Source organism: Rhodococcus jostii NBRC 16295, from assembly GCF_001894825.1.
GTDB lineage: Bacteria > Actinomycetota > Actinomycetes > Mycobacteriales > Mycobacteriaceae > Rhodococcus_F > Rhodococcus_F jostii.
In genome coordinates this window covers 1-57,236 of sequence record NZ_BCWY01000032.1, presented here as the reverse complement: position 1 = coordinate 57,236, position 57,236 = coordinate 1, and the positions used below count along the sequence as shown (strand labels likewise).

Genomic DNA, 57,236 nt, shown 5'->3' with positions numbered 1-57,236 from the left:
CGCGTTCGGGCACCACCTCGGCGACGGGCTCCGGTTCCGGCTCGACCTCGATCTCGGGTTCGGCACGGCCGGCGTCGACGGGCTCCACGATCGACGTCTCGGCGGTGACCGGATCGTCGTCCGGATTCGCGAGCGGTTGCGCCTGCTGGGCCGCACCGCTCTGATGCCCGGCCCCGGCGGCGTGACCCGCACCCGGGATGTACAGGCCGGACGCGGCAGGCTGATAGCTGCTGTACGAGCCGCCGGCGAGTTCCTGCACGCGCGTCGAATCCGCACGCAGCGCGATCCGTTCGGTCGGCATCGCGCCGTCGAACAGGGCCTCGAGATTCTTGCGGAGCGAGGAGAGCTCGGCACGCAGCGCGGCGAGTTCCTCGGCGTCGGCGCGCACCTCGCTGCGTACCCGCTTCTCCACGGTGAGTTCGTATTCGCGCCGCGCCGAGATCTCCCGCTCGAGCTGCAACTCGTAGACGGTCTGCAGATCGTTGACCTTCGCCTTGTCGAGCGCCGACTCGCGCCGGTACTTCGTCATGGCGATGGCGCCGACCGTGGCAGCCCAGAGTGCTGCCACCAGGCCCACTCTCAGGAGTTGGACGCTGTCGCTGAAGATCAGGAACAGGGACGCGATCACCGCGAGGGCCAGCAACCCCGCAACGATCATCTGGCTCGCGCTGCGCTTGTTGCGGCGCGCAGACTTGAGGCGACCAGGATTCGTCATGGTGCCAGGGTACTTGGCCCACAAGGGTGCGCCGCGCATCCATCGGACCTGCGGCGATCTTTCATGCCCTAATGTGCCGGCTCGTCGGAGGGGTCGTCGGGGGTGCGGCAGCAGTGTTCCAGCCACAGCGCGGCGCCGACGAGCGCCAATGCGGCGACGAGACCCACCCACGCTCCGGGACTGTCCGAGACTGCGGCCCGGAGCACGGAACGCTGCGGAAGCAGGTACAGCAGGAAGCCGCCCCACACACCGGCCGTCGCGGCACCGACGAGCGCGGATGCCTTGGCCAGCGCAGCCACTCTGGCGGCGGTGATCGGGTGCAGCTGACGGGGGCCGTCGCCCACCTGATGATTGCGGACCCGGGATCGCACCATGAACGCGAGAACGACCTCGATCAGCGCGACCGGGTACAGCGACGCCCCTGCGTACACGGGAATGGGCGGAAACGATCCGTAGAACACGCGGACCAGAATCCAGGTGGCGGCGACGGCGAGTGCGGCCAGGAACAGCAGATCCCAGATGCGGGTGGGTTTCATCGTGCCCGTCGGTTCCGGTTTCATCGCGACCGCCGATTCAGAACCAGTTCCGTCCGGTGCACACCGGCCCGTTCGTCCTCGTCCAGCAGCGCCAGCAGCGCGTCCACCCGGGTGCTCGCCCCGTCGACGGGTAGCACGGCGTCGGGGTCGACATCGAGCCACGGAATCAGGACGAAGGCGCGTTCGTGTGCACGCGGGTGCGGCAGGATCAGATCGGGGTCGTCGCTGCGGACGTCGCCGCAGGTGACGACGTCGACGTCGAGCGTGCGCGGACCCCACCGCTCGGTGCGCACCCGGTCGGCGGCGGTCTCGAGTTCCTGCCCGCGCCGCAGCCAGCCGTAGCCGTCGAGTGCGGAGTCGTCCACCACGAGGACCGCATTGAGGAAGTCCTGCTGCTCGACGCCGCCCCACGGCGCCGTCGAATACACCGCGGAGACGGCCACGACCGAATCACCCAGCCCGTCGACGACGGACTGCAGATGGGCGAGGCTGTCGCCGACGTTCGACCCGATCGACAACACCGCGCGGCTCATGGCCTCGACCTGTGCGCAACCACCGCCACGTCCGCGAAGGTCAGCGGGATCGGCGCGGACGGCTTGTGCAACACCACCTCGGTGCTCCGGACGCGAGGGTCGGCCATCACCCCGTCCGCGATCTCCGCGGCCACGGTCTCGATGAGGTCCCGCGACGGCCCGGCGACGATCGCGGCCGCGCGCTCGGCCAGCCCGCCGTAGTCCAGGGTGTCGGCGAGGTCGTCCGACGCGGCCGCGGCAGCCAGGTCGATCCAGACGGTGATGTCGACGAAGAAGTCCTGACCGTCCCGCTTCTCGTGTTCGAAGACACCGTGGTTGCCACGAACCTTCAAGCCGCGCAACTCGATTCGATCATTCACGTCCGGCTGCACCCTTTGCCCAGGCCTCGGCCACCGCGATGGCGTCGAGGGAAGCCTGCGCGTCGTGCACGCGCACTCCCCACGCGCCGTGCGTCGCGGCGAGCGCCGACACGACCGCGGTCGCGGTCTCCCGGCCCGCCGGTGGTCGGGGTTCACCGTCCGCGTCGGCGAGCAGCGAACCCAGGAACCGTTTGCGGGAAGCACCGATCAGGACGGGAAAACCCAGCTCGTTGAACTCGGGCAGCGCCTTCAGCAGCGCCCAGTTGTGGTCGGCGTTCTTCGCGAAACCGAGACCCGGATCCAGCACGAGCGAAGCAGTGTCCACCCCCGCCTTCACGGCCAGATCCACCTGCGTCATCAGTTCGTCCCGGACCTCACGGACCACGTCTTCGTAATGGGCCGCGGTGCCGCGGTGCACGTAATCGCTCGCCGAACGCCAGTGCATCAGGATCCACGGGACCCCCGCGTCCGCGACGACCGAGGCCATCGCCGCATCCGCACGACCGCCGGCGACGTCGTTGATGATCGACGCGCCCGCCTCGATCGCGGCCTCCGCGACGGACGCCCGCATCGTGTCGACACTGACGCAGATGCCCTCGGCCACCAGGTCAGCGATCACCGGCGCGACCCGCCCGGCCTCGACGTCGGGATCGACCCGCGCCGCGCCCGGCCGGGTGGACTCGCCGCCGACGTCGACGATGTCGACGCCGAGACGCTTCAGGTCGAGACCGCGCTGCAGCGCCGCGTCCCGATCGAGGAAGCGTCCACCGTCGGAAAAGGAATCGGTGGTGACGTTCAGGACACCCATCACCACGGTTCGGCCTGGCGAGGGCAGCTCGATCACGGTCACTTCCGCAGAATAAGGTCCAGAGCCTCGGAACGTGAGGCCGCGCTGGACTGGAGCAGCCCACGCACCGCTGAGGTGGTGGTACTCGCACCGGGCTTGCGGATACCCCGCATCGCCATGCACAGGTGCTCGGCCTCGATGACCACGATGGCGCCACGCGGATCCAGCTTGCGCATCACCGCATCGGCGATCTGGCTGGTCAGACGCTCCTGGACCTGCGGACGCTTGGCATACAGGTCGACGACGCGGGCCAGCTTCGACAGCCCCGTCACCTTGCCCGTCTTGCCGGGGATGTACCCGACGTGGGCGACACCGTGGAACGACACGAGATGATGCTCACAGGTGGAGTACAGCGGGATGTCGCGCACCAGCACCAACTCCTGGTGCCCCTCGTCGAACGTCGTGTTCAACACGGTGTCCGGGTCGGTGTAGAGGCCCGCGAAGACCTCGCGGTACGACCGCGCCACGCGGGAGGGCGTATCCCGGAGTCCGGGACGATCCGGGTCTTCACCGATCGCGATCAGCAGTTCGCGCACCGCCGCCTCGGCACGCGGCTGATCGAACACCCGGCCTGTCTCGAGTGCCACGGGCTCACTACCGAGATGATTCACCGACAACCGAAACTCCTCCAGTACCGGGACCGATCGTCCCGAAGCAACAAGCCTAGTGTCGGGCGGATCAGTTCGATCCGTCCGGTCCTTTCCAGGCCCTCGTCTGCGCGTCGTCGTCCCCGGTACCGCGCTGCTCGTGCGGCGGGTTCCACTGGTTCCCCGGACCCTGGTTACCGGGGTACTGACCCTCCGGATTCTGGTTGCCCGGATCGCGCGGCGGCCAGCCCGGAGCAGACCATCCGGCGGGTGCGCCGTAATCCGGACGCGGCTGCGTCATCCCACCCTGCGGCCGGGTCGGCGCCGGCTGCGAGTAGCCGTTGGCGGGCGCCGGCTGCGGGTACTGCTGCTGCGGCGGAGCCTGCTGCGACTGCTGCTGCGCGAACACCGGTTCGGGCTGCTGGGGCCACGGCTCGCCGCGCTCGACCGCGAGTTCCCGCGGCGTCTTGACCGGCGGCTTGTCGGACGGGGTCCGGTGGCCGAAGTCGTTGAACGCCGTGATCCGGGGGCGCTTCTCCACACTGTGGAAGATCTTCTCGAGGTCCTTGCGGGTGAGGGTCTCACGCTCGAGGAGCTCGGTGGCCAGGATGTCCAGCACGTCCCGGTATTCGTTGAGGATGGCCCACGCCTCGGTGTGCGCGGCCTCGATGAGGTTGCGGACCTCTTCGTCGATCTCGCGCGCGACCTCGTGGGAGTAGTCGGACTGCTGACCCATCGAGCGGCCCAGGAACGGGTCGCCGCCCTCCTGGCCGTACCGCACCGCACCCAGCCTGGCGCTCATGCCGTACTCGGTGACCATCGACCGGGCGATCTTCGTCGCCATGTCGATGTCGGAGGACGCACCGGTGGTCGGCTCGTGGAACACGAGCTCCTCGGCCGCGCGGCCACCCATCGCCATGACGAGCCGGGCGATCATCTCGGACCGCGTCATCAGCCCCTTGTCGTCCTCGGGCACCGTCATCGCGTGACCGCCGGTGCGGCCGCGGGCGAGGATGGTGACCTTGTAGACGGGCTCGATGTCGGGCATCGCCCACGCGGCGAGCGTGTGCCCGCCCTCGTGGTACGCGGTGATCTTCTTCTCGTGCTCGCTGATGATGCGGCTCTTGCGGCGCGGACCACCCACGACACGGTCGACCGACTCCTCGAGCGCGGCCTCCGTGATGACGGTGCCGTTCTCGCGGGCCGTGAGCAGCGCGGCCTCGTTGATGACATTGGCCAGATCGGCACCCGACATTCCGACGGTGCGCTTGGCCAGGCCCTCGAGGTCGGCGTGCTGATCGATCGGCTTGCCCTGCGAGTGAACCTTCAGGATGGCGCGACGACCGGCGAGGTCGGGGGCGCCGACCGGGATCTGCCGGTCGAAGCGGCCCGGACGCAGCAGCGCCGGGTCCAGGATGTCAGGGCGGTTGGTGGCGGCGATGAGGATGACGCCGGTCCGGTCACCGAAACCGTCCATCTCGACCAGCAACTGGTTGAGGGTCTGCTCACGCTCGTCGTGACCGCCACCGAGGCCGGCACCACGCTGGCGTCCGACGGCGTCGATCTCGTCGACGAAGATGATGCAGGGGCTGTTCTGCTTGGCCTGGTCGAACATGTCGCGCACGCGGGACGCGCCCACACCGACGAACATCTCGACGAAGTCGGAACCGGAGATCGTGAAGAATGGGACGCCGGCCTCGCCTGCCACCGCGCGGGCGAGCAGGGTCTTACCGGTTCCGGGCGGCCCGTAGAGCAGCACACCGCGCGGGATCTTCGCTCCCAGCGACTGGTAGCGCATCGGGTTCTGCAGGAAGTCCTTGATCTCGTACAGCTCTTCGACCGCCTCGTCCGCGCCCGCGACGTCGGCGAACGTGGTCTTCGGCATGTCCTTGTTGAGCTGCTTGGCCTTCGATTTGCCGAAGCCCATGACGCCGCCGCGACCGCCACCCTGCATGCGACTCATCACGAAGAAGAAGATGCCCAGCAGGATCACCATCGGCAGGACGAACAGCAGGATGGACGTGAGCCAGCTCTCCTGCGTGACCGTGGTGTTATAGCTGGCCAGGCCCTTGTCGGAGATCTCGTTGAAGATCTGCTCGGACGCCGCCGCCGGATACTTCGCGAGGATCTCGGTCTTGCCGTCGGTCGCGTCGTTGCCGGCCTTCAGCCACAGGCGCACCTGCTGCTCCCGGTCGTCGATCTGCGCCTTGTCGACGTTGTTCGCGTCGAGCTGCGCGATCGCCACGGAGGTGTCGACACCCTTGAATCCGCGCGTGTCGTTGCCGAAGTAGCTGAAGGCATAGATCACCAGCAGGATGCCGGCAACGATCGCCAGGTTTCGAAACACAGTCTTACGGTTCATACAGGTCGGCCGAGATGGCCGGTCCTTTCGAGAGTGCGGGTCTTCCGGGTGCGCCTTCCGGCTGCCAACCGGACAAACCAGGTTACCGCGAAGGCACCCCGGCGACTCCAGGTAGCAGCCAACCGCCGTTGAAGCGGTCTCTTTTCCTTCAACGCACGCGGTGGCGCATCGGTTCCCTCGGACTCGATCCGAGTCTCGATGTGGGCCAGTTCACCGTGCGGGTGCGACCCTCGGCCAGCCGCCGCCCACCCGCTCGATGTGAGCGGCCAGGGCCAGGATTCTGGCCTCGCCACCGGGCGGCGCCGCGATCTGCACGGCCAGCGGGGTGCCCGAATGAGAGTGCGTGCCGACGGGGACACTCGCCGCCGGCCAGCCGACGAGATTCCACAGCGCGCTGAGCGGGGCGTACCGTACGTTGGCCACGATGTTCGACAGCCACGACCGCTCGCTCCACGTCGTCGCAGCGAGCGGCGGCTGCGCGAGAGCGGGCGTGATCACCACGTCGTAGTTCTCGAAGAATTCGCGCAGCGACTCTTCGAGCCTGCTCACCTGCTCCGGACGGACGAACCGGCCCAGCGCTCGGCCCAGCGCGACGTGCCGCCGGGTCCGCGGCTGAAGTTGCCGCCGATCGAGTCCTCTCGCGTCGGCGGCCGTTCCGGCGGTCCAGCGGGCGAGCACGGGGAGCAGGTTGACCGGGTACGGCAACGTCGCAGGCTCGACGTCGTGTCCCGAACCGGTTAGTTCCGTTCCCGCGCGCACCGCCGCGTCCCGCCACTGCGGGTCCACCGTGGCCAGGAATGTCGGCGACCCTGCCGCCACGGCGATGCGCAGTGGCTCCGATGCGCCGATCCGCGCGAGTTCGGGACGGTCGGCGAGCACGGACAGCATGAGGGCGGCGTCGTCGACGGTCGTGGCGATGGGTCCGTTCTCGGCCATGCCGAACCAGGAGGTGGCCCCGAGTTCGGACGGCACGACACCCCTGCCCGGTTTGATGCCGAACACCCCGCAGTTCGCGGAGGGGATGCGGATCGAACCCAGACCGTCGGTCCCGTGAGCCAGGGGCACCATCCCCGCGGCGACGGCGGCGGCCGCTCCCCCGGACGAGCCCCCGCAGGTCCGGGACGGATTCCACGGGTTGCGGGTGATGTGGCCGGGAGCGTCGGTGGTTCCCCACACCGCGAGTTCGGGGAGGGTCGTCAGGCCCACCACCACCGCTCCCGCCGCCCGCAGTCGCGCGACGACCGGGTGGTCGGAAACCTTCGGTTCGGCGCTGGTCGCGCCCGATCCCTCACGCATCGGCAGTCCGGCCACGGGGATGACGTCCTTGATCGCGACGGGCACTCCTGCCAGCGGAAGTGTGGACAGATCCGGTCGGTGGGAGAGGGCGAGCGCGTCGGCTCGGGCCTGTTCGGCAAGGACGGTGACGAAGGCCTGGATCTTCGGATCACGCTCTTCGATGGCGGCGAGCGCGGCCTCGACGTGCTCCATCGGGCTCGAGACGCCCGAGCGAACCTGCTCGGCGACGACGACGGCTGAGGTGAACGGGGACTCCCCCATCACCCGAGTATATGGTGAAGGGAAGCAGTCATTTCGAGTATTCGTGCTGGATACGGTAGGTCTGCGGGGTTACCATTCGCTTGTCCCTGGATGGGACTCTTCACACCGCTCCAGACAACCTCGATGTGCCCAGAGAACCCGCCCAGTAGAACCCTCGATGTGCAATGACCAGAGGAAACGGGTCGGGCAGAGACGGATCGGCCGCTGGATCGGACTCTGCCGAACGGACCGTCGGAGTCACGAACTCCGAACACGAGAGCAGCGAAGCGACGGTCGCGGCCGGCCCGTCGACGGTCGTTGCTGAGCAAACCGTGTCCGCACGGACGATGACCTCCGAGCACACCGCGCCCGCCGAACAAACCGCCGCAGCCGAACAGACCGCCGCGGCCGAACGAACGGCGCCCGCCGAACAGACCGCTGACGCCGACCGGACCGCGGAGGCCGGTCCGACGGTGACTGCCCGGCAACCAGACACGCTCATCACGACGCCGCCGAGCAACGCGGCTCTCGACGACGTGGAGGTCGGGCAGCAGGTCGACGATTTCGATCTGCTGATGAGTCTGGGCAGCGGCGCGTTCGGCCGGGTGTTTCTGGCACGCCAGCGGTCGATGCAGCGACTCGTCGCGGTGAAGATCTCGCACGACAAGGGGAACGAGCCGCAGACCCTCGCAAAACTCGACCACAACTACATCGTCCGCGTGTTCGACCAGCGGTTGCTCGAGGACCGCCAGCTGCGCCTGCTCTACATGCAGTACCTGCCGGGCGGCACCCTGCTGCGGGTGCTGCGCCGCGTCCGCGTCACGCCGGAACGGGACCGCACGGGCAGCCTTCTGCTGGATGTGGTCGACGAGGAGATGCGGGAGAAGGGCGAGATCAGGCCCACCGACTCCAGCGTGCGGGACGAGATCGCATCGCTCACCTGGCCGGAGACGATCGCATGGTTGGGGCGTCGACTGGCCGACGCCCTGGACTACGCCGGCAAGCGCGGCGTCCTGCACCGCGACATCAAGCCTGCCAACATCCTGCTGACGGCGGAGGGTGTGCCGAAGCTGGCGGATTTCAACATCAGTTTCAGCGACAGCGTCACCGGGGCATCCCCGCTCGCCTACTTCGGTGGGTCTCTGGCCTACATGTCCCCCGAACAACTCGAGGCGTGCCACCGCGAAATGCCGGGGACGGCAGCGGACCTCGACACCCGGAGCGACATCTTCGCGCTGGGCGTGATGCTGTGGGAGCTGATGTGCGGGCGGCGCCCGTTCGAGGACGAGGAAGTCTCGAGCGAGTCGCTCGTGGCACTCGAAGCGATGATGGACCGTCGCAGCCGCGACATCGACCCGGAATTTCTCGACCAGTTGCCCCACGACTGTCCCCCGTCGCTGCGACGGGTGCTCCTGACATGCTTGGCTCCGAAGCCTGAGGACCGGTGGTCGTCGGGTGCCGAACTGGCCCAGCAGTTCGACCTGTGCCTCAATCCCCGGGCCCGCGACCTCGTCGATCCGCCGCCGAACAGTTGGCGCATGCGGCTGCGGCGCTTCGCGCTTCCGATTCTGGTGTTCGGCATCGCGGTGCCGAATGCTCTCGCCGGTGCCTACAACTACCACCACAACAAGATGCTGATCATCAGCAACCTGACGCCGGAGGCCCAGCACTCGTTCGAGGGAATCCAGTTGGTGATCAATTCGATCGCGTTCCCGTTGGGCGCGATCATGCTGCTCTACTGGTGCCGATACCCGCTGCTCGTGCCGCGGGGTCTGCGTAAGGGGAAGTCGTACGACCGCCAGACGCTGGCCCGGGCCCGCACCGACACGTTGCTGCTCGGCGACCGGGTCGTGCTCGTGGTGTTCGGGTTGTGGGTCATCGCGGGCATCGCCTATCCGATTTCCCTGCAGCTCGCGGCGGGGAACGTGCCGCCGGGGGCGTACGTGCACTTCATCGCGTCACTCATCGTGTGCGGTGCCGTGTCGGTGGCGTACCCGTTCTTCGTGGTCGCGTTCTTCGCGGTGCGCTGCATCTACCCCACCCTGCTGCCGCAGGACATCGCCAGCAGCGCCGACGCGCACAAGCTTCGGGGTCTCGACCGCCGGAGCACGCTGTACCTGGCCGTCGCGGCGTCGGTTCCGCTGGCCGGTGTGGCCGGAGTGACGTTCCTGTCACCCGACGAGATCACCTTGGTGATCATCGCGGTCCGCATCCTGTGCGTCGGCGGCATCTTCGCGTTCGTCGGCGTGTACTGGCTGTTCCGGCAGTTGGAGCAGGACCTGCGGGCACTGGAGCTCGCCGTGTCCCATGACCCCGTCCGGTGACTGTCGAGCTCAGCCGCCGTAGACGGACGGCTCGAGCGTTCCGATGTAGGGCAGGTCGCGGTAGCGCTCGGCGTAGTCGAGGCCGTAGCCGACGACGAATTCGTTGGGAATGTCGAAGCCGACGTTGGCGACGTTGATGTCGACCTTGATGGCGTCGGGCTTGCGCAGCAGCGTGACGACCTCGAGCGACGCCGGGTTACGCGTCGACAGGTTGCGCATCAGCCAGGACAGCGTGAGACCGGAGTCGATAATGTCCTCGACTATCAGCACGTGGCGGCCGGCGATGTCCTTGTCGAGGTCCTTGAGGATCCGCACGACGCCGGAGGACGACGTGGAGGAGCCGTAGGAGCTGACGGCCATGAACTCCATCTGGGTGGGGATGGGGAGGGCCCGCGCGAAGTCGGTCATGAAGAAGATGGCGCCCTTGAGGACACCCACCAGGAGCAAATCCCCTTCCGGGGCGCCCACCGGGTAGCGCTTGGCGATTTCCTCGGCCAGTTCGACGGTCCGTCGACGAATCTCGTCCTCGGAGATCAGTACCGATGCGATGTCGCCTTCGTACACGCGATCAAACCCTTCGTTGGTCGTCCAATCCGACGTTCAGCCTGCCACGTCGTCGGCGGACCACCAACCTCGCGTCCGGTGTTCCGCCCCCGATCGCCACCTGTCCCTGCCCGCGCCACCGCGCGACGAGGTCGTCCACGGCCCGTAACTGGGTGTCTCCGAGCCCGCGCGCACCCGCTGAGAGAAGCCAGCTGCGCAGTACCCGCCGGCGCACGGGTGGAGCCGACGACGCGAGGAGTTCCGCGTCGATCTCCCCGTCCACCAGGACTTTCGCCGCGATGTCGGCGGCCGCCGCGTCGAGCACGGCGCCCTCCTCCCGCAGGTGCTCCCCCGTGCGGGCCAGGGCCCCGGCCACACCGCCGCCCAGGACGTCCTCGAGCAGCGGCAGCACCTCGGTGCGCAACCGCACCCGCACGAAGTCGGGCGACGAGTTGTGCGGATCCTCGTGCGGGGCGAGGCCGAGTTCCGCGCAGGCCTGCCGGGTCACCGCGCGTCGCACGTCCAGCAGCGGTCGCCCCCACGGGCTGTCGTAGGCGCTCATCCCCCAGATGGACCGGCCACCGGAACCGCGCGACAGGCCCAGCAACACCGTCTCGGCCTGGTCGTCGAGGGTGTGGCCCAGCAGCACCGGACGGGTTCCGCGCGCGGCGTCGAGCGCGCGGTACCGGGCCTGCCGGGCGGCCGCCTCGAGCCCGCCGGACCCCGTCACGTCGACGGGGAGCACCTCGGCGGACGTGCAGCCGAGGGCACGCGCACGCGCTGACGCCTCCTCGGCCACGTCGGCCGACCCCGGCTGCAGCCGGTGATCGACGACCAGGGCACGGACCGAACGCGCCTCGGCCACAGCGGCCGCCGTCAGCGCCAGCGAGTCGGCGCCCCCCGACAGTCCGACCGCGACGTCACCGTCCGGGGCGTGCCCGGCGATCCAGCGCCGCACGGCGTGACGAACCTCGAGGATCGCCGGCTCCTCGGGAAGCAGCATCGCCCGGCTCAGCCCTTCTCGAATCAGCCCAGAACCCGGGACACCCAGGCGTCGGGCCGGTCGATCTCCGCGAGCCGGGGCAGGGTGTCGGGGCCGGTCCACACGACGTTGAACCGGTCCATCCCGACCTTGTCCACGACGGCGTCGACGAACGCCTTACCGCGCACGTACTGCGCCATTTTGGCGTCCATCCCGAGCAGCGCCCGGATGAGGCGTTGCACCGGGTTGCTCTTGCGGCGGCGCCGCTGGTCGAACGCGGCCCGGATGGCGGCCACCGACGGCACGACCGCGGGGCCGACCGCGTCCATCACGTGGTCCGCATGCCCCTCGAGGAGGGTGCCGAGCACCAGCAGGCGGTCGAGTGCCTCACGCTGCGGCTCGGCCTGGGTCGCGCGCAGCAGTCCGACGATGCCGCCCGGTGCGCCCGACTCGTCCGGCTCGGTGCGCCCGCGGTCGCGCAGCGCGGAGGACAACCGGCCGACCATGTCGGTGACGGACTCGTCGTCTGCGGATCCGAGTGTCTCCACCGACTGCTGCATGTACCCGGTGAGCCACGGCGAAGACGAGAACTGCACGCGGTGCGTCACCTCGTGCAGGCACACCCACAGCCGGAAGTCGCTGGGCCGCACCCGCAGCGTCCGCTCGACGGACACCACGTTGGGCGCCACCAGCAGCAGGGTTCCGTTGTCACCGGTGAACGGGTCGTACTGGCCGAGGATCGCCGACGACAGGTACGCGAGCATCGCCCCGGCCTGGATGCCGGCCGGTTTGCCGAGCAGCAGTCCGGGTGCGGCGTCGCCGCCCGTGAGTTGCGACATCGAGTGCGCGGCGGCGTGGATCCAGCCGGCCCGGTCGAGGATCTGCGCGGTCGGCACCGGCAGTCCGTCGGCGAGGCCCGTCACTTCCCGGACGGGCAGTTCGGCGCGCATCGACGCGTCGGCCAGTTCCGCGACCACGGTTTCGGCCGTATAACGCGACGTCGCGGGCCCGCTGCGCGCCAGTTTCACCCCCGTCCTGGCCGCAAGGTTCCAGTCGACGGCACCGCGGAACGCATTTCCCTCGGCGGCCATTACTGGCACCCGCACGTGCGGAGCGCGGCCGCCAGCGCGTCGAGGGCGGGACGACTGACCTCCGGCGGACGGTCGTTGGACATCAGCGCGAATGTGAGCACCCGCCCGTTCTGATCCACCACGTACCCGGCCAGGGCGCTGGCCGTGGACAGGGTGCCGGTCTTCGCCCGCACCCATCCGGCACCGGTGCGGTTCCCGGACGCGTACCGGTCCGACAGGCTGCCCGTGGCGCCGGCCACGGGCAGGTAGTCGAGCATCGGCCGCAGAGCGGGCTTGCCGTCCCCCGCGGCGGCCGTGAGGACCTGGTCGAGCAGTTGCGGCGCGATGCGGTCGTCGACGGACAATCCGCTCGCGTCGTGCAGTGTGAGCCCCGACAGCTCGAATCCGGCGGCGGACAGTGTCTGACCGATGGTCGCCACGGCGCCCGTGAACGATGCTTCTGCGCCGGCATTCATGGCAACCTCCCGCCCGATCGCTTCGGCAAGCACATTGTCCGAGTGTTCCATCATCTGCTGCAAACGGTCGCGCAGCGGCGCCGACTGCACACTCGCGACGGTGGCCGCACCGGGCGCCGCGACGCCCGACGTGACCGCCGACGGGTCGACGCCGAGCGCACCGGCGAGCGTTCGCCCGGCGTCCAGGGCGGGCGTCGAACTACGCGGCGACTCGTCGACCAGCGGATCGGCCCGTCCGCCGTCGATCATGATCGGTTCGGTGGGGGTGATGAATCCGGCGCCGACGTCGGTCGGGAACCACCCCTGCGCCATGGTGTCGCCCGAGTAGATGCTGGTGTCGACGACGATGCTCGTCGCCTGGATGCCCGCGTTCCGAATCTGATCGACCAGTTGCGAGATGTGTGCGGCACCCGGGTAGTAGCCGTTCTCCCCGACCGGCTTCGCGGTGAGAGTGGGATCACCACCCGCGACGAGGACGATCTCGCCGAGAGCCGCCCCCTGCACCACCTTCGTCGTCACGCGACGGTCGGACGGTAGCGCCAGCAGCGCGGATCCCGCGGTGAGGACCTTGGTGGTCGACGCCGGGGTCATCGGGGTCTGCGGGTTGACGCTCCACAGCACCTGACCGGTGACCGCGTCGGCCACGGTTCCGCTGAACTTGCCCAGATCGGGGTTGGCGGCGGCCGGACCGACCGCCGCGGCGATTCCCTGCGCCGTCGGCATGGGTGCGTCGTCCGGGACCGGCGTGACCTGCGGGGCCGCGGTGATCGGCGCCGGTTCGGGGGCGATCGTCAGCTCACCGCGGCCCGCCGACGCGTTGTGCGCAGTCACCGCGACCACCAGAACAGCCGCCATCGCGAGCACCACGACGACGACCGACGCGAACAGAATTCGCATGTTCCGACGGTGGCGTCCCGCCAACGAGCCCATCTTCTTCTTTCCCTGGCCCGGCAACGCGCCTCCGTCTTCACTGTGATTCGTGGGTGGTCAGACAACCAACCTTATCCTCGACCCGATATCCTCTCCCCGAATCATCATCGACACGACAGCGAGGAATCGGCGTGGAGTTCGACGTCACCATCGAGATCCCCAAGGGTCAGCGAAACAAGTACGAGGTCGACCACGTGACCGGTCGCGTGAAGCTGGACCGCTACCTCTACACCGCGTTCGGCTACCCGGCCGACTACGGCTTCATCGAGAACACCCTCGGCGAGGACGGCGACCCGCTGGACGCGCTGGTCCTGCTCCCCGAGTCCGTGTTCCCCGGCGTCATCGTCGAGGCACGTCCCGTCGGCATGTTCAAGATGGTCGACGAGGCCGGCGGCGACGACAAGGTGCTGTGCGTTCCCGCCGGCGACCCGCGCTGGGACCACATCCAGGACATCGGCGACGTCCCGCAGTTCGAGCTGGACGCCATCAAGCACTTCTTCGTCCACTACAAGGACCTGGAGCCGGGCAAGCACGTCGAGGCCGCCGACTGGGTCGGGCTGGCCGAGGCGAAGGCCGAGGTCGAGGCTTCGTTGAAGCGTCTGAAGGACAACGGCGGGCACTGAGCCGGCGGCGAATCATCTGGTACTGAGCCGGCGGCGAATCATCTGGCACTGAGCCGGCGGCGAATCATCAGGCACTGAGCCTCCCGACGTTCAGGGTAACGGCGTCCATCCCCGCGGGGAGGGCGCCGTTGTCGTGTCAGGCCTCCGCTTCTCCCCGCGCCGCGGCCTGGAGTCCGGACTCGCTGCGGAGCGGGACCTCCTTCCAGAGCACGGTGAGGACGAAGGCGACGACGGCGAGCATCGACACGGTGAGGAAGACGGATCCGATCGCGTCGGCGAATCCTTCCTTGAACGGCAGGGCCAGGACGTCGTCGAGTGTGCCGATCACCGAACTGTCGGTGAGGACCCCGCTGACCCCGGCGTGGTCGGGGCTGAGCATGCCTTGGCCCATGGCGGCTTCGGCGGGGTCGTTGCTCTGGGCTGCGGCCACCACGGCTCGACGGAACTCGGGTGTGCCGGCCGCCGCCGTGACGCGTTCACCGATGGCCGGGGTGAGGCGGGAGAAAAGGATCGACAGGAAGATCGCGACGCCGGCGGTTCCGCCGATCTGCCGGAAGAACGTGGCCGCTCCGGTCGACACGCCCATGTCCTGCGGGGGCAGCGCATTCTGGATGGCGAGGGTCAGCGGCTGCATCAGATTTCCGAGTCCGAGCCCGAGGATGAGCATGAACGCCATGACGACGGGCATGGGCGTGTCGGCGGCCACGGTGTGCAGCAGGAATGCGCCGATCACGATGAGGGCGGTCCCCAGGATGGGGAAGTACCGGTAGTGCCCGGTGCGCGAGATCATCTGACCGCTGACCACCGATCCGGCCATCAGCCCGAGGACCATCGGCAGGATCTGGAACCCGGCGAGGGTGGGACTCGAGCCCTTCACCACTTGCAGGTACTGGGGCAGGAGGGTGATGCCGCCGAACATGACGGCACCGACGACGAGACTGATCACGACGCCGAGCGCGAACGTGCTGTTGCGGAAGAACCGCATCGGGATGAGTGCGGCGTCCTTCATCGCCAGTTCCACCAGGATGAAGGCGAGCACCCCGATCACGCCGATGATGTAGCACGCCAACGACTTCGGGCTGTCCCATCCCCAGCTGTGACCCTGTTCGGCGACCACCAGCAACGGCACCACACCGATCGCGAGAGCGAGGGCGCCCCACCAGTCGATCCGCCGATCTCCGCTCGGGCGTTTCGGTAGATGCAGAACCCGGGAGACGACCGTGAGCGCGACCAGCCCGACCGGCACGTTGACGAGGAAAACCCAACGCCAGCCGTCGATTCCGAGGATCACGTCCTGCCCCGCGAACACGCCACCGAGGACGGGACCGAGAACGCTGGACGTCCCGAACACCGCGAGGAAGTACCCCTGGTACTTGGCCCGCTCGCGGGGGGAGACGATGTCGCCGATGATGGTGAGCGCCAACGAGAACAGGCCGCCCGCGCCGAGTCCCTGGATTGCGCGGAACGCGGCGAGGACGTACATCGACGTCGAGAACGTGCACAGCACCGACCCGATCACGAACACCGAGATCGCGAACATGAAGAACGGCTTGCGGCCGTAGATGTCGGACAGCTTGCCGTAGAGCGGCGTCGCCAGTGTGGCGGTGACGAGGTACGCGGTGGTAGCCCACGCCTGCAGCGAGTACCCGTCGAGGTCGTCGGCGATGGTGCGGATCGCCGTGGCCACGATCGTCTGGTCGAGCGCGGCGAGGAACATGCCGAGCATCAACCCGCTGAGTACAGCCAGGATCTGCCGGTGGGTGTATGCCACCGGCATTTCGACCGAATTTGCCACTGTGTCCTCGCTGCACTGGTCGTTTACTTGTAGTCGGCAAGTATGAGAGCGCAGCGAGGATTCGGGCAACTGTTGGACTGGGCTTTACCTGCGGATAGGCGTCGCAGCGCTCGGACTACTCGCCCTTGAATTCGGGCGTGCGCTTCTCGAAGACGGCCGTGATCGCCTCGGTCAGGTCCTGCGACGGCAGGAACGCGGCATTCCACGCGGCGACGTAGCGCAGGCTGTCGTCGACGGCGGCCGCGCGGGAGTGGTCGAGGACGTCCTTGATGCCGTGCACGACGAGCGGCGGATTCGCGGCGATCTCGGCGGCGGTCTCGTGCGCGGCGGCGAGGACGGCGTCGGCGTCCGCGTAGACGTCGTTGACGAGACCGATCTTCTCGGCGCGCCCGGAGTCGATGTCCTTGCCGGTCAGGGCGAGTTCCCGCAGATGGCCGTCGCCGATGATCGCAGGCAGTCGCGCGAAGCTGCCCATGTCGGCCACGATCGCGACCTTGACCTCACGGATGCTGAACTTCGCGTCGGCACTGGCGTAGCGGACGTCGCACGCGGAGGTCAGGTCGACGCCGCCGCCGATGCACCAGCCCTGGATGGCCGCGATCACCGGCTTGCGGCAGTCGGCGACCGCGTTGATGCCCGACTGCATCCGCTTGATCATGTCGTGGAACGCGGTACGAGGCCCGGCCTGCGCCTTGTCCGCGAGGACGGAGCCGAAGCTGCCGCTCATGGCGGGCAGATCCAGACCGAAGGAGAAGTTCTTGCCCGAGCCGGCGATCACCACGGCGCGCACGTCCGGATCCGAGTCGAGTTCACCGAAGATCTCGGGGAGCTCGCTCCAGAAATCCGGGCCCATCGCGTTGCCTTTTCCGGGTCCGATGAGCGTCACCTGCGCGACGTGATCCTTGCGCTCGACGGTGAACGCATTCCAGGTCTTCTGTTCGGTCATTACTCAAGAGTAACCACCGCTCGCGGAGGCCAGGCGAAATACCCTGGAGGTCTCTGCACCGTCGTGCGAACGGACAGCTCGATGACTCACCGGACGGCCCCGAACGGCAATGCGGTAGTCGTCGGTGCCGGAATGGGAGGACTCCTGGCAGCGGCCGCTCTCGCCGATGCCTACCGGACCGTCGTCGTCCTCGAGCGCGACGTCCTGCCCGAGACGGCCACCCCACGCCGGTGCGTGCCGCAGGCCCGGCACGTGCACGCCCTTCTCGCCGGCGGGCAGTCCGCGATGGAGGACCTCATGCCGGGTTTCGTGGCCGAACTCCTCGCCCTCGGCGCCACCGGGGGTGACGCACTCGGCGACATCCGATGGATCGTCGATGGGCACCGAATGGCACGCGAGACCAGCGGGGTTCCCGGGATTCTCGCGAGCCGGGCGCTCGTCGAGTGGCAGGTGCGCCGGCGGGTGCGGGCCTTGCCGAACGTGCGGATCCTGGACCGATCCGACGTCACGGGTCTCACCGCCGAGAGCGCGAGAGTGACCGGCGTGACCGTGCAGCACCGGGGCGGCGTCCCGCCGGAGGTCGCCCCGGCCGATCTCGTCGTGGACTCGTCCGGCCGGAGTTCACAGAGCGTCGCCCGGCTCGGGGAGCTGGGGTTCGCGCCCCCGTCCGAGTCGCAGGTGGCCGTCGACGTCACGTACGCGACGAGGCACTTCCGGCTCGACCCACCACACCTGGACGGGGATTCCGGCATCGGGATGGCACCGGGACCGACGCATCCACGCAGCGGATTCATGGGTGTTCAGGAGGACGGCACCTGGATCGTCACCCTTGCCGGGTACAGGGACGATGTGCCGCCGCTGGACCCGGGCGGGTTCCTCGACTTCGTGAAGTCGTTCCCCGCCCCGGACATGTACGACGCGCTGCGCACGGCCGAACCGGTGGACGACGGCGTGCGCTACCGGATCCCGACGACCGTCCGCCGGCACTATTCTGCGGACGATCTGCCGTCGAACTATCTGCCGTTCGCGGACGCGATCTGCTCGTTCAACCCCATCTACGGCCAGGGCATGAGCGTCGCCGCGGTGGAGGCGACGATCCTGCGGGACTGCCTGCGATCGGGAAGGACGCATCTCGCTCGCCGGTTCCTCCGCGGGGCGAACCGGTGTATCGATGCCGCGTGGACGCTCACCGTCGACAACGATCTCCGGATTCCGGCCGTGCCCGGACGGCGGTCGACGCGGGTCCGGTTGGTCAATGCGTACACGTCCCGGCTCGATCGGGCGGCGTCCGTCGACCCGGCGGTCGGGTCCGCGTTCCTCCGGGTGACGCATCTTCTCGACCGTCCTGGGACACTCCTGCGCCCGGCGACAGTGCTGCGGGTTCTGCTCGCCTCCCGCTGACGGGCGACCGCGAGATTACCTGTATGTTGACGTCACAGATACCCTAAGGATCTGCGCCGCCACGAGAGGAAATCCGTGCTCGACATCGTCTGGAACCCGACGCTGAACACGCTGACCCGCAACGCCTGGCGACTGTCCTTCGGCGGCGGAATCGCGCCGGTCCAGCGAACCCCGTCGACGCGCATCCACGAGGCGCCCCATCAGGACCTGTCCCGGTTCGACACCAACGGGACCGACGGTGGCCAGCCCGTCCTTCTCGTGCCCCCGCTCGCGGCGCCCGCGCACTGCTTCGACCTCCGGCCGGGCCAGAGCCTGGCCGCGCACCTGGTCGGTTCGGGCAAAGCGGTGTATCTCGTCGACTACGGCTCGATGGGCTACTCCGACCGCGGCCTCGGGTTCGAGGACTGGATCGACGACTTCATCCCGGCGGCCGTCGACCGGGTGTCCCGGCTCCACGACGGCGCACCCGTCGACCTGATCGGCTGGAGTCTCGGGGGAACGATGTCACTGCTGACCGCCGCGGGCCGGAACTATCTGCCGATCGGCTCGGTGACGGCGATCGGCACACCGATCGACTACGAGTCGGTGACCATGATCGCGCCGCTGCGAATCGTCGGCCGGTTCACCGGCGATCGCCCCCTCACCACCGCGACGCGGGCGATGGGCGGCCTGCCCGCTCCGCTGGTCCAGGCGAGCTACCGCTTCACCGCGCTTCAGCGCGAGCTCACCAAGCCGTGGTTCATCGCCAGGAACCTGCACGACACCGAGACGCTCGCGCGCATGGAGTCCATCGACCGGTTCATGGCCGACATGCCGGGTTATCCGGCCCGGTTCTTCCGCCAGGTCTGCACCCAGCTGATCCTCGGGAACGCGCTCGCCGCGGGGAGTTTCGAGACCCGGAACGGCGCGATCACGCTGGCCGATCTCGCGGTGCCGGTTCTCGCAATCGGAGGCACCGAGGACGTCATCGCCCCGATCGCGTCGGTGCGTGCGGCGACGGACGTGTTCACCGGTTCTCCGTCGGTGCGGTTCGAGTCCGCGCCAGGCAGCCACCTGGGTCTCGTCGCGGGACCGAAGGCCAAGGACTCGACCTGGGCGCACATCGACGAGTTCCTCGACGGCGTTCAGGCCCCGGCGCGGGCGACGGCCCCGGCGAACAGCGCAGTGACGGCCGCTCCCATCGTCGGCTGATCCACTTCCTCCGGATCGACGGAGTGCTCGAGGACCAGTCCCGAGATGAGGGCCATCAGCGAGATGGCGGTGGTGCGGACGTCGAAGGCGTCGTCCACCCCCCACTCCCGCGCCCGCTCACCGATCAATTCGACGAGCTTGCCCCGCAACTGCCGCCGCTCCCGCAGGTAGGCCTGCGCGATCTGCGGGTCCCGGGCGGCGAGCACGCCGAACTCGAGTACCAGCAGCGACCATCCCGGCTCGCGCACCATCCACGACGCGATGGCCTCGCCGCCTCTGCCCGCGGCGTCCGACGGGTTCATTCCGGCGATCTCGGAGAGCACCCGTCCCGCGAGTTCTAGTGAGCGCGCCGCGAAGAGTTCGGCGAACAGGTCCTGCTTCGATTCGAAGTTCGAGTAGACCGCACCCTTGGTGAACCCGGCCCTGCGCGCGACTTCGGCGAGCCTGGCCGCGCTGAAACCACGTTCTGCGAATTCCTCCGCCGCGGCGTCGAGGAGGCGTTGACGCACGACGTCACGACCGGGACGCGTCGCCGGCGTCCATTCGGTGTGACGACTGTCCGGTTGACGATCGTCAGTCACGATACCTAGGGTATTCAATACCCGCGGTATCGACAAGGATCGAGGACGTCCGATGACCATGACCGACAGCGACACCACCAGCCGCACCCCCGCGCACCACGACAGTCCGGTGTCCCGATACGGCGCACCCAAGGTGATGGTCGCGCTGGTCTTCGGGGTCCTCCTCCTTCAGCTCGGCTTCATCCTCAGCTACGTGGCCGCGTTCCATCAGCCCACCCCGCGTGACATCGAGATCGCCGTCGTCGCGTCGGAGGGAGTGCCTGCCGGTACGGACCAGCAGGTCGCCGACCGGCTCGATGCGATCGACGGCGGCCCGCTCCGGGCACGTGTCGTCTCGGATACCGCGGAAGCCCGGCGACTCCTCCACGAGCGCGAGATCCAGGGCGCGTTCGTCGTGAATTCGGCCGGGCCCGACACTCTGATCACGGCGAGCGCCGGTGGCAGCTCCATCTCCAGCGCGCTCGAATCGGTGTTCGCCCAGGTGGAGAACAGTCAGGGTCGCCAGTTCACCGTCCGCGACGAGATTCCCGTCGGCGTGCACGACAACCGCGGACTGTCCGGTTTCTACCTGGCGGTCGGGTGGGTGGTCGGCGGCTATCTCCTCGCGGCAGCGATCGGGCTCTTCATCGGCGCGCCGCGGACCCTGCGTCAGGCCGCCGCGCACACCGCAGTCCTCTTCGGTTACGCCGTGGTCTCGGGTGCCCTCGGCGCCCTGATCACCACTCATGTGCTCGGCACGTTCGCCGGCCACTGGTTCCCGCTGTGGCTTCTCGGCACCGGTGTCGTCTTCGGCACCGCCCTGTTCACCCTCGGACTGCGCGCCGCGGTCGGCGTCCTGGCGGTGCCCCTCGCGATCGCCGTCTTCGTGATTCTGGGCAATCCCAGCGCCGGCGGGGCGTTCGGTTCCCACGTCATCCCCGCCTTCTACTCGGCCATCGGACGCTGGATCACCCCCGGCGCCGGTACCGAGGGAATCCGCAGCATCGTGTACTTCGACGGCGTGGGGCTGGGGCAGCCGGCTCTCGCGCTCGCGCTGTACTCCGTGATCGGTCTCGGACTGCTCTTCGGGTTCACCGCGCGAGGTCTCCGGAAGGCGGAATCGACTACGCCCCGTTCCGATGTCGTGTCGGACGACGCTTCTTGATGTCGTTCCGGAGGAATGGACCTACTCTTGGTTCATGCCGACGCCCCTGCACCCCCACGCCGCGCATGTCGCCGAGACTCTGATCGCGCGAGGGCACCATGGGGTGATCGTGACCCAGCCCGACTCCACCCACTCCGCGGCCGAGGCAGCGGAGTCCCTGGGGGTCGATATCGGGTCCATCACCAAGTCGCTGGTGTTCCTCCTCGACGACGACCCGATCCTGCTCCTCGTGTCGGGGGCGCACGAGGTGGATCTGGCGAACACCGGCAAACGTCTGCAGGGAAATCTGACCCAGGCGCCTCTCGACATGGTGCGGATCGCCACCGGCCAGCCGATCGGCGGTATCGCCCCGCTCGGCCATCCCACGAATCTCCCGACCTACGTCGACAACGCCTTGTCGGAGTACGCGGAACTGTGGGCGGCCGCCGGGCACCCGGACACCGTCTTCCGCACGTCGTTCTCGGAGTTGGTGCGGATCACCGCCGGCCTGGCGATCGACGTCGACTGAATCCCCGGCCGGCCGCGCCCCTATAGTTGACGGCACATCTCGTGAACGCGAGTGACCCACACGGGCCGACCCGGAGAATGATGTGTCCGACAGAGCCGAGAACGCCGATACCGTCGATGGTTCGCGTCTCCCCCGCGACCCCGCACCCGCGCCCGGAATCAGCGCGGACGACTACCGCGCAGCCTTGCGTCGTCACCCGGCGGGCGTCACCATCGTGACCCTCGACGCGGGATCCGGCCCCGTCGGCTTCACCGCATCCTCGTTTTCGTCCGTGTCCCTGGATCCGCCGCTGGTGTCGTTCAACATCGCGAACACCTCGTCGAGCATCGAGGCGCTGCACTCAGCGGATTCGCTGGTGATCCACCTTCTCGGGGAGCACCAGCAGCACCTGGCCCAGCGGTTCTCGCGCAGCGCCGACCAGCGGTTCTCCGACGAGTCGCTCTGGGCGCGGCTCGACACCAACGAACCGGTCCTCCACGGAACTCCCAGCTGGTTGCGAGTCGTCGTGGACCAGTTGATTCCCGTCGGCGATCACACCCTCGTGATCGGCCTCGTCACTCGCGTCCATGCCGACGCGGACGACGATTCTGCGTCCGCGCCCCTGCTCTACCACGAGGGCAGGTACTACCGGCCCACTCCGCTGGGTTCAGCGAAGAACGGCAACTGACCGGCTCAGGAGGCCAGCACCCGCTCGCGGCTGGGCAGGTCGAAGCGGCGCAGCGCTTCGTCGACGGCGTCGGCCGAGGTGACGAGGCCTCGCTCCTCCAGCCACGGAAGGGTGCCGTCGACGAGTTGTTCCAGAACCCTGGGCAGCGACAGCGGCAGCAGCGTCACTCCGTCGGCGACACCGGCCGCCTGGATGTCGGCGATGAGCCCGGCGAGCCCGGCCGGAGTTCCGATGTACTGCAAGGACACTGGCACACGCGGGGTCTCCAGCGCACTGTCGAGGAGCGCCAGCTCCTTGCGCGCGGCACGGGCCTCGGCGGCGATGAGCACCTCGAGGTCCACCAGCACGGTGACGCTGTCGGGGTCACGGCCGTCCGCGACGATTTCGGCGCGGATCCGTGCGCGTTCCTGCTGCGCCTCACGCAGATCGGAGGCCCGGATCCGGACGACGTTCGGCGGGAACGACGTGAGGTCGAGCTGATCCGTCGAGGCGGCGGTCAGGTCCACCCAGTAGTCGGCACCGTTGATCGGGCGGGTGCCGGCGGCGCCCTCGGCCGCCGGGTGGTGGCCCGATCCGGTCAGCTCGACGGCGACGCGAAGGGGACGGGAAACGAAGGCATTGTCTCGAGACATTGGGGTTCCTCGGGAATGACGTGTGAATGAAACGGAGCTGGAAGAACGGTCAGCTCGAACACATACCCGAGGCGGTTCGGCACAGATCGACATGCCGACGGCACCAGTGAGCAATCATTGTGCTCCCAGCCTGCGATGCCATGCGCTCATACTAGCGCGTCCCGCGAAAAACGGGTCTCCGGCACCGGATTCCACTGGCCGCTCTCCTTGGCGTAGGCCCAGTTTCGGCATCCCGCCACCAGGGCGTGCACGGCCTCGACCAGCCGGTCCACGTTTTCGGAGCAGCTGCCGAGCCCGACACTCACCCGGACGGCACCGTCAGGCCGGCCGAGGCGCCCGAGCAGCGGATGGGCGCAGAAGCGTCCGTCACGAACCCCGATGCCGTGTTCGGCGGACAGGTAGGCGGCGATCTCCCCCGGCTCGAAGCCGTCGATCGTGAACGTCACGATCCCGACCGTGTCGGGGGCATCCGACCACAGGCGCAGGAACTCCAGGCCGTCGACGGAGCCGAGTCCGTCCAGGAGCCGGGCGGTGAGGGCCGACTCGTGTTCGGCCACGGCTCCGAAGTCCAGCTCGGACAGCGCGTCGCACGCGGCGGCGAGGGCTGCCGCACCGAGCACGTTGGGGCTGCCGGCCTCGTGCCGGGCAGGGGCGGGCGCCCACTGGGTGGATTCGACGGTCACGTTTCGTACCGCTCCGCCGCCCGCGAGGTAGGGATCGGCGGCGTCGAGCCAGTCCCGGCGGCCCACCAGCACTCCGGCGCCGAAGGGGGCGTACAGCTTGTGCCCGGAGAACGCGAGGTAGTCGACACCGCACTCTGCGAGGTCGATGCGGCGATGCGGTGCGAGTTGCGCGGCATCGACGAGAATCCGTGCGCCGCAACGATGTGCCACGTCGGCGAGGACTGCGATCGGCAGCACCTCACCGGTGACGTTGGACGCACCGGTCACCGCGAGCAGTGCGGTGGGCTTGGAGCACAGTTCGGCGACGAGGAGCCGCACGGTCTCGGCCAGCGTGTCCGCCGCCCTCACGACGCGAGAGTTCTTCCAGGGCAGCAGATTCGCGTGGTGCTCGATGTCGAGGACGACGGTGCTGCCGGGGACGCAGCCGGCGAGCAGATTCAGCGAGTCGGTCGTGTTCCGGGTGAACACCACCACCTGGTCGTCGTCCGCACCGACGAACCGGGCAACCGAGTCGCGGGCCTTCTCGTAGCAGTCGGTCGAGATCCGCGACGCGTAGCCGGCGCCGCGGTGCACGCTCGAATAGGTGGGCAGCAGGGCCCCGATGCGGTCGGTCACCTGCGCCAACGCCGGCGCACTGGCCGCGTAGTCGAAGTTGACGTAGGCGCAGTCGCCACCCTGAACCAGCGGAACCCGCAGGTCGGAGCCCGAAACCTGGGCCAGCGGGGCAACACACACGTCAGCGGTCAATACAGCAGTCATCACGACATCCCTCGTAGTCAGGGACTCGTCGCAGGGTCGGTGCCCTCTCGGAGTCCGCGCTTGCCGGGTTCGGTGTGAACCTCAGCCTGGTCGTCACCCGGAGCACCCCGCCGCGGTGGAGGGTTGCCGACCAGCTAGCCGGGGCTTGACGCTGGTACTCGTGACCTGTTTCGAAGATTGCAGGATCGGCGCGCCGTTGTCAACCCGAAACCCGCAAGGGCCCGGTATCCGGCCCCAGATCTCGCGTCAGTGGGGTGTCACCCCGAGGAGCGGGGCGAGCTGATTCGCAATCGGGTTGAGGTCCAGTCTTTTCGGGTCCTTCTTGGGTTCGGAGTCCCACGGCTGCACGGTGGCGGGGTCTCCGAACACGATCCGGTTCGCACTGCGGACACCGGTGAGACTGCCCTGCGGAGCGTCACAGGACGCCGCGGTGTTCTGTGGGAAGTCCTGCTGCGTGTCGTCGAAGTTCGGGTCCTTCCGCTTCATCTCGGCGAGGATCGCCTGGGTGCCCTCGTAACCGACGGTGCACGACGGGGGGTTGTTCGTCTCGGCCACCAGGCCGAGGTGGACGGTCCCGTCGTCGGGCGCGATGGTCGACGACGCCGCCGCCACCCCCGGCAGATACACGAACAGCGTCTGCAGGGCGGCGGCCTGCAGACGGATCGCCTTCGCGGCGGCGGACAGGGTGGCGAGGTTCGCGGTGGTTCCCGGTCCGATCTCCGAGACGAGCTGTCCCAGTTGCCCACTCGCAGAGTTTCCGTTGTCGATCAGCTGCCGCACATCCGGATCGCTGGTGCGCAGCCGATCCGCGAGCGAGTCCAGGTCCGCGCTGAAATTCTCGATCGCCGAGGACTGTTCGGACTGCGTGTTCAGCACAGTCCGACTGTCGCGCACCAAATCCACCGTGCGATCGAGTGATTCGGTGCCCGACGCCGACAGCCCGGACAACGAGTCGGCCAGCGACTGGAGGTCCTGACCCTTACCGTCGAATGCCGCACCGAGTTCCGTCACTACCGTCTGGAGCGCATCGATCGGCACCGATTGCGTCAATCCCTGCGTGCTGGCAAGCAATTCTTCGACGGGTACGGGTGTCTCGGCATCGGCCGCGGCGATGCGGGATCCGTTCGCCAGGAACGGCCCGCGGTCGGTGTCGGGCCGGAGGTCGACGTACTGCTCGCCGATCGCCGACCTGTTCGCCACAACGGCTTTCGCGGACGCGGGAACGTCGGGCGCATTCTTTTCGATCTTCAATTCGACGACGACGCCGTCCGCGGTCAGGTACATGTTTCCGACGCGCCCCACCGGCACGCCGCGGTACGTCACTTCCGCGTTGGTGAAGACGCCACCCGACGTCTCCAACTCGAGGTTCACGGTGTATTCGCCGAACCCGAGGAGGTTGTCGAGGCGCACGTAGTTGGCACCGACGTAGACGAGTCCCGCCAGGGCCACGAGGACGAAGCCGATCAGCTGCCACCGGACGAGCGGCGACCTCACTGCTTGCCCTCGGCACCGGGTCGACCGAACGCCGTTCCCGGTGCGATGAGCCTGCGCGGGCTCGCGAGACGGCGGCTGAACTCGGCGGTAGTCACGGGCACTCCGATGGGTGAGAGATACATGAAACAATGGGTCACACATATATCTGGTCCGGGGCCCGTAGCAGCGCAAACTCCTCACCACCCGAGGTGGTGGACATCACTCGACGGTCTTGACTGAATTTTCAGTTTGGAATAGGTTCGGTACTCAACAGGACGTGATGCCGGTCACCTCCGCCGCAGAAGTGAGGTCCGCAGTGTCCACGAATCTCGACCCGACAACGCCTCTCGACGACCCCGCTCCCTCCCCGCCCGAGGACCGATTCGGGCACGTCGAAACGATCGGCGTGGAGTACATCCCCGAATCCGAGCGTGATTCGCGACCGCTCAACATGCTCGCGGTGTTCTTCGGCGGCAATCTGGCGTTCTCGGTGATCGTGTTCGGCTGGCTCCCCATCACGTTCGGTCTCGGCTTCGGCAGCGCGATCGCCGCCAGCGCCGTCGGCATCGGACTCGGCACGCTCCTCATCGGTCCGCTGTCGCTCCTCGGCCCGCGCACCGGCACGAACAACACCGTGTCGAGTGGTGCGCACTTCGGAGTCAGCGGGCGGATGATCGGCTCCGGCCTCACCCTCCTGTTCGCCCTCGCGTATGCCGCGATCGCGGTCTGGACCTCGGGTGATGCGCTGATCGCCGCCGCGCACCGACTGCTCGGCACCCCGATCGACAACGGCATGCTCGCCCTCGGTTACGGCATCATCGCCGCCGAGATCGTGGCCGTCGCGCTGTTCGGTCACGGCACGGTGGTCGCGCTCCAGAAGTTCGTGCTGCCCGTCGTCGCGGTCCTGCTCCTACTCGGAGTGTTCGCGTTCGGCGGGCGCTTCGACGGCGGGGCCGGAGGCGGCGACTATCTGCTCGGCGGGTTCTGGCCCACCTGGATCCTGGCCGTGGTCCTGGCCGTCGGCGGCCCGCTGTCGTACGCCCCCACGCTGGGCGACTACAGCAGGCGGATCTCCCGGGTGCGGTTCAGCGACCGTTCGATCGTCGCGGCCACCATGGCCGGCATCTTCTTCGGACTGTTCCTGACCGCGGCGTTCGGGTCGTTCACCGCCTCGACGTTCACCACGCTCAGCGACTCGTACGTCGCCGACCTGGTCGCGGAGGCACCCGGCTGGTACGTGCTGCCGATCGTCCTCGTCGCCCTCGCGGGTGGCCTCGGCCAGGGCGTCCTCAACGTCTACGCCAGCGGGCTCGACCTGGAGGCGCTGATCCCCCGGTTGCGACGCGTCCACACCACCCTGATCACGTCTGCGCTCGCCGTGGCACTGCTCTACATCGGTGTTTTCGTCGTCGACGCCGTCGATTCCATCACCGCGATGACCCTGGTGCTCAACGGTTTCGCGGCACCGTGGGTGGCGATCAACGTGGTCGGCTTCCTGGTGGCGAGGCGCGGGGAGTACGACCCCGTCGATCTTCAGGTCTTCAACCTGGGCCGGAAGGGCGGGCGGTACTGGTTCACCCGCGGCTGGAATCTGCGCGCCGTCGTCCCCTGGGCAGCCGGATCGGTGTTCGGCGTTCTCGCCGTCGACACGTCGCTGTACTCCGGCCCCCTTGCCGACCTCGCGCACGGTGTCGATGTCAGTCTTGTCGGATCGTCGGCCATCGCCGTGGCCGGCTACCTCGTCGCGCTGCGACTGTGGCCCGAACATGTGGCCCCGGTCGAGGCGCCGACGTCCTAGGACGACACGAACCGAAGGGAGATTCACCGATGAGCGAGCGACGAGATGCGATTCTGAAGGCCAGCGCCACGGCCATCGCACAACGAGGCATCCGCGGACTGCGGGTCAACGATGTCGCGGAAGTCGCCGGCGTGTCGCCGGGCCTCCTGTACTACCACTTCAAGGATCGCATCGGCCTCCTCGAAGCGGCCCTGAACTACATCAACGACCGCGCCCGCGCCTACCGCAGCGAGGGGGAGGGATCGAGCGACTCCGCCCGCGACCGGCTCACCCGCTCCCTCCTCGGGGAGATCCAGGACCGCCCCGAGGTGGTGGAGAACTCGTTGGCCTGGAACGAATTACGCGCCGCCGCGGTATACGAGGAGGCACTGCGGGAACCGCTCGCCCGCACCACCGCGGCCTGGGTCGCCGAGATCGCCGACGCGATCGGGCAGGCGCAGGCCACCGGCGAGATCTCCCCCTCGCTCGACCCCCGGCGCACCGCGGTCACGATGACCGCCCTCGTCGAGGGACTGTCCGGGCGGTGGCTCTGCAAGGAGATCACCACCGAGGACGCCCACTCCCACCTGCTCGGCGCGATCGACGTCGTGATGTCCGAGTCCCCCCACCGCACCACCGAGACCCCCGCCCCATCCAGACCGAAGGAACAACGATGACCATTCGCACGATCACCGCACTGCCGGCGCCCTCCTCCCCGGCACGCTCCGCAGCATCCGCGCGCACTCCGCTGCGGGTCGGGTTGGTGCAGCACCGCTGGCAGGCCGATGCAGACGCACTGCGCACCGGGTTGACCGACGCGATCGGCGCGGCGGCAGCACTCGGCGCGGCGGTGGTGTTCCTGCCGGAACTCACGCTGTCGAAGTACCCGGCCGACGTCCGCGCAACCGGTACACCCGGTCGCGACGCCGAGGACCTGACGTCCGGACCCACCTACCAATTCGCGGCCGCCGCCGCTGCCCGTCACCAGGTCTGCGTCCACGCCTCGCTCTACGAGAAGGCCGACGGTCCGGACGGTCTCGGTTTCAACACCGCCATCCTCGTGGCCCCGTCCGGGGAACTGCTCTCCCGGACACGCAAGCTGCACATCCCCGTCAGCGCCGGCTACTACGAGGACACCTACTTCCGCGGCGGTCCCGCCGACGACGCCTACCCCGTCTACCGGCCGGCCGAACTGGGCGGCGCCGCCATCGGGCTACCGACCTGCTGGGACGAGTGGTTCCCCGAGGTGTCCCGGATGTACTCGCTCGGCGGCGCGGAAATCCTGGTCTACCCCACCGCGATCGGGTCGGAACCGAGCTTCCCCGCGTTCGACACGCAACCGATCTGGCAGCACGTGATCGTCGGAAACGGCATCGCCAGTGGCACATTCATGGTCGTCCCGAACCGCTGCGGCAACGAGGGCGGCATCGACTTCTACGGCTCCTCGTTCATCTCCGACCCGTACGGCCGTGTGCTGGTGTCCGCGCCCCGCGACGAAGAGGCGGTCCTGCTGGCCGATCTCGACCTGGATCAGCGCAAGGACTGGCTCGATCTCTTCCCGTTCCTGACCACCCGCAGGCCCGACACGTACGCCCGGCTCAGGGACGCCGTCGACCACGAACACCCCTACGGACTTCCGACGACGGTCGCCGCCGCGGAGACCCGGTCATGACCTGGCGGATGCCCAGCGAGACGGAACCGCAGGAGCGGGTGTGGATGGCGTTCCCGCCCCTCGGGGCGTCGATGACCGCAACCGCAGCCGACGCCCACGAGGCGCGAACCGCGTGGACGGCCGTCGCCCACACGATCGCCGAATTCGAACCGGTCACGATGGTCGTCGATCCGGCAGACCGGAACACCGCGCGGCAGTACCTGTCCTCGGACGTCGACGTGGTCGAGGCTCCCCTCGACGACGCCTGGATGCGCGACATCGGTCCCACGTTCGTCCTGGACGACGAGGACCGCCTCGGTGCCGTGGACTGGACGTTCAACGGCTGGGGACAGCAGGACTGGGCAAGCTGGGACCACGACCGGTCGATCGGCGCGGCCGTCACGGCGTGGTCCGGGGCCCGGCCGGTGCCGTCGTCGATGGTCAACGAGGGTGGCGGAATTCAGGTGGACGGGCGCGGAACCGTACTCGTCACCGAGACCGTGCAACTCGACCCGTTGCGCAACCCGGAACTGGATGCGGCGGGCGTCGAGGCCGAACTCGCGCGCACGATCGGCGCCGAGCACGTCGTATGGCTTCCTCGCGGACTGACGCGGGACTCCGAGAAGTTCGGCACCAGGGGACACGTCGACATCGTCGCGGCGCTGCCTGCGCCCGGGGTGGCTCTGCTGCACTCCCAGCGCGACCGATCCCACCCCGATCACGAGGTCACCGACGAGATCCAGAAGGTGCTGGCCGACAGCCGCGACCGGTCCGGTGCGCCGTGGACGATCGTCGAGGTGCCTGCCCCGACGGTCCTGCGCGACGACGAGGGCTGGGTCGACTACAGCTACATCAACCATCTCGTCGTCAACGGCGGCGTCATCGCGTGCGGCTTCGACGACCCCCACGATTCCCTCGCCCGCGACATCCTGTCCAGTGTCTACCCCGGCCGCCGCGTCGTCACGGTGGATGCGCGGCAGATCTTCGCCCGGGGCGGCGGCATCCACTGCATCACCCAGCACCAGCCGCGCGGGCGGATCTAGGAGGCACTGTTCGCCGGGTCCACTTCCGCGAGCCTCCTCGCGAGGAAACGGCGGGTCGGTTCGTTCGCCGCCAGCCCGATCGCGGCGCGGTACTCCACCGTCGACTCGGCGGTCCGGCCTGCTCTGCGCAGCAGATCGGCACGGGTGGCGTGCAGGGTGTGCGTCCGCGCCAGCCTCGGGTTGCCGGCGAGCGCGTCCAACTCTGCGAGACCGGCGTCGGGGCCGTCTCGGAATCCCACCGCGACAGCGCGGTTGAGGCGGACTGCGGGCGAGTCACCGTACGTGCCGAGTTCGTCGTATCCGGCGACGACGGCGTCCCAATCGGTGGCCGCCCAGTTCGGTGCGGTCGCGTGGGCGGACGCGATCGCGGCCTGCGCGCCGTAGGGTCCGCCTCCCCTGCGCCGCGCGGCCCGCAGGCAGACGACGCCTTCGGCGATCTTCGTCCGGTCCCATCGCCGACGGTCCTGGTCCTCGAGGGAGACGAGATCGCCGGCGTCGTCGGTGCGCTGGGCGCGCCTGCTGTCGTGGAACAGCATGAGCGCCATCAGCGCCCACGCCTCCCCCTCGTCCGGCATCAGCTCGCACAGCAGCCTGCCGAGCCGCAGCGCCTCGTCGCAGAGTTCGTCCCGGATCGCGGTGTCGCCGGCCGTGGCCGAGTAACCCTCGGTGAACACCAGGTAGATGCAGGCGAGCACCTGCGGGGTGCGCTCGGGCAGCAGATGGTCGGGCGGGACCCGGAACGGGATACCGGCTGTCCGGATCTTCGACTTGGCGCGGGTCAGTCGCTGGGACACGGTCGGTTCCGGGGCGAGAAGCAACCGGGCGATCTCCGCGGGCCGCAGTCCGGCCACCAGCCGGAGAGTCAACGCGACCTGCGACTCCGGGGACAGCGCGGGGTGGCAGCACGTGAACATGAGCCGCAACTGGTCGTCACGCACCGGCCACACCTCTTCCAGGTCCGGAGGCGGAACGAGCCGCGCCGCGTCGTGCTCCTTGTCGCCGCGCAACGACTCCCGGCGCAACCGGTCCAGCGCCCGGTTGCGGGCAACGGTCGTGATCCAGGCTCCCGGGTTCCGCGGCAGACCCGAATCCGGCCAGCTGCGGATCGCCTCGGCGAACGCGTCCTGCACCGCATCTTCCGCGAGGGACAGGTCGCCGACCATCCGTGCCACGGTGGCCAGCGCCCGACCGGACTCGTCCCGGAAGACGCGGCTCAGCGTGTCGCCGTCCATTACTCGGCGTAGCCGACGATCTGCCGGAGTTCGATGCAGCCTTTCGGCGTCACCGGGATCTTCGCCGACAACGCGATCGCACTCTCCCGGTCGTCGGCAGCCAGCACGTACAGACCGTTCGCGACCTCGGCTGTCTCGGCGAAGGGGCCGTCGGTGAGCAGAAGTTCCCCGTCGCGAACGCGGATCGTCGTCGCGGAGTCCGGCGGATAGAGGGCTCCGCCGCCACGCACCGCGGCCCCGGCGAGCCGACCGAACTTCTCGTGCTCGGCCATTCCCTCGTCCCACTGGGGTGTGCCCGGCGCCACCGCCGCCGCCACCGGTTCGCGGAGCAGCGCCATCCAGCAACCTTTCTGATCGGTCACGGGCATCCACTCGAACATCGGCCACAACTCGATGATCGCCTCGGGGATGTGCCGCGCGACAGTGAGCACCTCGTCCAGGTCCGGTCCCTCGAGGACGTAGAAACCGCCGACCACCTCCGCGGTCTCCGCGAACGGACCGTCCGTGATCAGCGCGCGGCCGTCCTCGTTCCGGATGGTCGCCGCCTCCGCGCTCGGATACAGCGCACCACCTCCGACGATCGCGGAGCCCGCACTCTCCGTGAACGCCTCGTGGCGCGCAACGGCCACCGCGAACTCCGGACTGTCCGGTGCCCATTCGGTGGCGTTCTTCTCGTCCGCCAGCAATGCCAGGTAGTACATGAGGTCATCCTTCCTCGAAAAGAAGGAACTCGGGTGCTCCTTCTGACCAGACGACGAAGAAGTCGGAGGAACTTCGACATGTGCGGCGCGAAACATGCGAACTGCGGGTGAAGAATGGTCGAAGAAGCCCTACGCACCACCAACTGTTCACCATCTGGTCACTTGATCGTGAGATAACGAGCCGTACGCACCACCACCGCTCAGAGAAGGAATCCTGGATTGTCTCTCCAGTCGCCGACGGATTCGGACCTGTCGCTCCGTATACCCCGGGAATTCCTCCGCCGCGAATTCGCGCCGGCGCCGCGCACCCTCGTCGACATCCTGGTCGCCACTGCCGAGGCGAACCCCGAAGCCCCGGCGGTCGACGACGGTACGACGTCGCTGACGTACCGCGAACTGCTCGAGGAGATCCGGCAGACCGCCGAGGTCCTCGCCGAATCGGGCGTCGGGGCCGGCGATCGTGTCGGTATCCGCATGCCCTCGGGGTCCTGCTCGTTGTATGTCGCGATCCTGGCGACGCTCGCCGTCGGCGCCGCGTACGTACCGGTCGACGCGGACGACCCCGAGGAACGCGCCGAACTCGTGTTCGGTGAGGCGCAGGTGCGGTGCGTGGTGACCGGCACGGGCATCTCCTCGGGCACCGCCCCGGAGAGGGAAGAGTCGCCGAGCGCCCGTCCGCCGACCGTCGACGACGACGCCTGGATCATCTTCACCTCCGGGTCCACCGGCACCCCCAAGGGCGTGGCCGTGAACCATCGCAACGCAGCGGCCTTCGTGGACGCCGAGGCCCGGATGTTCCTGCAGGAAGACCCGATCCGGCCCGGAGACCGGGTGCTGGCCGGACTGTCGGTGGCGTTCGACGCGTCCTGCGAGGAGATGTGGCTCGCGTGGCGTCACGGTGCCTGCCTCGTTCCCGCGCCCCGGTCCCTGGTACGCAGCGGTATGGACCTCGGACCGTGGCTCGTCGCACGCGACGTCAGCATCGTCTCGACTGTGCCGACCCTGGCGTCGCTGTGGCCTGCCGAAGCGCTCGAGGCGGTGCGACTGCTGATCTTCGGCGGCGAGGCCTGCCCACCCGAACTGGCGGAGCGGCTCGCCGTCGACGGGCGCGAGGTGTGGAACACGTACGGGCCCACCGAAGCGACGGTCGTGGCCTGCGGCGCGCTGATGGACGGCAAGAGTCCGGTCAGCATCGGCCTCCCGCTGGACGGCTGGGATCTCGCAGTGGTCGACGCGGCCGGGGAACCCGTGCCCGAGGGCGAGGTGGGCGAACTGGTGATCGGCGGTGTCGGCCTGGCCCGGTACCTCGACCCGGCGAAGGACGCCGAGAAGTACGCCCCGATGCCGACGCTCGGCTGGGATCGCGCCTACCGCAGCGGCGACCTCGTCCGCCTGGACCGCAGCGGACTCCTCTTCCAGGGTCGCGCGGACGATCAGGTGAAACTCGGTGGCAGGCGGATCGAACTGGGCGAGGTAGACAACGCCCTGCAGAACCTTCCCGGCGTCGGCGGCGCGGCCGCGGCCGTACGCAGGACCGGTGCCGGTCACCAGGTCCTCGTCGGCTACCTGGCCAGTACCAACCCCGACTTCGACCTCAAGGCGGCGCACGCCGCGCTCACCGGGCAACTCCCCGCGGCGCTGGTCCCGCGGCTGGTGCTGGTCGACGAACTCCCCACCCGAACGTCGGGGAAGGTCGACCGCAACGCACTCCCCTGGCCTCCGCCGGGTGTCGACGACGCCGCGGAGAAATTGGGTCTCGAGGGCACGCAGGCGTGGGTCGCCGGGTTGTGGACGTCGATTCTCGGCGCCGAGATCACGGGGTCCGACGACGACTTCTTCGAACTCGGCGGCGGATCGCTGTCCGCCGCCCAGCTGGTCACGGCGCTGCGCGAACGGTTCCCCGAGGTGACGGTCGCCCAGCTCTACGACCATCCACGGCTCGGTTCACTCGCCGAATACCTCGACGAGCTGGCGCCGATCGACGCCGCCGAACCCCGCGAGGTCACCCCGACTCCGCGGCGAAGCCAGCTCGCGCAGATCGCGGCGACCGTTCCGCTCACCACCCTCACCGGCCTGCAGTGGGTCACGTGGCTGGCGATCGCGAACAACGCCTTCTCGTGGTTCGCGGCCGTGCCGTGGGCGCCGACGGTGTCGTGGTTGTGGATTCTGCTCGCCTTCTTCGCGTTCATCAGCCCGGTCGGCCGGATGGCGATCTCGGTGATCGGCTCACGGATCCTGCTGCGCGGACTCGAGCCGGGAACGTATCCCCGAGGGGGCAGCGAACACGTGCGACTGTGGGTGGCACTGCGCCTCACCGAGGCCAGCGGCGCCGCGAACCTGTCCGGCGCCCCGTGGATGCTCTACTACGCGCGGGCGCTCGGCGCCACGGTCGGCAAGGGTGTGGACCTGCACACGCTGCCACCGGTCACCGGCATGCTCGAACTCGGCGAAGGCTGCTCGGTCGAACCCGAGGTCGATCTGTCCGGGCACTGGGTCGACGGCGACGTCGTCCACATCGGCGAGATCAAAATCGGTCCCGGCGCCTCGGTGGGCGCGCGGTCGACACTGCTGCCCGGCGCCACCATCGGGCGTAACGCCGAAGTCGAGGCCGGTTCCGCCGTGTTCGGACGGGTCAAGGCCAATCAGCACTGGGCCGGTTCGCCCGCGGTCAAGGTGGGCAAGGCCGTCCACCCGTGGCCGGAGGAGACGCCGCGGCGCGCGTCGTACTGGGTTCCCGTGTTCGGTGTGACGTCGATGCTCATCGCCGGGCTGCCGATCTTCGCGCTCGTCGCCGGAATCGTGGTGATCGGGTGGTGGATCCGCAGCGCAGGCACGCTCGGGTCCGCAGTACTCCAGTCCGTGGTGATCCTGCCCGTCGCGACGCTCGTCAGCCTCGCCGTGTTCGCCGTCCTGACGGTCGTGTCCGTTCGGCTGCTGTCCATCGGACTGCATGAGGGGTATCACCCGGTGCGCAGTCGCATCGGCTGGCAGGTGTGGGCCACCGAACGACTGATGGACTCCGCCCGCACCTTCCTGTTCCCGCTGTACGCGAGCCTGCTGACGCCGGGATGGCTGCGGTTGCTCGGCGCCCGGATCGGCAAGAACGTGGAAGCGTCGACCGTCCTCATGCTGCCGAAGTTCACCACCGTGGCCGACGGCGCGTTTCTCGCCGACGACACGATGATCGCGAGCTACGGACTCGGCGGCGGCTGGATGCACATCGAACACGCGAAGATCGGCAAGCGCGCCTTCCTCGGCAACTCCGGGATGACCGGTCCCGGTCGGCGGGTTCCCAAGAACGGACTCGTCGCGGTGCTCTCGGCCACTCCGTCGAAGGCGAAATCCGGTTCCTCCTGGCTGGGCAGTCCCCCGGTCCGCCTCCGCCGTGCGCCCGGCGACACCGACGCGAGCCGCACGTTCCGTCCGCCGTTCCGGCTCAAGGTCGCTCGCGCCGTCGTCGAAACGTGCCGCCTCATTCCGGTGATCGTGACGTTCGGGATCGGCCTCGGCGTGTTGTTCGCGCTGGAGGTGATGACCGACCTCGTCGGTTTCTGGCTCGCGGCGCTCACCAGCGGGATCGTCCTCCTCGTCGCGGGTGCGGTCGCCGGGCTGATCTCCGTGATCGCGAAATGGCTGGTGGTGGGACGGATCGGGAAGATCGAGCATCCGCTGTGGAGTTCGTTCGTGTGGCGGAACGAGGTGTCGGACGCTTTCGTGGAGACCGTCGCCGCGCCCTGGTTCGCGCGCGCCGCCACCGGCACCGCCGTACTCAACGTGTGGTTGCGGGGCCTCGGCGCCACCATCGGCAAGGGTGTGTGGTGTGAAACCTACTGGCTCCCCGAGGCCGATCTCGTGACGCTGGGCGACGGCGCGACCGTGGAACGGGGGTGCGTCGTGCAGACTCACCTGTTCCATGATCGGATCATGTCCATGGACACCGTCATCCTCGGAGCCGGCGCCACCCTCGGCCCGCACTGTGTCGCGCTGCCCGCCGCCCGGATCGGCGAAGGCGCCACGGTCGGTCCGGCCTCCCTCGTCATGCGCGGCGACACGGTGCCGCCGTCCACGCGGTGGCAGGGCAACCCGATCGCCCCGTGGCCGGGCACGTGAAGCCCGGCAAGGGGATCGACGAACCGGTCGATCCGTACCTCCCCCAGAACGGCAACCGCGGATACCGGGTGTCGCGGTACGACCTCGAACTCGCGTACAAGGTCCACAGCAACCGCTTGGCAGGAAAGGCCACGATCACCGCGGTGACCACCGAGGCACGGTCCCGGTTCGCCCTGGACCTGGCGTCCAACCTGCACGTGACGAAGGTCGCGGCCAACGGTTCCCGCAACACGAAGTGGCTGCACCGGAACGGCAAGCTGATCATCACGCCCGCCCAGAAGATCCCGGCGGGTGGCGCCCTGGTGCTCACCGTTCAATACGGGGGTTCCCCGAAACCGATCCGCAGCATGTGGGGCGAGGTCGGCTGGGAGGAACTGTCGGAAGGAGCGCTCGTCGCGAGCCAGCCCAACGGGGCGGCGTCCTGGTTTCCCTGCGACGACCATCCGAGTTCGAAGGCTAGTTACCGCATCGCGATCACCACCGATTCGCCGTACTACACCGTGGCCAACGGGGCCCTGGTCGGCAAGCAGACCCGGGCCAGTCAAACGACGTGGGTCTACGAGCAGACCGAGCCGATGCCGAGTTACCTGGCCACCATCCAGATCGGACCGTACGAACGCCGCAGCTTCGCGTCGGGGAGTGTTCCGATGTTCGCCGTCCACCCGCCGCGACTGCGTGCGTCGTTCGACGTGGACTTCGGCCGCCAGCCTCAGATGATGGACGTGTTCGGCCGGTTGTTCGGCCCCTACCCGTTCGCCGACTACACGGTGGTCGTGACCGACGACGAGTTGGAGATCCCGCTCGAGGCGCAGGGGCTGTCGATCTTCGGCGCCAACCATTGCACCGGGCGGCGCTGGTCCGAACGACTGGTGGCGCACGAACTCGCCCACCAGTGGTTCGGCAACAGCCTGACGCTCGGCCAGTGGCGGGACATCTGGTTGCACGAGGGATTCGCCTGTTACGCGGAGTGGATCTGGTCGGAGAACTCCGGTGGGCCGTCGGCGCACCGACTCGCAGTCCAGGCGCATCAGGGCTTGGCCCGGAAACCGCAGGATCTGGTGATCGCCGATCCGGGACCGCAGTTGATGTTCGACGACCGCGTCTACAAGCGCGGCGCTCTCACACTTCACGCATTACGACGCCGGCTCGGCGACGACAAGTTCTTCGCGTTGCTGCGGCAGTGGACGCTGGTCCATCGCCACTCCACGGTCACGAGTGAGCAGTTCACCGACCTGGCAACCCACTACACCGACGAACCACTGCGCCGGCTGTGGGATTCCTGGCTCGGGGAGAAGACGCTGCCACCGATGTGATCTGCCGTCACCTCCGAGTTCGGGAGGTACGACCGCCACTTGGTGAGTGCCAGCGCGAGGCATCCCGCGGCCGCGACCGCGCCGAAGACGAACATTCTCGGATACGTCACCGCCGGGAACGTCTCGGACAGGTATGCCATCACGACGGGCGTCCCGAATCCCAGATACGTCAGCGAGTAGAAGACCGCGGTGAGTCCGGCGAGGTCGTCCGGTCCCGCGATCCGCTGGATCTCCTGCAGTCCCGACACCATGGCCATGCCGTATCCGCAGCCGAGCACGACGGCGGCGACGAGCGCGAGCGGAACGGTCAGCGCGGACGCCGCGACGACGGCCGCGACCATTCCGGCGAGGACGAAGACGAGCGACACCACGACGGCGCGCGCGTTGCGGGGCGTGTCGATCTTGCGACCGAGTGCCTGGATGGCGAAGCCCGCCCCGAGGCCGACCATGCACATGAGCGCGGAGAACGCGAGAGGCAGCCCACCGGTGTGGCCGGACATCAGCGACGGCAGCACCGCGTAGGCGGCGGCCGCCGTCCCGAACACCCACGGTGCGAGCGGCGCGATCACGAAGAGAAACCGCTTGTGGGAGGCGGACGGGATCGCGAGGTCGCGGACGAGGGAGACTCGTTCGGACACGGGCTGGGCCGTGCGGGTCTCGGGGGCCCGCCACAGCGCGACCGCAGCAGCGATGGCGATCGCGCCGTGCACGGCGTAGGACAGCACGCTCGGCAGCGGCGCCCACTGGGCGAGAACACCGGCGACGCCCGCGCCGAGACCGAATCCGCCGGTCAGGCTCATCGCTGCCCGGCGTGCGCCGGCGCCGTCGGTGGCGGCGGGATCCCACGGCGCGGTCGACAGTTCCTTCACCCAGCTGCCGCCGACGGCCATGCCGAGCCCGAGCGCGACGCCGCACAGGATGCGTCCCACGATCAGCAGGGCCGCCGAGTCGGAGCCGAACGCGAGCAGCATCGACCCGACGATCGTCAGAACGGGGGCGGGCAGCAGGATCGGACGCCGCCCGAGGCGGTCGGACAACGGCCCGCCGAGCAGCAGTGCGGGGACGATCCCCAGCACGTACGCGAACAGGAACAGGTCGACGGTCACCGCCGAGAAGCCGTGGTCCGTGCGGTACATCCCGAGCAGCGGGGTGAATTCGTTGCCGCCCCACGCCACCGCGAACATCGTCGCGGCCACCAGCATCCAGTGCCGCGGCGACGACACCGGCTCGACGGCAGTGTCCGCGGGGTTGTCCCGGACGACGGTCATCGCGCGACTCCTCTCGGATTGAGTGCGTGGACCTGCCGCATGTGGACGAGCACCGCGGCGTCGAACCCGGCGGCGTCACCCGCTTCGACGAGCTCGGTCAAGTTCTCGTGGTCGGCGATGATCCGGGGCAGTTGGCCCGGATCGCGGGTGATCGAGTGGGCCGTCATCCGGCGCTGCCGTTCACGGATGCTGGAGTAGAACGTTGCGAGCAGCGGGTTCTCCCCGGCCTCGACGATCATCCGATGGAAGTCGGCGTCCGCGGCGCTGAACGCGGCGACGTCACCTCGCTCCGCGATCTCCTGCTGCTCCACGAGGTTCTCGCGGAGGCGCGCAACGAGCAGTTCGCGGGTGCGGGGCTGGTCGGCGAGCAGCCGGACGCTGTGCGTCTCGACGAGTTGCCGGGCGTCGACCACGTGTTCCGCCTCGCCGTCCGCGACGGGCACGATCAGGGCGCCGCGCTTCGGGTACAGCCGCATCCAACCCTCGGCCTCGAGCCGGAGGAAGGCCTCGCGCACGGGGGTGCGGCTCAGGCCCATCCGTCCGGCGATCTCGCCCTCGCTGATCAGTTCACCGCCGGGCAGACCGCCCGACAGGATGAGCTCCTTGACCTCGCGGTAGGCCTGCTCCGCGGCGGAATACAACATAGACACAAGATGTATTTATACCCGAGTGCCCGGTACCGGGTCTACGGAGATACGGCCACTGTGAGCTCAATCTCCACGGGCGCACCGGACGGCAGGGCGTACACGCCGATCGCACTGCGCACCGGCAGAGCCTCTGATCCCAGGCTCTCGACCAGCGCGTCGGACGCTCCGTCGGCCACCGCGGACAGCTCGTGGAAGTCCCGCGTACACGCGATGAAGACGCTCATGCGCAGGCAACGGGAGATGGCCGCCGTGCCGCCGACGGCCGCGGAAATGGCGGCGATCGCATTTCTCGCCGCCAACCCTGCGGCCTCCCGGGCCTCCGGAATGTCCACGTCCCTTCCGACGATGCCGGTGACGGTCAGTTCACCGCCGCGGCGTGGTGTCATCCCGGCGCTGTAGGCGATTCCGCCGTGCACGACGGCGGGAATGTAGCGGCCCTGGGGTCGCGGGGCCGCCGCGACGGATTCCTGCTCAGACACCGAGCGCGATTCCTTCCTGACGAGGGTCCGCGGCGCCGGACAGCAGACCGCGCCCGGGGTCGACCGAGATGATCTGAGCGCTTCCGCCTGCGGCCCACGGCCCCTGCAGTGTGACGTCGTGTCCGAGGGCCCGGAGTTCACTGCGCACTTCTTCGGGCACTCGTGACTCGCACCGCAGTTCCGCCGGGCGACCGACCACATCGGCGTCGCTTCCGGGAAAGACCGTGAAACGTGGCGCCGCGACGGCCTCCGCCGGGCCGAGTCCGTGGTCGAGCAGGTGGGAGATCAGCTGCATGTTCCACTGCACCTGGCCGTCGCCGCCCGGGGTGTTGCCGACGTGCAGGAGGTTCCCGGACGTATCGGTGATCACCCATGCGTTGAGGGTGTGCAGCGGTTTGCGGCGGGGCGCCGCCGCGTTGGGATGTCCCGGGATCAGGTAGGCCCCGCGGCCGTATCGGTTGTTCAGCACCACTCCGGTGCCGGGGACGGTCGTCTTCGCGCCGAACGTGAAGGCGAGCGAGTGGATGAAACTGACGGCACGGCCTTCGGAATCCACCGCGACTGTCGAGGTGGTGTCGCCGGCGGTCACGCTGAAGGCCCCCGACGACGCCCGGTGGCCGTCCAGCCGGGCTCTCGCCGCCCCGACCGCTGCGGGCTCCAGCACCGCCTTCCACCCGTCGTTGCCGGTACCGCAGGTCGCGAGCCGGTCCTCGAAGGCGAGTCGCGCGGCCCGCGCCATGCGATCGACTGCCGGGGCGGTGAGCCACGGCGAGAAGCCCACCACGCCGTCGCACAGCGCCGCCTGTTGGAGGACCATCCATCCGGGTGTGGGCAGCGGAGTCTGGTGGATGACCGCACCGGCGTAGTGCCCGCTGATCGCGGCCTCCGCCCGCACGTCGGCGCCGGCCGCCCACTCCTCCCCGCTGAACGGTGCCCCTCCGCCGCGCAGCGCCTCGACGGCTCGCTGCGCGAAGGAGCCGGTGTAGAAGCCGTGAATATCGCGCGCGAGCGAACGGATCGACCTGGCCAGGTCGCGCTGCGGCAGCAACTCCCCGACCTGCGGCAACCGGCCGTCGGGGAGGTACACCGCACGCAGTCCGGGGTCGGCGGCGATCGCGGTCTGCGCTTCTCGCACGTCCTCACGGGTCTTGGCCGAGCAGGGCAGCCCGTTCTCTGCCGCGCGCACCGCAGGCGCCCAGAGATCTTCCAGCGAGCGGGTCGCGCCACCGGCGTGCAGCGCGCCGAGGGCGGCCGGGGCTCCGGGCACGGCCACCGCCAGCGCCCCGTCCAACGGAATAGTCCGCAACCCGCGTTCGGTGTAGAACTCCACGTCGCCGCCGTCGGGACCGAAGCCGCTGCCGCCGACCGTCCACACCGATCCGTCCGGTTCGCGAACGACGGCGAATGCGTCACCGCCGATCCCGCACTGTCCCGGCAACGTCAGCCAGGTCATCGCGGCCATGGCCAGCGACGCATCGATCGCGTTGCCTCCGTCGGCCAGCACACGCGCACCTACCGTGCTCGCCGCGGGATGACTGGACGAGACCATGCCGTCGGCGGAGAGAGTGGACGGTCGCGGGTTCACTTCATGCACCCCCGCGCGGCCCGCCGGCGCGGGATGGAACTGGTGTCGTCGGGATCGATGCCGACGAAGATCTCGCCGTCCCGTTCCTCCACCGGATACGTCTTGATGGCCACGGTCGCCGGCGGGCACACGGGTTCGCCGGTCTCCAGGTCGAATACGCTTCCGTGGCAGGAGCATCCGATGCCGTCGTCGACGAGTTTCCCCGAAGACAGCAGGCAGTCCAGGTGCGTGCAGTAGTTCGACGTGGCGTAGGCCTTCCCGTTCAGGCGCGCCACGGCGAACTCGTGTTCGCCGGCGAAGAAGCGGCGCACGATGCCTTCGGAAACCTGTCCGGAGCGCGCAACGCGAGTGAATTCCATGGTCTTCTCCCTCTGTCGACAGGTAGGTCTCAGGCCGAAGGGCTGAGGTAGACGGTCTTTTCGGATTGGTAGAACTGCATCATCGAGTCCCCTGCCTGTTCCTTGTGGGTCTGGGTGCTCGATGACTTGTAACCGCCGAACGGCGCGTTCATGCTCATGCCGGTGGTGGGCTGGTTGATCTTCACCAGACCCGATTCGGACCGGCCGGCGAACGCGAGGGCCCTGGTCACGTCGTTGGTGACGATTCCGGCACTGAGGCCGAATTCCGTGTCGTTCGCCAGCGCGACCGCCTCCTCGAAGCCGGACGCCCGCAGGAAGACCAGCAGCGGTCCGAACACTTCTTCGGTGACCACCCGCATGTCCGGTCTGCCGCCGGCGAATACGGTCGGGACGGCGAAATAGCCGTTCCTCTCGTCGAGACTCACTCCGCCACAGACCAGTTCGGCACCTTCGTCGTGACCGATCTGCACGTACTCGAGGAACTTCGCGAGTTGCCCCGCGCTCGCCAGCGCACCCATCTCCACACCCGGGTCCGCGCCCGGGCCGACGCAGATCCCTCCGGCGAGCTCCACCACGCGGTCCAGTAGCCGGTCGTGGATCTCGTCCACCGCGATCACCCGGCTGGTGCCCGTGCACGCCTGCCCGGACAACCCGAAGGCTCCCTTGACGATCAGCGCCGCCGCCGTGTCCACGTCGGCGTCGTCGAGCACCACGACGGGGTTCTTTCCCCCCATCTCGAGCTGACTGCGGCGAGACGGTCCGACCGCCGCGTGGATCGAGCGACCCACCGCGGTGGAACCGGTGAACGTGACGGCATCGATGCGCTCGTCCGCCGCGACTGCCGCTCCGGCCCGCCCGGAACCCTGGACCAGCGCGATGACCCCGGCCGGAAGCCCACCTGCGAGCAACGCCTCGACGAGACGCTGTCCCATCAGCGGTGTGAGTTCGGACGGCTTGAACACCACGACATTTCCCGCCGCGAGAGCAGGTCCGAGCTTGCGTGAGGGAATGTTGAGCGGAAAGTTCCACGGGGTGATCGCTCCGACGATGCCGACGGGTTCACGCAGGGTGATGACGAGTCCGTCGCCCGGGGTGGGATAGGTACTGCCGGTGGTGCGAAGCGCCTCACCGGCGTAGAAACGCAGGTTCATCGGGGTACGACCGACTTCCATGGTGGCCTCGGCGCGGGTCTTGCCCTCTTCTCGGACGAGTTCGTCGACGAGTTCGCCTGCCCGGGCCTCGAGGTGCGCGGCCGCGGCCTCGAGGATTGCGGCACGGCGCTCCGGGGGTGTCGCCGCCCACTGCGGCGCCGCCTTGGCCAGCGCGCTCACGGCGGCATCCACGTCCGCCGCCGTCGAATCGGGGAACACACCGATCACGTCGTCGTGGTCGGCGGGGTTGCGTCGCTCGAACGTCGCCCCGGACGACGACGGGACCCACTGCCCGTCGACGAGATTGAGTCCTTCGATCATGACACCGTCACCAGTTCCTCGTCGTCTTCATCCATCAGGTCGAACAGGTCGACGTCTTCGTCCGCGAGCCGCGACGGCTCGATCGACCGTCCGATCAGTTCCCTTGCCGCACTGATTTCTTCGCCACGGTCGAGCGCGAAGGCGCCGCGGACCACCCCGCCGTCCATGTAGAAGGCGGTGAACTCGCCGTTGTCGACGCTGCCGCGGAACACCAGGTCGGTGTAGCGGGCGGTGCCGGCGAACTGCAGGTTCTTGCCGAACTGATCCGACCAGAACCAGTGGGCGGGGTCCACGACACCGACGCGTCCCAGCATCAGATTCGCGGTCGCCGCGCCCTGCTTGCTCGCGTTGTCGAAGTGTTCGACGCGCACGTGCCTGCCGGCCGCGTCGGAGAATCGTGCTGCCACGTCGCCGGCGGCGTACACGTGCGGAACCGACGTCCGGCCCTGTGCGTCGACGAGTATTCCGCCGTCGACTGCCAATCCGGAGGCCTGCGCGACCTCGACGTTGGGGACGATCCCGATTCCCACCACCACGACGTCGGCCGGAACCACTTCTCCGCCCTCCAGTGTGATGAGTACGTCTTCCGGTCGCGTCGTCACGGTGTCGACTCGCACACCGGCGCGGACGGTGACTCCGTTGTCCCGCTGCAACCGAGTGCAGACCTCGCCCATCTCGGGTCCGAGGATACGAGCGAGCGGCACCGGGTCCGCTTCGAGAACCGTGACCTCGGCTCCCAGGGTTCGTGCGGTAGCGGCGATTTCGAGCCCGACGAATCCTCCGCCGATCAGCACCAGCCGCGCGCCGGGGCGGAGCCCGTCGGCCAGCCGCTCGGCGTCGTCGATCGTTCTCAGGTAGTGCACCCGTTCGGGCGCCGAACCGGTCACCGGCATCGTCCGCGGCCGCCCGCCCGTCGCGAAGAGCACGGCATCGGCCGAGATTCGCCGTCCGTCGGACAATTCCACCGCCCCGGCCTGCGAGTCGATCCGGGTCACCGCGGTTCCGGTGAGGAGTTCCACGTCCTGTTTCTCGCGCCATGCGTCGGGAAGGAGCATCAAGGATTCTCGGTCCTCCTGCCCGGCAAGGAATTCCTTTGACAGAGGTGGGCGCTGATACGGCGCGTGCAGTTCGTCGCCGACGAGCAGAATCCTGCCGTCGAATCCTCGGCGCCGCAGTGTGCGCGCGGCAACGGCGGCGGTCTGGCCGGCGCCGACGGTGACGATGGTGTTCAGCGTCATGGTGTCACTCGCTCTCTCAGTCGACTTCGGCGGGCGAGGCCGCGGTCTCGGCGTAATCGGGGCTGCGGGTGAGATCCACGTAGACGACGTCGTCCTCGACCTTCACCGCGTAGGTCGGTTGGCACAGGTCCTGGTCTTCCTCGTAGCCGGTGTCGAGGTCGAAGGCCCACTGGTGACCTGGGCAGATGACGCGACCGTGCAGCAGGGTGCCTTTCGCCAGTGACCGATCCTGATGGACGCACAGGTCGCGAAAGGCGTAGATCCGATCGTCGGCCTGGAACAACGCGACCGCGGTGTCCCCGACCTCGACTCGAAGCTTCCGGCGTCGGCCGAGTTCACGCACGGTGACCAGCCGGGTCCAGTTCGTATCCATCGTTCTCTCCTGTCGGGCGAGATGCCTGCGCCTGGAGGGGCCCGATCGCCCGGGCCCCTCCGTTCGCACGCTCAGGCGGTCGCGAGCTCGAGGTCGGGTGCCACGTAGGTGTCGTAGAGCCCCTTCGTGTACGAGAAGCGCATCTCGGCTCCCCACTGCACGAGCTGCAGGCAACGCTGCTGTAGCTGCGGCGTGTCCGCGTGGTCGAGCACGATCTGGTATCCGCGCTCACCGTGCACGACGTCGGACGTGATGTGCAGGTCGAAGAACTCGATCTCGTCCTCGGTGAATCCGTACACCTCGCGCAGTGGGATGATCTGCTTCTTGTAGATGCTGGGAACCTGCGATTCGAGTCCGACGACGAGCGCCGCGGTGGCGACGACGAAGTGCTCGCGCTGCGACACCGCGTAGCACCAGGACTGCAGACCGCGGGTGATCGCGCTCATGTTCGAGGGATCCTCGACGCGCTCCTTCGTGGTGCCGCACGCCTCGGCGAACTTGATGAGGAGGTCGGTGTGCCGGATGTCGGCCAGCTCCTCCTCGTACATGTTCTGGAGGGTGAAATCCTTTGCATTGGTGAAGGTGTCGGGAGTATTCGAGTAGATGTTCGCCAGGTAGTCGGCGAAGGGGCCGACGTAGTGGTAGTGGTTCTCCGCCCAGCGTGCGAAGTGGTGCTTCTCGAGCTTGCCCTCGGCCCACGCCTTGCTGAACGATGCGTTCTTCGCCTCGCGGCCCTTGATGGCGTTCTCCAGGGCTGTGCGGAATTCGTCCCGGCCTAGAAGTTCGGTCATGATGTGCCTCGTCTTCCTCGAGAATGGGAATGGATGGGGATGCTCCGACTGGAGTGAATTCGACGGTACCGACTCGCGATCGTCGCGACCACGTTCGAAATGACTGTGTTCCAACGGTTTCGATGTGCACAGTGTCGGCACATCGCGGACGATCAGCTGGGCACTACGGCGAGCGCCTCGAACTCGGCCAGCATTGCCGCTCCGACCGCTTTGTCCTGCTTGCCGTTTCCGCCGCTGATGCCCACTCCGCCGACGATCTGGCCGTCGAAGACGAGGGGAAATCCGCCGACGAAGACCGCGAATTTGCCCGGCAGCATCTGGCTGATGCCGAAGGCTTCGTTCCCGGGCAGCGCCGGCCCGTCGGGCGCCTCGTTGAACAGGTGGGTGGCCCGCTCGTGGCCGGCCGCAGTGAACGCCTTGGCGATCGCGATGTCGACGCCGGTGAGGCGCGCACCCGGCAGTCGGTGCAGGGCCAGCACGTTGCCGCCGTCGTCACAGACGCAGAGAGTCTGCTTGACGCCGATTTCCTCGGCCTTCGCGCGTCCCGCGGCGAGCAGTGGGAGTGCGTCGTCGAGGGTGATTCGGTGAACCTGATGCATTGTCTTCTCCGTTGCGTTGCGGGAGGAAGTGATGCACCGATTTCTATCATCGGCATCGCCGGCGGAACATAGTCAAACTATCCGGCGAAAACTCGAATATCAGGGCATAGTGCATAGGCAACGCAGACGAGCGCGGGGCCATACTGCACTTTCGACGTCACCCGAGGAGGGGCTCGTAGTGGAAGACACCACGACACCGAACGCGGACGACGAGCGATTGTCGTTACGCGGCCTGCTGGAAGAACCCCTGCTCGCGTCGGCGCGCCTGCTGTCGGGCACGGATGCCCTGAGCGGGCCGGTGACGTGGTGCCTGCCCTGGGGGGAGGTGATGAGCCGCCCCGACTCCCTCGCCGAGGTCGCCGTGTACACGCGGCCCGAAACGCTGTCCGCGCACGGACGTGAACTCGAGTCGCTGGTGGCGCGGGGCGCCGGCGTTCTCCTCGTCGACGGGTCGGCGCCCGCGGGCACGGTCTGGCCGACCGGACTCACCGTGGTGGAACTGGGATTTCCCGTCGGTTTCACCGCTCTCAACCGACTCCTCGCCGAGCGCGCACTCACCCAGGAAGCGCACGTGATGCGCTATGCCCTCACCGTGCACCAGTCGCTCGCGGGGTTGCTGCACCGCGGAGCGGGCCTGCCGATGCTGATTCGCGAGGTCGCGGCTCTGACCTCGGACGTCGCCGTCGCCCTCGACGTGCGGGGACGTCTTCTCGCCCACGCCGGTCTACCGGACGCCGAGGCGGCGGGCACCGTCGCCCTGCTGGAGGCTCTCGCGGACGCGCTGCCGCGGCTCGAGGAATCACCACCGGCACGGATGCACAACGTTCACGTGATCCGACTGGAGCATCCGGACGGACTGTTCGCACCCACCACCGCGGTCGCCGGGGCCATGCAACTCGCGGGCCGCTACGAGGGCTGGGTCGTGGTCGTCGTGCCCGGGGCGAATCCACGCCGGCACGACATCGCGCAGCACCGGGTGGTCGTCGAGCAGGCGGGGACGATCATCGGCACCGAGATGCTCCGGCAGCGGAGCGTGGACGAGGCCGAGGAGCGGGCGCGCGGCGATTTCGTCCAGGCCCTCGTGCACGGCAACTTCGCCAACGACCACGACCTGCGCACCCGGGCCGCACTGCACGAGATCGATCTGGATCTGCACTACATCGTCTTCGTCGCTCCCGGTCTCGTCGACCGGGCGGCGGGACGGCCCGGCGCGAGCATGGTCCGGCTCGCGCGGTACGCCGCCGGTGTGTTGCCCCGGCCGGATGTCCGTTCGCACGTCACCGTCATCGGAGACGTGCTCGTGGTGATCCGCTCCCTGAGTTCCGCCGACGCACCAGCGGTCGAATCGGAGATCAGCGAGTACGCGCACGCCATGTCCCTCGATCTGGAAACCAGGTTGGGGCAGCGGATTCCGGTGGCCCACGGCCGTCCCGCGGCAGGCGCTCGCGATATCGGGGAGAGTTACCGCGAGGCCCGCATCACCCTGGGCATCGCCCAGCGGCTCGGGTTGTCCGGTTCGGTGGCCTACAACGAGCTGCGTGGGTTCAGTGTGCTCGCCCGCGCGACCGACACCGACGAGAGTCGTCGACTCATCCGGGACGTCCTCGGCCCCCTCCGGGCGTCGGGTTCGCACGCCGACACCGAGGAGTTGCTCTTCGCCTATCTCGAAGAGGGCGGCAACATCAATGCGGCCGCGCGGCGCCTGCGGATTCACCGGAACACCATGATCGCCAAGCTCGATCGCACGTCACGACTCATCGGCATGGACATCCGGGAACCCGAGAACCAGTTCACCCTGTGGCTGGCGCTTCGGCTCGACCTGCTGTCGCAGGTGCAGGACACCGTCAACCACGAGATCGTGACCCGCTAGCTTCAGGCGGCCACCGGGTCCGCACCGACGAATGTCCCGGCCAATCCGGCCAGCGCGACGACGGCAGCCACCGCGAACAGCAGTCCGTACGGATCGGCCGCCAGGTGCGCCGCCACGCCCACCCAGGCGGCGCCGACGGCCGAGCCGCCGAACCGGATCAGGTTGAACAGTCCCAGACCCGTTCCCACCGCCCCCGCCGGCGATCGAGTCGAACCGGCGGCCGCCGGCGTCTGGACCATCCCGATTCCCACTCCGGCCACCACGAGCACCGCGCCGACGGCGAACGGATTCCGGATGCCGTAGGACAGCGTGATCGCCAGTGCCACTTGACTACCTATCAGGACGGCAAGACCGGAACGCATCACCACACGGGCCCCGATCCTGTCGACGAGACGCCCGACGACGGGCGCCACGCAGGTCATGACGACAGGCAGCACGAACAGCATCAACCCGGCCTGCGTCGTCGAACTGCCCGAGCCGGTCAGGTAGAGCGGCAGCGCCAGCAGCACCGCTCCGAGAGCGAACATCTGGGTGAAGGCGGCGAGCGCACTCCGCAGGAACCTCGACTCGATTACGAGGTCGATGGGCACGAACGGATTCGAAGTCCGCCGGCAATGGAGGACGAACCCGGCCAGGACGACGACCCCGCCCCCGAGGGTGGCGATTCTGGCCCAGACGGGAATCTGGTCCTGCGAGACCGTGGTGATGCCGAGGATCAGCAGCACCGCCCCGAGCGTGATGGTCGACGCCCCGATCACGTCGAGTCGCATCTTCTTGCCGGGGTACCGCGGAATGTAGCGGAGGGTCGCCGCAAACCCGATCAGGGCCACCGGGACCAGTGGCACGAACGCCCACCGCCAGCCCCACCAGTCGCTGACGATTCCGCCCATGGACGGCCCCACGGCCTGACCGATCCCGTTCACCGCCGCCCAGGCGCCCACGGCGCGCGCCCGTCGCGCAGGCCCGAACAGCCACGCGATCAGGCCCATGACGGCCGGCGCGAACGCGGCCGCGGCGATTCCGCCGAGCGACCGCCAGAGCACGAGCACCGGCAGCGACGGTGCGAGTGCCGCGCCGAGGGAACAGACCGCGGTGCCGAGCAACGCGGCGCAGTAGACACGCCGGCGACCGAACCGATCACCGATCCATCCGGCCAGCGGCATCGTCGCCGCGAAGGTCAGGAGAAATCCGACGACGACGAGGATCCCTCTTCCGAGTCCGGCGTCGAAGTCCGTGAGGATCGCGTTCAACGGCACGTTGACGATGTTGTTGCTGACGGTGCCGACGAAGGTTCCGGCCAGCAGCGCCGCCAGTGCGGGCGACGTGCCGGGTCCGCGTTCGTCACCGGTGGATGCAATCCGAGCCTGACCGACCGCCGTGTTCATAGAGTCCGCTTTCGTCCGAGAATTCGTGTTCCGGCGATGCCAGTTCTCGCCGCGAACCCCTGCCGCACCCGCCAAATTACTTTGGTTAGGCAAACCTGATTATGAACGCAACATTCCGAGAAATGGCTTCCGTCGAGCATTCCTTTACTTGTGCGTGACAACAAGCAATCCTGGCGAAAAATGCCGGGCACAATGCACAAATACGCTGGTTATCGATGTGCACTCTGGACGTTGACCCTGGAAAACGCCCCGCGCACTATCACTGCACTGTGACTAGTGCCACTAGTCTGTACCTATTTCGAAGGGGCGCACCGTGGATGTAAGTCTCACCGCCGCACACTGGGTGTATCTCGGGGGCATCATTGTCATCCTCGGGACGATGCTCATGCGGAAGAACATCGTCGTCCCCGCGGTCATCGGCACCTTCCTGACCGCGTTCGTGTTCTCCGACAGCCTCGTCACCGGTCTCGCGTCGATCTTCAACGCGAGCCTCGTCGCTGCTCGCGAGCTGTTCAACATCTTCCTCATCATCTCGTTGGTGACGGCGATGCTCGGCGCACTGCGGCAGATGGGGGCGGACCGGTTGATGGTCGCCCCGTTCCGGCGCGTGATGCGCGGCGGCACGAGCAGCTTCATCGTGCTGGCCGTCGTCACCTACACGATCTCGCTGTTCTTCTGGCCCACCCCCGCCGTTCCCCTGATCGGGGCGGTCCTGATTCCCGTCGCCATTCGCGCCGGGCTTCCCCCGATGGCCGTCGGCATGGCGATCGCCATCTGCGGGCAGGGAATGGCGCTGTCCTCGGACTACATCATCAAGGTGGCACCGGGCCTGTCGGCGAAGTCGGCGGGTGTCGACCCGGACGTCGTCGCGGACCGCGCCCTGGTGATGTCCCTGATCGTCGGTCTCACCGCGCTCCTCATCGCGTACTTCACGCAACGCAGGCACATGCGCCGCCCGGCACCGGAACTGCTCACCGATTGGGAGGCCCGCGCGGAGAGCGACTTCGGCAAGCCCGGTGGCAGCGCACCCGAGGGCGACTCGATGCCCACCGGCGGCGGTGCGAGCGACCGGCGACCGGCCGAGGCCGAGGCGGCCGTCACCACCGGCGCGGTCGCGACGACGTCCACCACTACGTCGACGGTTCTGGCGGAACCGGTCACGGCGTCCGCGCGGCAGGTCATCGACGACACGTTCAAGAGCATCCGTGCGGCAAAGACTTTTGCAGTGCTCGTGCCCACCGCGTATCTCGCATTCATCGTCTACCTCATGGTCGGCAAGTTCACCGATCTCGTGCCCGACCTCAAGGGCGGCGACGCGGCGGCGATGGTGGGCGGCATCGCAGCACTGATCCTGTTCGCCGCTGCCGCGACCAACGACAAGAAGGGCTTCCTCGAAACAACGTCCGAGCACCTCATCGACGGCCTGGTCTTCGCATTCAAGGCGATGGGCATCGTGATCCCGATCGCCGGCTTCTTCTTCATCGGCAACGGTGATTTCTCCGCCGCCATTCTCGGTCTCCCCGCGGACGCGGCCGGTCCGACGTTGCTCTTCGACCTGGTGAACGCCGCACAATCCCACCTGCCGCAGAACGCGTTCGTCACGTCGTTCGGCATTCTCGCCATCGGCATGATCGCCGGCCTCGAAGGCTCCGGATTCACCGGACTGCCGCTCACCGGTTCACTCGCCGGCGCGCTCGGGCCCGCGGTGGGCATGGACCCCGCCACCCTCGCCGCGATCGGTCAGATGGGGAACATCTGGTCCGGCGGCGGAACGCTCGTCGCCTGGTCGTCGTTGATCGCGGTGGCCGGATTCGCCCGTGTGCCCGTCCTCGAACTGGCCCGGAAATGTTTCGTGCCCGTCGTGTCGGGCCTGGTCCTGTCCACCGCGCTGTCCGTGCTCATCTTCTGACCTCGCGACGGCCTCGGTGGGGCGGATTCCCCGCCGAGGTCACGCGCGCAACCGATCCGCATTCTCGAGGATGGCGCCGCGCAGCGCCTGCTCGGGCTCGGTGAGCACACTCCGGCGGGCCTCCAGCACGAATTCGACGGCGACCGCGGACCCCCACTCGTCGCGCGAGCGCATCCGCACCGGGGCCAACCCCGCGGGCGGAAGCGTCTCCGCGTGGAACACGACGCCGAGGCCCGCGAGGCACGCGGCCCGCAACCCGTTCAGGCTGTCGGTCACGCAGGCGATGCGCGCACCCCTGCCGGACTTCTCCAGGACGTCGAGCGCCGCTTCCCTCGTGATCGACGGCGGCGGATACGTCACCAACGGCACCGGCCCCTCTGCGTCCGGAACGAAGTCGGGTGCGGCGAAGAACGCCAGCCGATCGGTCCACACCAGTTCGCCGTGCCGGTCCCCGCGGCGGCGCTTCCCGAAAACCAGATCCAGCTGGCCTTCGTGCAGTTGCCGGAACAACACCTCACTCAACGCGACCGTGAGTTCGAGGTCGACGAGCGGATGGCTGCGTCGAAACTCGCCCAGGATTCGAGGAAGCTCGTGCAGAACCAGATCTTCGGACGCTCCGAACCGGACTCGTCCCCGCACACCGGATTGAGTGAAATAGCGCTCGGCGTCCGAGAGCCGCTCCAGAATCGACGTCGCGAAACCCACCATCACGGAGCCGTCCGCGGTCAACTCGACCGAATGTGTGTCGCGCAGAAACAGTCGCCGCCCCGCGGCGTTTTCCAGTTTCCCCACATGCTGACTCACCGTCGATTGCCGCAGATTCAGCCGCCGGGCCGCAGCGGTGAAACTGCGGGTGCGCGCGACCGCCAGAAAGCTCCGAAGGTGCACCGGATCGAACATGACCCATTGTTATCACGGTTCGGAATCACAGTAAACGCGACTATCGTCTTTCGGAATATCTCCTGCTTGCCTACGGTCGAATCATGCTGACGAAGATCCCGCTACTCGGAAAACTCGATCCCTTCATTCTCGGCATCCTGATCACCGTCGGGATCGCCAGCCTGGTCCCCGCGGACGGCACGGCCCTGACCGCGTTCACCTGGGCCACGAAGGTGGCCGTCGGAATTCTGTTCTTCCTCTATGGCGCCCGACTCTCCACGCAGGAGGCGCTGCACGGCCTGCGTCACTGGCGTCTGCACGTCACCATCCTCGCGGCGACGTTCGTGACTTTCCCGCTACTCGGAATCGCTGCGCGCGTGCTGGTCCCGACGGTCCTGACCCAACCGCTGTACCTCGGACTCCTCTACGTCTGCCTCCTACCGTCGACTGTCCAGTCGTCCATCGCCTTCGTGTCCATCGCCCGCGGCAACGTGCCCGGGGCGATCGTCAGCGCCTCGTTCTCCAACATCCTCGGCATCTTCGTCACACCGCTGCTCGTCGCGTTGCTGATGACTAGTGAGGGGGCGGGTTTCGACGCGTCCTCTGCTCTCGGCATCCTCGTCATGCTCCTGCTCCCGTTCATTGCCGGCCAGTCGGTGCGACGGTGGATCGGACCCTGGGTGAAGAAGCACGGCGCGCCACTCAAACTCGTCGACCGCGGGTCCATCCTGCTTGTCGTCTACGTCGCGTTCAGCGAAGGAATGAACGAGGGCATCTGGGGCACGCTGTCAGTCGGACGGTTGCTCGCACTGCTCGCGGTGTGCGCGGCGCTGCTCGCGATCGTCCTGTCCCTCACCTGGTTCGGATCGAAGCGTCTCGGTTTCGACCGGGCCGACCAGATCACGATCACGTTCTGCGGATCGAAGAAGAGCCTCGCCACCGGTCTACCGATGGCCACCGTCCTGTTCGCCAGTCAGCCGATCGGCCTGATCGTGCTGCCGCTCATGCTGTTTCATCAGTTGCAGTTGCTGGTCTGCGCATGGATGGCGGGCAGGCTGGCGCGGCGTGCCGCAGCCGCCGACGAATCGGAACTCGCCACCAGTGCCCCGTAGTCCGGAGATCAGTCGGCCAGCACTGCCTTCAGGAAGGTCTTGGTTCGCTCGTGCTGCGGTGCGGTGAAGATCGCGGCCGGGGCTCCCTCTTCCACGATCCGGCCGGCGTCGAACATCATCACCCGGTTCGACACGTCCCGCGCGAACTGCATCTCGTGCGTGACGATCAGCATCGTGATGTCCGTGGTGCGCGCGACGTTCCTCAGCACATCGAGGACGTCCGCCACCAGTTCCGGATCCAGCGCCGACGTGACCTCGTCGAGCAGCAGGATGTCGGGATCCATCGCCAAGGCCCTCGCGATCGCGACCCGCTGCTGCTGGCCACCGGACAGTTGCGTCGGATGAGCAGTCTCCTTTTCCGAGAGCCCGACCATCTCGAGCAACTCGCGTGCCCGCTTCACGGCAGCCGCCTTGTCGAGCCCGAGAACGTGGATGGGCGCCTCGGTGATGTTCTCGATCACGTTCATGTTGGGAAACAGGTTGAACTGCTGGAACACCATTCCGATCCGGCGACGTATCCGGCGTGTGTACTTCTCCGACGCCGGAACGAGTTTGCTTCCCTTCTCCTCGTGCGTCAGGCGCTCCCCGTCGACCCAGATGACGCCGTCGTTCACCTTCTCGAGGGTCATGACCAATCGCAGGATGGTCGTCTTGCCCGATCCGCTCGGACCGATCAGGGTCACGCGGTCGCCGCGTGCGACCTGGAAGTCCAGGTGGTCGAGCACGACGTGGTCGCCGAACTGCTTCACGACGTCGTCGAATCGGATCATCGGGGTTGCTGCGCTCGCATCATCGGGCAAGACGTCTCTCCAATCGCCGTATGAGCAGGGACGTCGGGTAGCTGGCCACCAGGAAGATCACCCCTGCCAGGGTCAGTGGTTCGAGGTATTGGAAATGCCGGGCGCCGAACTGCTGCGCGGCCGTCACCATCTCCACCACCGTGATGGCGAACAGGAACGGGGTGTCCTTGAACATCGACACCGCGTAGTTGCCCAGCGCCGGGACGACACGACGGATGGCCTGCGGCAGGATGATCGCCCGCCACGTCCGGGCAGGTGCCAGGGACAGCGCCCGAGCCGCCTCCCACTGCCCGACAGGGACTGCTTCGATCCCCGCCCGGTATACCTCCGCCATGTAGGTCGAGTAGTGGATCCCGAGCACCGCCACTCCGATCTGCAGCGGCGAGAGTCCGGTGAACGTGTAGTACACGAACAGCAATTGCACGACGAGCGGAGTCAGCCGGATGAACTCGCTGACCGCCCGGACCGGCACACTTACCCATCGCGGTGCGGCGTTTCGGATCAACGCGATGACGAGTCCGAGGACGGCGGAGATCAGAAACCCGAGAACGGTTGCGATCAGGGTGATCTTGAATCCGTCGAGCAGCACGGGCAGAGCCTCGAACGCTCGATCCCAGCTCCAGTGGACGCTCATTGCTTCGCGGCCTCCAGTCCTCGTGGATCGGAGGGGGCGAGGCTGAAGATCTCACGCAGCGACGGTCCCGTGCCGAGACGATTCTTCGCCCGCACCTCGAGCGCGTTCATCAGCAATGTCAGTACGTATCCGATGACGAAGTAGATGACGAGTCCGACGCCGAACGCGAAGAGGGTGTTCCCGGTCGTCTGCCGGAGCTGGTCGACCTCGAAGGTCAAGTCCTGCAGAAGGATATAGCTCGCGAGGGCCGTGCCCTTGAGGAGCTGGATCAGAAGGTTCGTCAGTGGGGGAATCATCTCCGCCCACGCCTGCGGGAGGACCACCCGGCGCAGCCGCTGCCAGTGGCTGAAGTCCAGTGCCGTCGCCGCCTCCCACTGAGACTGCGGCACCGAGTTGATCGCGCCGCGGACCACCTCGGCTCCGTAGGCCCCGTAGTTCAGTCCGAGCGCGAGGATCCCGCACAGCACCGGGTCGATGAGGTAGCCGAACAGGGGCACCACGTAGAACAACCAGAACAGCTGCACCAACAGCGAAGTGCCCCGGAAGAATTCGATGAACGCGCGAGCCGACCCTCTGATCACGATGTTGTGCGCACGCGCCGCCAGCCCGAGCGCGAGCGCAAGTAAGAAGGCCAGGAGTGCACCGCCCGCCGTCAGCTCGAGCGTGACGACGATGCCCTCCTGGATGCTCGGCCACGCATCCAGCAGAGCGTCGATGTTCTCCTTCACAGGCAGCCGACCGCTACGACGCTCAGCCGGCCCCTCCGCAGAGTTTGGCCGTCGTCAGGTTCGGATCGGGCAGTTCCTCCGCGGTGAATCCGAAGGGTCCGACGATGGACAGGTACTTGTCCTTGTCGGAGGTGATCTTGGCAAGCTCGGCGTTGTAGGCGTCCCGCAGCTCCGTGTCCTCCTTGCGGAAGACCGTGCCGCCGGCACCGACCTGGGGAACCCCGTCGATCACGGCGACGAACGAGTTGGTCACCTCCACTGGAACCTGCGGGTTGTTCTGTGCCAGCCAGTTCAGGGAGATTCCGGTCAGCGCGAAGACATCCGCTCGCCCGTTGGCGACGGCGTCCATCCCGTCCTGCGGCGACGCCACCTGCATCGCGTCGATCCCCAGTTGCTGCGCGTAGTCCGATTCGATCGCCCCGGTCATCGCGGCCATACGTACACCGCTCTGCTGCACCGACTGCATGTCCGTGAGCTTCGCGGGATTGCCCTTGGGGACCATCAGCGCCGTCGTGTAGTTGAATTCCGGCTCACTGAACGCGGCCTGTTCGCATCGCTGCGGCAGGATCGACATACCGGCGCTGACGACGTCGAAGCGCCGGGCCTGCAGCCCGGGGATGAGTGCGCCGAAGTCGGTACTCACCCCTTCGACGTTGTCGATGCCCAGGTTCTTGAAGATCTCCCGGTGCAGCGCGACGGTTGCGCCGGTCAACTGTCCGTCCTGCTCGAAGCTGTACGGCGCTTCGCCGGCGAAGCCGACGGTCACCGTTCCGCTGTCCTGCAGTTGTTGGAGGAGTGATCCGCCACTGGCCGTGTCGGTCTTCGTGCACCCTGACAGGGAACCGGCCGCCACCACCAGGCCGGCGAGGGCAACAGCGGCTCTGACCGTCGGACGTTGTTTCGACATCGTGCTCGTCACCACAGATTCCCCTTCGTCACCTCGGGCGATCCGGGAGGGTGCGCACCGCACGGCACGATCCCACCGGATCTGCCCGGGCCACGTTACGCAGGCGAACGAGTCGCCATAGGCGAACCGTGGGGACGTTACCGCAGCGTTATCAAGTTGCGGTCCGGGAAG

At 68.1% G+C, this 57,236-nt stretch carries 53 protein-coding genes and 1 riboswitch (1 of these 54 running past the window's edge); of the genes, 16 read left to right on the top strand and 37 right to left on the bottom strand.

Annotation, left to right across the window (positions count from 1 at the left end):
- From RJ1_RS21305 to RJ1_RS21270, 8 genes are all read right to left on the bottom strand, one after another.
- On the bottom strand, positions 1-715 hold the 5' portion of the coding sequence (locus RJ1_RS21305) for a DUF6779 domain-containing protein (protein ID WP_205415364.1). 212 nt of this gene lie to the left of the window's left edge; only the first 715 of its 927 coding nucleotides appear in the window; it begins with the start codon at positions 713-715; its stop codon lies off the left edge, out of view.
- A gap of 68 nt (positions 716-783) precedes the next feature.
- A complete protein-coding gene (locus RJ1_RS21300; protein WP_181450308.1) occupies positions 784-1,251 on the bottom strand; it encodes a DUF3180 domain-containing protein in 468 nt (155 codons plus the stop codon).
- Between the two features lie 20 nt (positions 1,252-1,271).
- Positions 1,272-1,784, bottom strand: a complete 513-nt coding sequence (gene folK / locus RJ1_RS21295) for a 2-amino-4-hydroxy-6-hydroxymethyldihydropteridine diphosphokinase (protein WP_073363679.1) — start codon at positions 1,782-1,784, stop codon at positions 1,272-1,274.
- Positions 1,781-2,143, bottom strand: coding sequence for a dihydroneopterin aldolase (gene folB / locus RJ1_RS21290; protein ID WP_073363678.1), 363 nt, complete (start codon positions 2,141-2,143; stop codon positions 1,781-1,783). Before folB ends, folK begins: the two co-directional genes overlap by 4 nt.
- Positions 2,136-2,993: a dihydropteroate synthase gene (gene folP, locus RJ1_RS21285; RefSeq protein ID WP_083400539.1), complete on the bottom strand. Its 858-nt coding sequence runs from the start codon at positions 2,991-2,993 to the stop codon at positions 2,136-2,138. Before folP ends, folB begins: the two co-directional genes overlap by 8 nt.
- Entirely contained in the window at positions 2,990-3,607 is a 618-nt protein-coding gene (gene folE, locus RJ1_RS21280; protein WP_009477477.1) for a GTP cyclohydrolase I FolE, read from the bottom strand. The genes folP and folE overlap by 4 nt, the downstream gene beginning before the upstream one ends.
- A gap of 61 nt (positions 3,608-3,668) precedes the next feature.
- Positions 3,669-5,939 (bottom strand): ATP-dependent zinc metalloprotease FtsH, encoded by a 2,271-nt coding sequence (gene ftsH, locus RJ1_RS21275; protein WP_073363677.1) that lies wholly within the window; start codon positions 5,937-5,939, stop codon positions 3,669-3,671.
- A gap of 210 nt (positions 5,940-6,149) precedes the next feature.
- Complete coding sequence (locus RJ1_RS21270) at positions 6,150-7,496, bottom strand: amidase (RefSeq protein WP_073363675.1); 1,347 nt, start codon at positions 7,494-7,496, stop codon at positions 6,150-6,152.
- A gap of 164 nt (positions 7,497-7,660) precedes the next feature.
- On the opposite strand from RJ1_RS21270, the gene RJ1_RS21265 reads away from it, so the two are divergent.
- Complete coding sequence (locus tag RJ1_RS21265) at positions 7,661-9,799, top strand: serine/threonine-protein kinase (protein WP_073363673.1); 2,139 nt, start codon at positions 7,661-7,663, stop codon at positions 9,797-9,799.
- Positions 9,800-9,808: 9 nt separating this feature from the next.
- On the opposite strand, the gene hpt is transcribed toward RJ1_RS21265, so the two are convergent.
- The 4 genes from hpt to dacB are packed head-to-tail and all read right to left on the bottom strand — an operon-like array spanning position 9,809 to position 13,800.
- A complete protein-coding gene (gene hpt / locus RJ1_RS21260; protein ID WP_073363672.1) occupies positions 9,809-10,363 on the bottom strand; it encodes a hypoxanthine phosphoribosyltransferase in 555 nt (184 codons plus the stop codon).
- A 4-nt stretch (positions 10,364-10,367) separates the two neighbouring features.
- Positions 10,368-11,345, bottom strand: a complete 978-nt coding sequence (gene tilS / locus RJ1_RS21255) for a tRNA lysidine(34) synthetase TilS (RefSeq protein WP_073363670.1) — start codon at positions 11,343-11,345, stop codon at positions 10,368-10,370.
- A 23-nt stretch (positions 11,346-11,368) separates the two neighbouring features.
- Complete coding sequence (locus RJ1_RS21250) at positions 11,369-12,415, bottom strand: zinc-dependent metalloprotease (RefSeq protein ID WP_073363668.1); 1,047 nt, start codon at positions 12,413-12,415, stop codon at positions 11,369-11,371.
- Positions 12,415-13,800, bottom strand: coding sequence for a D-alanyl-D-alanine carboxypeptidase/D-alanyl-D-alanine endopeptidase (gene dacB, locus RJ1_RS21245; RefSeq protein WP_073363764.1), 1,386 nt, complete (start codon positions 13,798-13,800; stop codon positions 12,415-12,417). Before dacB ends, RJ1_RS21250 begins: the two co-directional genes overlap by 1 nt.
- A 131-nt stretch (positions 13,801-13,931) precedes the next feature.
- Here dacB and RJ1_RS21240 point away from each other — a divergent pair, with 131 nt between their 5' ends.
- Positions 13,932-14,423: an inorganic diphosphatase gene (locus RJ1_RS21240; protein ID WP_005244982.1), complete on the top strand. Its 492-nt coding sequence runs from the start codon at positions 13,932-13,934 to the stop codon at positions 14,421-14,423.
- A gap of 136 nt (positions 14,424-14,559) precedes the next feature.
- Here the strand turns inward: RJ1_RS21240 and RJ1_RS21235 are convergent, their stop codons facing one another.
- Together RJ1_RS21235 and RJ1_RS21230 are read right to left on the bottom strand one after the other, a co-directional pair.
- Positions 14,560-16,218 carry an MDR family MFS transporter gene (locus tag RJ1_RS21235; RefSeq protein ID WP_073363666.1) on the bottom strand — a complete coding sequence of 553 codons (1,659 nt, stop codon included), beginning with the start codon at positions 16,216-16,218 and terminating at the stop codon, positions 14,560-14,562.
- 115 nt (positions 16,219-16,333) lie between these two features.
- Positions 16,334-17,164 carry a crotonase/enoyl-CoA hydratase family protein gene (locus RJ1_RS21230; RefSeq protein ID WP_073363664.1) on the bottom strand — a complete coding sequence of 277 codons (831 nt, stop codon included), beginning with the start codon at positions 17,162-17,164 and terminating at the stop codon, positions 16,334-16,336.
- An 81-nt stretch (positions 17,165-17,245) separates the two neighbouring features.
- Between RJ1_RS21230 and RJ1_RS21225 the strand changes: the two genes are divergently transcribed.
- Together RJ1_RS21225 and RJ1_RS21220 are read left to right on the top strand one after the other, a co-directional pair.
- On the top strand, positions 17,246-18,565 hold the full coding sequence (locus RJ1_RS21225) for an NAD(P)-binding protein (protein WP_073363663.1): 1,320 nt from the start codon (positions 17,246-17,248) through the stop codon (positions 18,563-18,565).
- Positions 18,566-18,640: 75 nt separating this feature from the next.
- On the top strand, positions 18,641-19,756 hold the full coding sequence (locus RJ1_RS21220) for an alpha/beta fold hydrolase (RefSeq protein WP_073363661.1): 1,116 nt from the start codon (positions 18,641-18,643) through the stop codon (positions 19,754-19,756).
- On the opposite strand, the gene RJ1_RS21215 is transcribed toward RJ1_RS21220, so the two are convergent.
- Positions 19,690-20,397, bottom strand: coding sequence for a TetR/AcrR family transcriptional regulator (locus RJ1_RS21215; protein WP_073363762.1), 708 nt, complete (start codon positions 20,395-20,397; stop codon positions 19,690-19,692). The two genes, RJ1_RS21220 and RJ1_RS21215, sit on opposite strands and share 67 nt — an antisense overlap.
- On the opposite strand from RJ1_RS21215, the gene RJ1_RS21210 reads away from it, so the two are divergent.
- The 3 genes from RJ1_RS21210 (at position 20,390) to RJ1_RS21200 (ending at position 22,656) form a co-directional block, all read left to right on the top strand.
- Positions 20,390-21,481 (top strand): ABC-2 transporter permease, encoded by a 1,092-nt coding sequence (locus RJ1_RS21210; RefSeq protein WP_073363659.1) that lies wholly within the window; start codon positions 20,390-20,392, stop codon positions 21,479-21,481. The two genes, RJ1_RS21215 and RJ1_RS21210, sit on opposite strands and share 8 nt — an antisense overlap.
- Before the next feature lie 34 nt (positions 21,482-21,515).
- Entirely contained in the window at positions 21,516-21,989 is a 474-nt protein-coding gene (locus RJ1_RS21205; protein ID WP_073363658.1) for a YbaK/EbsC family protein, read from the top strand.
- Positions 21,990-22,146: 157 nt separating this feature from the next.
- Entirely contained in the window at positions 22,147-22,656 is a 510-nt protein-coding gene (locus tag RJ1_RS21200; RefSeq protein ID WP_338049600.1) for a flavin reductase family protein, read from the top strand.
- A gap of 5 nt (positions 22,657-22,661) precedes the next feature.
- Here RJ1_RS21200 and RJ1_RS21195 read toward each other — a convergent pair whose 3' ends face one another.
- The 4 genes from RJ1_RS21195 to RJ1_RS21185 form a co-directional block, all read right to left on the bottom strand.
- Positions 22,662-23,288 (bottom strand): LLM class oxidoreductase, encoded by a 627-nt coding sequence (locus RJ1_RS21195; protein WP_073363654.1) that lies wholly within the window; start codon positions 23,286-23,288, stop codon positions 22,662-22,664.
- A gap of 49 nt (positions 23,289-23,337) precedes the next feature.
- Entirely contained in the window at positions 23,338-23,406 is a 69-nt protein-coding gene (locus RJ1_RS48855) for a putative leader peptide (protein WP_369325290.1), read from the bottom strand.
- A 28-nt stretch (positions 23,407-23,434) separates the two neighbouring features.
- Complete coding sequence (locus RJ1_RS21190; protein ID WP_073363652.1) at positions 23,435-24,730, bottom strand: aminotransferase class V-fold PLP-dependent enzyme; 1,296 nt, start codon at positions 24,728-24,730, stop codon at positions 23,435-23,437.
- A gap of 51 nt (positions 24,731-24,781) precedes the next feature.
- A riboswitch (SAM riboswitch) is annotated at positions 24,782-24,896 on the bottom strand.
- A gap of 80 nt (positions 24,897-24,976) precedes the next feature.
- Positions 24,977-26,224 (bottom strand): MlaD family protein, encoded by a 1,248-nt coding sequence (locus RJ1_RS21185; protein ID WP_073363650.1) that lies wholly within the window; start codon positions 26,222-26,224, stop codon positions 24,977-24,979.
- 295 nt (positions 26,225-26,519) lie between these two features.
- Between RJ1_RS21185 and RJ1_RS21180 the strand changes: the two genes are divergently transcribed.
- Genes RJ1_RS21180 through RJ1_RS21165 form a run of 4 tightly spaced genes read left to right on the top strand, consistent with a single transcriptional unit; the run spans position 26,520 to position 30,674 of the window.
- A complete protein-coding gene (locus RJ1_RS21180) occupies positions 26,520-28,001 on the top strand; it encodes a purine-cytosine permease family protein (protein WP_073363761.1) in 1,482 nt (493 codons plus the stop codon).
- 29 nt (positions 28,002-28,030) lie between these two features.
- Positions 28,031-28,657 carry a TetR/AcrR family transcriptional regulator gene (locus RJ1_RS21175; RefSeq protein WP_073363649.1) on the top strand — a complete coding sequence of 209 codons (627 nt, stop codon included), beginning with the start codon at positions 28,031-28,033 and terminating at the stop codon, positions 28,655-28,657.
- Positions 28,654-29,652, top strand: coding sequence for a nitrilase-related carbon-nitrogen hydrolase (locus RJ1_RS21170; RefSeq protein WP_073363647.1), 999 nt, complete (start codon positions 28,654-28,656; stop codon positions 29,650-29,652). The genes RJ1_RS21175 and RJ1_RS21170 overlap by 4 nt, the downstream gene beginning before the upstream one ends.
- A complete protein-coding gene (locus RJ1_RS21165; RefSeq protein WP_073363645.1) occupies positions 29,649-30,674 on the top strand; it encodes an agmatine deiminase family protein in 1,026 nt (341 codons plus the stop codon). Before RJ1_RS21170 ends, RJ1_RS21165 begins: the two co-directional genes overlap by 4 nt.
- Here RJ1_RS21165 and RJ1_RS21160 read toward each other — a convergent pair.
- Both RJ1_RS21160 and RJ1_RS21155 read right to left on the bottom strand, forming a co-directional pair.
- Positions 30,671-31,906, bottom strand: a complete 1,236-nt coding sequence (locus RJ1_RS21160; protein WP_073363643.1) for an RNA polymerase sigma factor — start codon at positions 31,904-31,906, stop codon at positions 30,671-30,673. The genes RJ1_RS21165 and RJ1_RS21160 overlap by 4 nt on opposite strands.
- Positions 31,906-32,607, bottom strand: a complete 702-nt coding sequence (locus RJ1_RS21155; RefSeq protein ID WP_073363641.1) for a YciI family protein — start codon at positions 32,605-32,607, stop codon at positions 31,906-31,908. The genes RJ1_RS21160 and RJ1_RS21155 overlap by 1 nt, the downstream gene beginning before the upstream one ends.
- Positions 32,608-32,826: 219 nt before the next feature.
- Here RJ1_RS21155 and RJ1_RS21150 point away from each other — a divergent pair, with 219 nt between their 5' ends.
- On the top strand, positions 32,827-36,717 hold the full coding sequence (locus tag RJ1_RS21150; RefSeq protein ID WP_073363639.1) for a Pls/PosA family non-ribosomal peptide synthetase: 3,891 nt from the start codon (positions 32,827-32,829) through the stop codon (positions 36,715-36,717).
- Positions 36,702-38,030, top strand: coding sequence for a M1 family metallopeptidase (locus RJ1_RS21145; RefSeq protein WP_240319811.1), 1,329 nt, complete (start codon positions 36,702-36,704; stop codon positions 38,028-38,030). Before RJ1_RS21150 ends, RJ1_RS21145 begins: the two co-directional genes overlap by 16 nt.
- On the opposite strand, the gene RJ1_RS21140 is transcribed toward RJ1_RS21145, so the two are convergent.
- The 10 genes from RJ1_RS21140 to RJ1_RS21095 all read right to left on the bottom strand — a co-directional run bounded on the left by RJ1_RS21140 (position 37,961) and on the right by RJ1_RS21095 (position 46,841).
- A complete protein-coding gene (locus RJ1_RS21140) occupies positions 37,961-39,298 on the bottom strand; it encodes an MFS transporter (protein ID WP_073363635.1) in 1,338 nt (445 codons plus the stop codon). The two genes, RJ1_RS21145 and RJ1_RS21140, sit on opposite strands and share 70 nt — an antisense overlap.
- Positions 39,295-39,942 carry a GntR family transcriptional regulator gene (locus tag RJ1_RS21135; RefSeq protein ID WP_073363633.1) on the bottom strand — a complete coding sequence of 216 codons (648 nt, stop codon included), beginning with the start codon at positions 39,940-39,942 and terminating at the stop codon, positions 39,295-39,297. The genes RJ1_RS21140 and RJ1_RS21135 overlap by 4 nt, the downstream gene beginning before the upstream one ends.
- Positions 39,943-39,983: 41 nt before the next feature.
- A complete protein-coding gene (locus RJ1_RS21130) occupies positions 39,984-40,424 on the bottom strand; it encodes a RidA family protein (protein ID WP_073363631.1) in 441 nt (146 codons plus the stop codon).
- The gene (locus RJ1_RS21125) at positions 40,417-42,009 is read right to left on the bottom strand and encodes a gamma-glutamyltransferase family protein (RefSeq protein ID WP_073363629.1); all 1,593 of its coding nucleotides are present in this window, start codon (positions 42,007-42,009) and stop codon (positions 40,417-40,419) included. Before RJ1_RS21125 ends, RJ1_RS21130 begins: the two co-directional genes overlap by 8 nt.
- Complete coding sequence (locus RJ1_RS21120) at positions 42,006-42,368, bottom strand: Rieske (2Fe-2S) protein (RefSeq protein WP_005245019.1); 363 nt, start codon at positions 42,366-42,368, stop codon at positions 42,006-42,008. The genes RJ1_RS21125 and RJ1_RS21120 overlap by 4 nt, the downstream gene beginning before the upstream one ends.
- Positions 42,369-42,397: 29 nt before the next feature.
- Positions 42,398-43,840 (bottom strand): aldehyde dehydrogenase family protein, encoded by a 1,443-nt coding sequence (locus RJ1_RS21115; RefSeq protein WP_073363627.1) that lies wholly within the window; start codon positions 43,838-43,840, stop codon positions 42,398-42,400.
- Positions 43,837-45,078 (bottom strand): NAD(P)/FAD-dependent oxidoreductase, encoded by a 1,242-nt coding sequence (locus tag RJ1_RS21110; protein ID WP_073363625.1) that lies wholly within the window; start codon positions 45,076-45,078, stop codon positions 43,837-43,839. Before RJ1_RS21110 ends, RJ1_RS21115 begins: the two co-directional genes overlap by 4 nt.
- 16 nt (positions 45,079-45,094) lie before the next feature.
- On the bottom strand, positions 45,095-45,451 hold the full coding sequence (locus RJ1_RS21105; RefSeq protein ID WP_073363623.1) for a Rieske (2Fe-2S) protein: 357 nt from the start codon (positions 45,449-45,451) through the stop codon (positions 45,095-45,097).
- A 71-nt stretch (positions 45,452-45,522) separates the two neighbouring features.
- Positions 45,523-46,242: an iron-containing redox enzyme family protein gene (locus RJ1_RS21100; protein WP_073363621.1), complete on the bottom strand. Its 720-nt coding sequence runs from the start codon at positions 46,240-46,242 to the stop codon at positions 45,523-45,525.
- A 152-nt stretch (positions 46,243-46,394) separates the two neighbouring features.
- Positions 46,395-46,841 (bottom strand): GlcG/HbpS family heme-binding protein, encoded by a 447-nt coding sequence (locus RJ1_RS21095; RefSeq protein WP_073363619.1) that lies wholly within the window; start codon positions 46,839-46,841, stop codon positions 46,395-46,397.
- 178 nt (positions 46,842-47,019) lie between these two features.
- Between RJ1_RS21095 and RJ1_RS21090 the strand changes: the two genes are divergently transcribed.
- On the top strand, positions 47,020-48,711 hold the full coding sequence (locus tag RJ1_RS21090) for a PucR family transcriptional regulator (protein WP_073363617.1): 1,692 nt from the start codon (positions 47,020-47,022) through the stop codon (positions 48,709-48,711).
- Positions 48,712-48,713: 2 nt separating this feature from the next.
- Here the strand turns inward: RJ1_RS21090 and RJ1_RS21085 are convergent, their stop codons facing one another.
- Entirely contained in the window at positions 48,714-50,096 is a 1,383-nt protein-coding gene (locus RJ1_RS21085) for an MFS transporter (protein ID WP_073363615.1), read from the bottom strand.
- A gap of 313 nt (positions 50,097-50,409) precedes the next feature.
- On the opposite strand from RJ1_RS21085, the gene RJ1_RS21080 reads away from it, so the two are divergent.
- Entirely contained in the window at positions 50,410-52,005 is a 1,596-nt protein-coding gene (locus RJ1_RS21080; protein ID WP_073363613.1) for a hypothetical protein, read from the top strand.
- Positions 52,006-52,044: 39 nt separating this feature from the next.
- Here RJ1_RS21080 and RJ1_RS21075 read toward each other — a convergent pair whose 3' ends face one another.
- Positions 52,045-52,905 (bottom strand): LysR family transcriptional regulator, encoded by an 861-nt coding sequence (locus RJ1_RS21075; RefSeq protein ID WP_073363611.1) that lies wholly within the window; start codon positions 52,903-52,905, stop codon positions 52,045-52,047.
- Between the two features lie 83 nt (positions 52,906-52,988).
- Between RJ1_RS21075 and RJ1_RS21070 the strand changes: the two genes are divergently transcribed.
- Entirely contained in the window at positions 52,989-53,996 is a 1,008-nt protein-coding gene (locus tag RJ1_RS21070; RefSeq protein ID WP_073363609.1) for a bile acid:sodium symporter family protein, read from the top strand.
- 8 nt (positions 53,997-54,004) lie between these two features.
- On the opposite strand, the gene ehuA is transcribed toward RJ1_RS21070, so the two are convergent.
- The 4 genes from ehuA to ehuB are packed head-to-tail and all read right to left on the bottom strand — an operon-like array spanning position 54,005 to position 57,065.
- On the bottom strand, positions 54,005-54,766 hold the full coding sequence (gene ehuA, locus RJ1_RS21065; RefSeq protein WP_073363608.1) for an ectoine/hydroxyectoine ABC transporter ATP-binding protein EhuA: 762 nt from the start codon (positions 54,764-54,766) through the stop codon (positions 54,005-54,007).
- Between the two features lie 19 nt (positions 54,767-54,785).
- Positions 54,786-55,430: an ectoine/hydroxyectoine ABC transporter permease subunit EhuD gene (gene ehuD, locus RJ1_RS21060; RefSeq protein WP_073363606.1), complete on the bottom strand. Its 645-nt coding sequence runs from the start codon at positions 55,428-55,430 to the stop codon at positions 54,786-54,788.
- A complete protein-coding gene (gene ehuC, locus RJ1_RS21055; RefSeq protein WP_073363604.1) occupies positions 55,427-56,158 on the bottom strand; it encodes an ectoine/hydroxyectoine ABC transporter permease subunit EhuC in 732 nt (243 codons plus the stop codon). The genes ehuD and ehuC overlap by 4 nt, the downstream gene beginning before the upstream one ends.
- A 22-nt stretch (positions 56,159-56,180) precedes the next feature.
- The gene (ehuB, locus tag RJ1_RS21050) at positions 56,181-57,065 is read right to left on the bottom strand and encodes an ectoine/hydroxyectoine ABC transporter substrate-binding protein EhuB (RefSeq protein ID WP_073363759.1); all 885 of its coding nucleotides are present in this window, start codon (positions 57,063-57,065) and stop codon (positions 56,181-56,183) included.
- Positions 57,066-57,236: the final 171 nt, after the last annotated feature.

Bases quoted from the DNA above. Each gene is read 5' to 3' on its own strand.
- ftsH (WP_073363677.1), bottom strand. From the start codon at position 5,939: ATGAACCGTAAGACTGTGTTTCGAAACCTGGCGATCGTTGCCGGCATC.
- RJ1_RS21085 (WP_073363615.1), bottom strand. From the start codon at position 50,096: ATGAACACGGCGGTCGGTCAGGCTCGGATTGCATCCACCGGTGACGAA.
- ehuD (WP_073363606.1), bottom strand. From the start codon at position 55,430: ATGAGCGTCCACTGGAGCTGGGATCGAGCGTTCGAGGCTCTGCCCGTG.
- ehuB (WP_073363759.1), bottom strand. From the start codon at position 57,065: ATGTCGAAACAACGTCCGACGGTCAGAGCCGCTGTTGCCCTCGCCGGC.
- RJ1_RS21265 (WP_073363673.1), top strand. From the start codon at position 7,661: ATGACCAGAGGAAACGGGTCGGGCAGAGACGGATCGGCCGCTGGATCG.
- RJ1_RS21250 (WP_073363668.1), bottom strand. From the start codon at position 12,415: ATGGCCGCCGAGGGAAATGCGTTCCGCGGTGCCGTCGACTGGAACCTT.
- RJ1_RS21215 (WP_073363762.1), bottom strand. From the start codon at position 20,397: ATGGTCATCGGACGTCCTCGATCCTTGTCGATACCGCGGGTATTGAAT.
- RJ1_RS21115 (WP_073363627.1), bottom strand. From the start codon at position 43,840: ATGATCGAAGGACTCAATCTCGTCGACGGGCAGTGGGTCCCGTCGTCG.
- RJ1_RS21205 (WP_073363658.1), top strand. From the start codon at position 21,516: ATGCCGACGCCCCTGCACCCCCACGCCGCGCATGTCGCCGAGACTCTG.
- ehuA (WP_073363608.1), bottom strand. From the start codon at position 54,766: ATGATCCGATTCGACGACGTCGTGAAGCAGTTCGGCGACCACGTCGTG.
- tilS (WP_073363670.1), bottom strand. From the start codon at position 11,345: ATGCTGCTTCCCGAGGAGCCGGCGATCCTCGAGGTTCGTCACGCCGTG.
- RJ1_RS21110 (WP_073363625.1), bottom strand. From the start codon at position 45,078: ATGACGCTGAACACCATCGTCACCGTCGGCGCCGGCCAGACCGCCGCC.
- RJ1_RS21195 (WP_073363654.1), bottom strand. From the start codon at position 23,288: ATGTCTCGAGACAATGCCTTCGTTTCCCGTCCCCTTCGCGTCGCCGTC.
- RJ1_RS21160 (WP_073363643.1), bottom strand. From the start codon at position 31,906: ATGGACGGCGACACGCTGAGCCGCGTCTTCCGGGACGAGTCCGGTCGG.
- RJ1_RS21270 (WP_073363675.1), bottom strand. From the start codon at position 7,496: ATGGGGGAGTCCCCGTTCACCTCAGCCGTCGTCGTCGCCGAGCAGGTT.
- RJ1_RS21075 (WP_073363611.1), bottom strand. From the start codon at position 52,905: ATGTTCGATCCGGTGCACCTTCGGAGCTTTCTGGCGGTCGCGCGCACC.
- RJ1_RS21135 (WP_073363633.1), bottom strand. From the start codon at position 39,942: ATGTTGTATTCCGCCGCGGAGCAGGCCTACCGCGAGGTCAAGGAGCTC.
- RJ1_RS21165 (WP_073363645.1), top strand. From the start codon at position 29,649: ATGACCTGGCGGATGCCCAGCGAGACGGAACCGCAGGAGCGGGTGTGG.
- RJ1_RS21230 (WP_073363664.1), bottom strand. From the start codon at position 17,164: ATGACCGAACAGAAGACCTGGAATGCGTTCACCGTCGAGCGCAAGGAT.
- dacB (WP_073363764.1), bottom strand. From the start codon at position 13,800: ATGGGCTCGTTGGCGGGACGCCACCGTCGGAACATGCGAATTCTGTTC.
- RJ1_RS21175 (WP_073363649.1), top strand. From the start codon at position 28,031: ATGAGCGAGCGACGAGATGCGATTCTGAAGGCCAGCGCCACGGCCATC.
- RJ1_RS21225 (WP_073363663.1), top strand. From the start codon at position 17,246: ATGACTCACCGGACGGCCCCGAACGGCAATGCGGTAGTCGTCGGTGCC.
- RJ1_RS21300 (WP_181450308.1), bottom strand. From the start codon at position 1,251: ATGAAACCCACCCGCATCTGGGATCTGCTGTTCCTGGCCGCACTCGCC.
- RJ1_RS21070 (WP_073363609.1), top strand. From the start codon at position 52,989: ATGCTGACGAAGATCCCGCTACTCGGAAAACTCGATCCCTTCATTCTC.
- RJ1_RS21105 (WP_073363623.1), bottom strand. From the start codon at position 45,451: ATGGATACGAACTGGACCCGGCTGGTCACCGTGCGTGAACTCGGCCGA.
- RJ1_RS21155 (WP_073363641.1), bottom strand. From the start codon at position 32,607: ATGTACTACCTGGCATTGCTGGCGGACGAGAAGAACGCCACCGAATGG.
- RJ1_RS21100 (WP_073363621.1), bottom strand. From the start codon at position 46,242: ATGACCGAACTTCTAGGCCGGGACGAATTCCGCACAGCCCTGGAGAAC.
- RJ1_RS21120 (WP_005245019.1), bottom strand. From the start codon at position 42,368: ATGGAATTCACTCGCGTTGCGCGCTCCGGACAGGTTTCCGAAGGCATC.
- RJ1_RS21095 (WP_073363619.1), bottom strand. From the start codon at position 46,841: ATGCATCAGGTTCACCGAATCACCCTCGACGACGCACTCCCACTGCTC.
- folK (WP_073363679.1), bottom strand. From the start codon at position 1,784: ATGAGCCGCGCGGTGTTGTCGATCGGGTCGAACGTCGGCGACAGCCTC.
- RJ1_RS21210 (WP_073363659.1), top strand. From the start codon at position 20,390: ATGACCATGACCGACAGCGACACCACCAGCCGCACCCCCGCGCACCAC.
- RJ1_RS21190 (WP_073363652.1), bottom strand. From the start codon at position 24,730: ATGACTGCTGTATTGACCGCTGACGTGTGTGTTGCCCCGCTGGCCCAG.
- RJ1_RS21140 (WP_073363635.1), bottom strand. From the start codon at position 39,298: ATGACCGTCGTCCGGGACAACCCCGCGGACACTGCCGTCGAGCCGGTG.
- RJ1_RS21170 (WP_073363647.1), top strand. From the start codon at position 28,654: ATGACCATTCGCACGATCACCGCACTGCCGGCGCCCTCCTCCCCGGCA.